Source organism: Ureibacillus massiliensis 4400831 = CIP 108448 = CCUG 49529 (genome assembly GCF_000772965.1).
Lineage (GTDB): Bacteria > Bacillota > Bacilli > Bacillales_A > Planococcaceae > Ureibacillus > Ureibacillus massiliensis.
In genome coordinates this window covers 1-57671 of record NZ_JPVQ01000024.1, presented here as the reverse complement: position 1 = coordinate 57671, position 57671 = coordinate 1, and the positions used below count along the sequence as shown (strand labels likewise).

General features: G+C 33.1%; 57 protein-coding genes, 1 tRNA gene and 1 pseudogene (1 of these 59 running past the window's edge). 4 read left to right on the top strand and 55 right to left on the bottom strand.

Features of this window, described 5'->3' with window-relative positions; translation table 11 throughout:
* On the top strand, nucleotides 1-1141 hold the 3' portion of the coding sequence (locus CD30_RS12745; RefSeq protein ID WP_036177592.1) for an MFS transporter. 80 nt of this gene lie to the left of the window's left edge; 1141 of the gene's 1221 nt are visible here — the last part of the coding sequence; its start codon lies beyond the left edge, outside the window; the stop codon is at nucleotides 1139-1141.
* A 107-nt stretch (nucleotides 1142-1248) separates the two neighbouring features.
* Here CD30_RS12745 and CD30_RS12740 read toward each other — a convergent pair whose 3' ends face one another.
* The 39 genes from CD30_RS12740 to rlmD all read right to left on the bottom strand — a co-directional run bounded on the left by CD30_RS12740 (nucleotide 1249) and on the right by rlmD (nucleotide 39211).
* A complete protein-coding gene (locus CD30_RS12740) occupies nucleotides 1249-1689 on the bottom strand; it encodes a CoxG family protein (protein WP_036177589.1) in 441 nt (146 codons plus the stop codon).
* Between the two features lie 272 nt (nucleotides 1690-1961).
* Nucleotides 1962-2654, bottom strand: coding sequence for a hypothetical protein (locus tag CD30_RS12735; protein ID WP_036177586.1), 693 nt, complete (start codon nucleotides 2652-2654; stop codon nucleotides 1962-1964).
* Complete coding sequence (locus tag CD30_RS12730; protein WP_036177582.1) at nucleotides 2651-3526, bottom strand: ATP-binding cassette domain-containing protein; 876 nt, start codon at nucleotides 3524-3526, stop codon at nucleotides 2651-2653. Before CD30_RS12730 ends, CD30_RS12735 begins: the two co-directional genes overlap by 4 nt.
* Nucleotides 3519-3890 carry a GntR family transcriptional regulator gene (locus CD30_RS12725; protein WP_036177580.1) on the bottom strand — a complete coding sequence of 124 codons (372 nt, stop codon included), beginning with the start codon at nucleotides 3888-3890 and terminating at the stop codon, nucleotides 3519-3521. Before CD30_RS12725 ends, CD30_RS12730 begins: the two co-directional genes overlap by 8 nt.
* A gap of 368 nt (nucleotides 3891-4258) precedes the next feature.
* On the bottom strand, nucleotides 4259-5101 hold the full coding sequence (locus CD30_RS12720) for a sialate O-acetylesterase (RefSeq protein ID WP_036177577.1): 843 nt from the start codon (nucleotides 5099-5101) through the stop codon (nucleotides 4259-4261).
* A gap of 872 nt (nucleotides 5102-5973) precedes the next feature.
* The gene (locus tag CD30_RS12715; protein WP_235802059.1) at nucleotides 5974-7194 is read right to left on the bottom strand and encodes a DUF6575 domain-containing protein; all 1221 of its coding nucleotides are present in this window, start codon (nucleotides 7192-7194) and stop codon (nucleotides 5974-5976) included.
* Nucleotides 7175-7564, bottom strand: a complete 390-nt coding sequence (locus CD30_RS12710; protein WP_036177573.1) for a hypothetical protein — start codon at nucleotides 7562-7564, stop codon at nucleotides 7175-7177. Before CD30_RS12710 ends, CD30_RS12715 begins: the two co-directional genes overlap by 20 nt.
* Before the next feature lie 245 nt (nucleotides 7565-7809).
* A complete protein-coding gene (locus tag CD30_RS19580) occupies nucleotides 7810-8709 on the bottom strand; it encodes a hypothetical protein (RefSeq protein ID WP_052126196.1) in 900 nt (299 codons plus the stop codon).
* 43 nt (nucleotides 8710-8752) lie between these two features.
* The gene (locus tag CD30_RS12700) at nucleotides 8753-10360 is read right to left on the bottom strand and encodes a recombinase family protein (RefSeq protein WP_036177570.1); all 1608 of its coding nucleotides are present in this window, start codon (nucleotides 10358-10360) and stop codon (nucleotides 8753-8755) included.
* Between the two features lie 83 nt (nucleotides 10361-10443).
* Entirely contained in the window at nucleotides 10444-10587 is a 144-nt protein-coding gene (locus tag CD30_RS20330; RefSeq protein WP_170215837.1) for an SHOCT domain-containing protein, read from the bottom strand.
* Nucleotides 10588-10656: 69 nt separating this feature from the next.
* Nucleotides 10657-11241 (bottom strand): hypothetical protein, encoded by a 585-nt coding sequence (locus tag CD30_RS12695; protein WP_036177567.1) that lies wholly within the window; start codon nucleotides 11239-11241, stop codon nucleotides 10657-10659.
* 13 nt (nucleotides 11242-11254) lie between these two features.
* The gene (locus tag CD30_RS12690) at nucleotides 11255-11524 is read right to left on the bottom strand and encodes a hypothetical protein (RefSeq protein ID WP_036177563.1); all 270 of its coding nucleotides are present in this window, start codon (nucleotides 11522-11524) and stop codon (nucleotides 11255-11257) included.
* Nucleotides 11514-11831 carry a phage head-tail connector protein gene (locus CD30_RS12685; protein WP_036177561.1) on the bottom strand — a complete coding sequence of 106 codons (318 nt, stop codon included), beginning with the start codon at nucleotides 11829-11831 and terminating at the stop codon, nucleotides 11514-11516. Before CD30_RS12685 ends, CD30_RS12690 begins: the two co-directional genes overlap by 11 nt.
* A 9-nt stretch (nucleotides 11832-11840) precedes the next feature.
* Nucleotides 11841-11981 carry a hypothetical protein gene (locus tag CD30_RS20150; protein ID WP_156962308.1) on the bottom strand — a complete coding sequence of 47 codons (141 nt, stop codon included), beginning with the start codon at nucleotides 11979-11981 and terminating at the stop codon, nucleotides 11841-11843.
* Nucleotides 11982-12052: 71 nt separating this feature from the next.
* On the bottom strand, nucleotides 12053-12883 hold the full coding sequence (locus tag CD30_RS12680; RefSeq protein ID WP_036177559.1) for a phage capsid protein: 831 nt from the start codon (nucleotides 12881-12883) through the stop codon (nucleotides 12053-12055).
* Nucleotides 12884-12910: 27 nt separating this feature from the next.
* The gene (locus CD30_RS12675) at nucleotides 12911-13516 is read right to left on the bottom strand and encodes a DUF4355 domain-containing protein (RefSeq protein ID WP_036177556.1); all 606 of its coding nucleotides are present in this window, start codon (nucleotides 13514-13516) and stop codon (nucleotides 12911-12913) included.
* A 93-nt stretch (nucleotides 13517-13609) separates the two neighbouring features.
* A complete protein-coding gene (locus tag CD30_RS12670) occupies nucleotides 13610-14902 on the bottom strand; it encodes a phage portal protein (protein WP_036177554.1) in 1293 nt (430 codons plus the stop codon).
* Between the two features lie 68 nt (nucleotides 14903-14970).
* On the bottom strand, nucleotides 14971-16161 hold the full coding sequence (locus CD30_RS12665) for a DUF5780 domain-containing protein (RefSeq protein WP_036177551.1): 1191 nt from the start codon (nucleotides 16159-16161) through the stop codon (nucleotides 14971-14973).
* 59 nt (nucleotides 16162-16220) lie between these two features.
* Nucleotides 16221-17852 (bottom strand): phage terminase large subunit, encoded by a 1632-nt coding sequence (terL, locus tag CD30_RS12660; protein ID WP_235802058.1) that lies wholly within the window; start codon nucleotides 17850-17852, stop codon nucleotides 16221-16223.
* Complete coding sequence (locus tag CD30_RS12655; protein ID WP_052126195.1) at nucleotides 17825-18286, bottom strand: hypothetical protein; 462 nt, start codon at nucleotides 18284-18286, stop codon at nucleotides 17825-17827. The genes terL and CD30_RS12655 overlap by 28 nt, the downstream gene beginning before the upstream one ends.
* The gene (locus CD30_RS12650; protein ID WP_036177549.1) at nucleotides 18261-18761 is read right to left on the bottom strand and encodes a Panacea domain-containing protein; all 501 of its coding nucleotides are present in this window, start codon (nucleotides 18759-18761) and stop codon (nucleotides 18261-18263) included. The genes CD30_RS12655 and CD30_RS12650 overlap by 26 nt, the downstream gene beginning before the upstream one ends.
* A gap of 166 nt (nucleotides 18762-18927) precedes the next feature.
* Entirely contained in the window at nucleotides 18928-19776 is an 849-nt protein-coding gene (locus tag CD30_RS12645; RefSeq protein WP_036177546.1) for a tyrosine-type recombinase/integrase, read from the bottom strand.
* A gap of 161 nt (nucleotides 19777-19937) precedes the next feature.
* Nucleotides 19938-20672 carry a helix-turn-helix domain-containing protein gene (locus CD30_RS12640; RefSeq protein ID WP_052126194.1) on the bottom strand — a complete coding sequence of 245 codons (735 nt, stop codon included), beginning with the start codon at nucleotides 20670-20672 and terminating at the stop codon, nucleotides 19938-19940.
* A 61-nt stretch (nucleotides 20673-20733) separates the two neighbouring features.
* Entirely contained in the window at nucleotides 20734-21240 is a 507-nt protein-coding gene (locus CD30_RS12635; RefSeq protein WP_036177543.1) for a hypothetical protein, read from the bottom strand.
* Nucleotides 21241-21259: 19 nt separating this feature from the next.
* The gene (locus CD30_RS12630) at nucleotides 21260-21685 is read right to left on the bottom strand and encodes a hypothetical protein (RefSeq protein WP_036177541.1); all 426 of its coding nucleotides are present in this window, start codon (nucleotides 21683-21685) and stop codon (nucleotides 21260-21262) included.
* Between the two features lie 106 nt (nucleotides 21686-21791).
* Nucleotides 21792-21953 carry a hypothetical protein gene (locus tag CD30_RS20325; RefSeq protein WP_170215835.1) on the bottom strand — a complete coding sequence of 54 codons (162 nt, stop codon included), beginning with the start codon at nucleotides 21951-21953 and terminating at the stop codon, nucleotides 21792-21794.
* Nucleotides 21954-22018: 65 nt separating this feature from the next.
* A complete protein-coding gene (locus tag CD30_RS12625; RefSeq protein WP_036177538.1) occupies nucleotides 22019-22288 on the bottom strand; it encodes a hypothetical protein in 270 nt (89 codons plus the stop codon).
* Nucleotides 22289-22465: 177 nt separating this feature from the next.
* Nucleotides 22466-23215, bottom strand: a complete 750-nt coding sequence (locus tag CD30_RS12620; RefSeq protein ID WP_036177536.1) for a hypothetical protein — start codon at nucleotides 23213-23215, stop codon at nucleotides 22466-22468.
* A gap of 68 nt (nucleotides 23216-23283) precedes the next feature.
* Nucleotides 23284-24540 carry a DNA modification methylase gene (locus CD30_RS12615; RefSeq protein WP_036177533.1) on the bottom strand — a complete coding sequence of 419 codons (1257 nt, stop codon included), beginning with the start codon at nucleotides 24538-24540 and terminating at the stop codon, nucleotides 23284-23286.
* Between the two features lie 37 nt (nucleotides 24541-24577).
* Nucleotides 24578-24772 (bottom strand): hypothetical protein, encoded by a 195-nt coding sequence (locus CD30_RS12610; protein WP_036177531.1) that lies wholly within the window; start codon nucleotides 24770-24772, stop codon nucleotides 24578-24580.
* A gap of 15 nt (nucleotides 24773-24787) precedes the next feature.
* Nucleotides 24788-25456 (bottom strand): hypothetical protein, encoded by a 669-nt coding sequence (locus CD30_RS12605; RefSeq protein WP_036177528.1) that lies wholly within the window; start codon nucleotides 25454-25456, stop codon nucleotides 24788-24790.
* 378 nt (nucleotides 25457-25834) lie between these two features.
* Nucleotides 25835-27703: a DNA primase family protein gene (locus tag CD30_RS12600; RefSeq protein ID WP_036177526.1), complete on the bottom strand. Its 1869-nt coding sequence runs from the start codon at nucleotides 27701-27703 to the stop codon at nucleotides 25835-25837.
* A 21-nt stretch (nucleotides 27704-27724) separates the two neighbouring features.
* Nucleotides 27725-27916 (bottom strand): DUF5659 domain-containing protein, encoded by a 192-nt coding sequence (locus CD30_RS12595; protein WP_036177523.1) that lies wholly within the window; start codon nucleotides 27914-27916, stop codon nucleotides 27725-27727.
* A gap of 87 nt (nucleotides 27917-28003) precedes the next feature.
* Nucleotides 28004-31312: an RNA dependent RNA polymerase gene (locus tag CD30_RS12590; protein ID WP_036177521.1), complete on the bottom strand. Its 3309-nt coding sequence runs from the start codon at nucleotides 31310-31312 to the stop codon at nucleotides 28004-28006.
* A gap of 109 nt (nucleotides 31313-31421) precedes the next feature.
* On the bottom strand, nucleotides 31422-31640 hold the full coding sequence (locus tag CD30_RS12585; protein WP_036177518.1) for a YdbC family protein: 219 nt from the start codon (nucleotides 31638-31640) through the stop codon (nucleotides 31422-31424).
* Nucleotides 31641-31672: 32 nt separating this feature from the next.
* Nucleotides 31673-34771, bottom strand: coding sequence for an HsdR family type I site-specific deoxyribonuclease (locus CD30_RS12580; protein ID WP_036177515.1), 3099 nt, complete (start codon nucleotides 34769-34771; stop codon nucleotides 31673-31675).
* A 2-nt stretch (nucleotides 34772-34773) separates the two neighbouring features.
* Nucleotides 34774-35979 (bottom strand): restriction endonuclease subunit S, encoded by a 1206-nt coding sequence (locus tag CD30_RS12575; protein ID WP_036177514.1) that lies wholly within the window; start codon nucleotides 35977-35979, stop codon nucleotides 34774-34776.
* A complete protein-coding gene (locus CD30_RS12570; RefSeq protein WP_036177510.1) occupies nucleotides 35976-37523 on the bottom strand; it encodes a type I restriction-modification system subunit M in 1548 nt (515 codons plus the stop codon). The genes CD30_RS12575 and CD30_RS12570 overlap by 4 nt, the downstream gene beginning before the upstream one ends.
* A 278-nt stretch (nucleotides 37524-37801) precedes the next feature.
* Nucleotides 37802-39211 carry a 23S rRNA (uracil(1939)-C(5))-methyltransferase RlmD gene (rlmD, locus tag CD30_RS12565; protein ID WP_036177507.1) on the bottom strand — a complete coding sequence of 470 codons (1410 nt, stop codon included), beginning with the start codon at nucleotides 39209-39211 and terminating at the stop codon, nucleotides 37802-37804.
* A 336-nt stretch (nucleotides 39212-39547) separates the two neighbouring features.
* Between rlmD and CD30_RS12560 the strand changes: the two genes are divergently transcribed.
* Nucleotides 39548-39620 (top strand) — tRNA-Val (locus CD30_RS12560).
* A 139-nt stretch (nucleotides 39621-39759) separates the two neighbouring features.
* Nucleotides 39760-39828, top strand: a pseudogene (locus tag CD30_RS20745) (IS3 family transposase); the annotation flags it as partial.
* A 70-nt stretch (nucleotides 39829-39898) separates the two neighbouring features.
* Here CD30_RS20745 and CD30_RS12555 read toward each other — a convergent pair.
* The 16 genes from CD30_RS12555 to CD30_RS12480 form a co-directional block, all read right to left on the bottom strand.
* Complete coding sequence (locus tag CD30_RS12555; protein ID WP_084077886.1) at nucleotides 39899-40597, bottom strand: EthD domain-containing protein; 699 nt, start codon at nucleotides 40595-40597, stop codon at nucleotides 39899-39901.
* Between the two features lie 15 nt (nucleotides 40598-40612).
* On the bottom strand, nucleotides 40613-41359 hold the full coding sequence (locus CD30_RS12550) for an SDR family NAD(P)-dependent oxidoreductase (protein ID WP_036177502.1): 747 nt from the start codon (nucleotides 41357-41359) through the stop codon (nucleotides 40613-40615).
* Between the two features lie 48 nt (nucleotides 41360-41407).
* Nucleotides 41408-42484 carry an NADPH dehydrogenase NamA gene (gene namA / locus CD30_RS12545; protein WP_088350779.1) on the bottom strand — a complete coding sequence of 359 codons (1077 nt, stop codon included), beginning with the start codon at nucleotides 42482-42484 and terminating at the stop codon, nucleotides 41408-41410.
* A 30-nt stretch (nucleotides 42485-42514) separates the two neighbouring features.
* Nucleotides 42515-43831, bottom strand: coding sequence for a TRAP transporter large permease (locus CD30_RS12540; protein ID WP_036177500.1), 1317 nt, complete (start codon nucleotides 43829-43831; stop codon nucleotides 42515-42517).
* Nucleotides 43831-44352, bottom strand: coding sequence for a TRAP transporter small permease subunit (locus CD30_RS12535; protein WP_036177497.1), 522 nt, complete (start codon nucleotides 44350-44352; stop codon nucleotides 43831-43833). The genes CD30_RS12540 and CD30_RS12535 overlap by 1 nt, the downstream gene beginning before the upstream one ends.
* An 85-nt stretch (nucleotides 44353-44437) precedes the next feature.
* Complete coding sequence (dctP, locus tag CD30_RS12530; protein WP_052126193.1) at nucleotides 44438-45559, bottom strand: TRAP transporter substrate-binding protein DctP; 1122 nt, start codon at nucleotides 45557-45559, stop codon at nucleotides 44438-44440.
* 27 nt (nucleotides 45560-45586) lie between these two features.
* Nucleotides 45587-46027 (bottom strand): MaoC/PaaZ C-terminal domain-containing protein, encoded by a 441-nt coding sequence (locus tag CD30_RS12525; protein ID WP_036177495.1) that lies wholly within the window; start codon nucleotides 46025-46027, stop codon nucleotides 45587-45589.
* A 109-nt stretch (nucleotides 46028-46136) separates the two neighbouring features.
* Nucleotides 46137-46919 carry an enoyl-CoA hydratase/isomerase family protein gene (locus CD30_RS12520; protein WP_036177493.1) on the bottom strand — a complete coding sequence of 261 codons (783 nt, stop codon included), beginning with the start codon at nucleotides 46917-46919 and terminating at the stop codon, nucleotides 46137-46139.
* 74 nt (nucleotides 46920-46993) lie between these two features.
* Nucleotides 46994-48343: an acetyl-CoA carboxylase biotin carboxylase subunit gene (locus CD30_RS12515; RefSeq protein WP_036177491.1), complete on the bottom strand. Its 1350-nt coding sequence runs from the start codon at nucleotides 48341-48343 to the stop codon at nucleotides 46994-46996.
* Nucleotides 48344-48369: 26 nt separating this feature from the next.
* Entirely contained in the window at nucleotides 48370-48579 is a 210-nt protein-coding gene (locus CD30_RS12510) for a biotin/lipoyl-binding carrier protein (RefSeq protein ID WP_036177489.1), read from the bottom strand.
* An 85-nt stretch (nucleotides 48580-48664) separates the two neighbouring features.
* Entirely contained in the window at nucleotides 48665-50389 is a 1725-nt protein-coding gene (locus CD30_RS12505; protein WP_036177487.1) for a class I adenylate-forming enzyme family protein, read from the bottom strand.
* A gap of 29 nt (nucleotides 50390-50418) precedes the next feature.
* Nucleotides 50419-51984, bottom strand: a complete 1566-nt coding sequence (locus CD30_RS12500; RefSeq protein WP_235802057.1) for an acyl-CoA carboxylase subunit beta — start codon at nucleotides 51982-51984, stop codon at nucleotides 50419-50421.
* Nucleotides 51985-52398: 414 nt separating this feature from the next.
* A complete protein-coding gene (locus CD30_RS12495) occupies nucleotides 52399-53355 on the bottom strand; it encodes a hydroxymethylglutaryl-CoA lyase (RefSeq protein WP_036177485.1) in 957 nt (318 codons plus the stop codon).
* A 51-nt stretch (nucleotides 53356-53406) separates the two neighbouring features.
* Nucleotides 53407-54186 carry a cupin domain-containing protein gene (locus tag CD30_RS19575; protein WP_052126191.1) on the bottom strand — a complete coding sequence of 260 codons (780 nt, stop codon included), beginning with the start codon at nucleotides 54184-54186 and terminating at the stop codon, nucleotides 53407-53409.
* Nucleotides 54187-54215: 29 nt separating this feature from the next.
* Nucleotides 54216-55082, bottom strand: coding sequence for a fumarylacetoacetate hydrolase family protein (locus CD30_RS12485; protein WP_036177483.1), 867 nt, complete (start codon nucleotides 55080-55082; stop codon nucleotides 54216-54218).
* A gap of 32 nt (nucleotides 55083-55114) precedes the next feature.
* Nucleotides 55115-55819: a GntR family transcriptional regulator gene (locus CD30_RS12480; protein ID WP_036177480.1), complete on the bottom strand. Its 705-nt coding sequence runs from the start codon at nucleotides 55817-55819 to the stop codon at nucleotides 55115-55117.
* Nucleotides 55820-56373: 554 nt separating this feature from the next.
* Between CD30_RS12480 and CD30_RS12475 the strand changes: the two genes are divergently transcribed.
* Nucleotides 56374-57267 (top strand): LysR family transcriptional regulator, encoded by an 894-nt coding sequence (locus CD30_RS12475; protein WP_036177477.1) that lies wholly within the window; start codon nucleotides 56374-56376, stop codon nucleotides 57265-57267.
* Nucleotides 57268-57671 lie beyond the last annotated feature (404 nt).

Below are 57671 nucleotides of genomic sequence, written 5' to 3'. Positions count from 1 at the left end.
TGCAACAGCATTCCCCTTATTTGTAAAAGATATTTTAAATGGAAATGAACAACAAATGGGCTTGGCTATTACTATTTATTCTTTAGGGATTGTTTTGATTAGACCTTTTTCTGGTCAATGGGTGGATCGTTTTGGTAGTAAGAAAATGGCTCTTGTTGGATTGGGCATTTTTCTAATCGCCTCCTTCAGTTATTTTGGTGCGATGGGAATTATAATTTTTTTAGTAATTCGTTTTCTTCATGGAATGGGCTATGCCCTCGCCTCAACAGCAACAAACACAATCGCAGCCTCACTTATTCCAGTTTCACGGCAAGGTGAAGGCGTTGGATATTTTAGTATGTTTATGAGTCTAGCGATGGTAATTGGACCAGCTTGTGGTTTATTTCTTTGGAAAGATAAAAACATTACAGTACTATTAGTCGCTGCATGTATTATATCAGCACTATCCCTCCTGTTTGCACTTGCACTACGAAAATCAATTCCGAAACAAAACAGTACTGCTTTAGTTCAAAACAATGAAACAACTAAGAAAAAGAAAATGCAATTCACTGATTTTATCGAGCTAAAAGCATTACCTATTGCATTACTTGCATTTTTGCTTGCCTTTTCTTATAGTTCGTTATCTGGGTTCTTAGCTTCTTTTGCTGCTGAAATCCATCAAACTCAAGTTGCAAGTTTGTTTTTTGTAGTGTTTGCCTTAATGATTGTTCTGTTTCGTCCACTTGTTGGGAAAGCGTTTGATAAATATAAAGAGCATTATTTATACTATCCATCTATTTTATTGTTTGGTGTTGGTTTGTTGCTATTAAGTCAATCTCATACTGGAAATATGGTATTGTTCTCGGCTTTACTAATGGGAATTGGTTACGGTGCACTATTTTCATGTTTTCAAACACTTACTGTTAAATATGCCCCTATCCATCGTAGAGGAATTGCAACAGCGACATTCTTATTATTTTTCGACTTAGGCTATGGCGTCGGATCCTATGTCATGGGACTAATCGCTTCCATCATTAATTACAGCATGATGTATATGATAGCAGGAATTATTACTTTGCTATCGGTTAGCTTATACTATCTATTCCATCATCGACCAATCGCTAAACAGTCTATTCCTAATAAAAAACAACACGCAATCTAATAAAATTGTTCACTATGTATTGATTAAGCATATACAAAAGCCTGTAACTTATCGTAAAGAGTAAGTTACAGGCTTTTACTTTTGCATTTATTATCTTTATTTTGAAACTATGAAAAGACTACTATTTTTCGTGCAATCGATTCAGTTAAACGGGATGTAACCTTTGGAACAGCCCATTTAATGATTGGTGTTAACATGGCACCAGATAATCCACCTGCATGAACTTCCACGGTACAACTCATTGTTGTTTTCCCGTTAACTTCTTCTGCAGTAAAATGTCCGCTTCCTGTAAAATTATCGGATAAACCTTTGAGCTCAAACTTAATATTCGATGGTTCATTATACTCAGTAATATCTACTTGTGCTTTTATTGTTTTTTTAATACCCTTTACGCTACCTTCAAAAGTCCAAATAGATTGTTTATCGCTTATGATTTCGTGTTCTTTATAGGCTGGTACTGCCGTTGCCCATTTTTCAAGATCACTGACATAATCCCAAACTGCTTGTACATCTACTGGTATTTCTACTGTATGTGTTCCCGTTGCCATTATGATTCCCACTTTCACTACGTTTGAATTTATATTGTATTTCTACAATTAACTATTATTACATAAAAACATACACTTACATACAAAATTATAACTCATTACAATTTAATCTAATAAATAAAAAGAGCGCAATTCAACTGAACTGCACCCAATTTTAAAATAACTAATTTACGAGTTAAGTTAACTTTTCTTCCTAATACTTTAATTTTTCAGTTTAATAATTGAAACAGTTTTCAAAAATACTTGTAAAGATGTTATTAGCTAACTAGCTGTTACCTGATATTTGATATTAATCGATTCCCTTTCTCTAAAGGTGCATTCAACATTAGTAAATAAGAAAAAATAAGTAAAACTAGAGATAATACAAACAGAACTGTAACAAACAGTAAATAATTCGTGAAAATAAATTCAAATAACCAGCTTATATCTCCAAAGACAACGATTACTATCGTGATCATTAAGAGTAATGTTGCGCCAGCAAGTGATATCACTGATCCGTAATTAAACCAAATCGTTTTAGCAATCATGCCTAAACTAAATAAAAAGATTATCCAAGAAAAATCTATCCATAGATAAAACAGTCCATTTGAGCTATTTACTAGCTCTGCTAAGTGGAAAAGATTACTAGTACTGTTTATTAAATTTGTTATTAGATAAAATGAATTTAGGAGTAGCACACTAATAACACTATATAGGAAAGCTGTTAAATACATGGCTAGAACGAACTGTTTTCTTGTTCCACCTAAAGAAAGAATGTATTTATAGCCACTAAAATTAATAAATGGATATAGTAGAAAAACAAAAAATATTGGACCAAATAAAATAAATCCTCCCGATTCTGTGGCTCCGATAAATCCTAAAAAGTTATAGAAAACAAAAAGGACAAATGTAATAGTAGCATTTATATAAAATGTTAGGCTCATTTCTTTCATCATTAGCCTGAAGGGGCCAGTAAAGGTATTCATACCTCATTCACCTCTTTTTTTGTAGTATAATTCACAAGATAATCCTGTAATGGTGCCTTTTCTATAGTGACACCAGCTTCTTTGGCTCTTATTTTCCACTCATCATTAAAATAATCGTCTATCATCACATTGATTTGTTTTCCAAGTTTTCTTTTCTCTAAAATCGTATTGTCTTTAATCAAAGCTTCTATTGATTGGGATGAGCCAGATAAAAGGATACCACGCATTTTTAATTCTTCCGTATTTTCATAACGAACAATTGTCTGGTGATTGATGATGGCAATCTTTTCACACAATGCTTCAATTTCATCTATATGATGTGTTGATAAAATAATTAAACGTGGATCTTCCTCATACGTAGTTAGGAGAACATCGTAAAATTGTTTTCTCATATAAGCATCAAGTCCATTGGTTGGTTCGTCCATTATGGTAACTGGTGATTTACTTGCAAGACCAACGACAATTTGCAACATCGTTTGCATCCCTTTAGAGAAATTTTTGATTTTCTTTTTTCTTGGTAATTCAAATAATGCGACAAGATGATTAGCCAGCTCCATATCCCAATTTTTATTAAATAAAGATCCAAAGTGTAGCGCGTCCTCTACATTCCATAGGATTGAGAATGGGTGATTTTCTTGTATATAAGTGATGGTGTTCATAGCTTCATTATTGTTATAAGGTGTAATACCGTTCACATTAATAGAACCATTATCAATATTTTCCATACCGGATAAAATCTTCATAAGTGTTGTCTTTCCAGATCCATTTCTACCCCAAAGCCCTATGATGATTGGCTCCGTTTCAGAAATACTTACATTCTGGAGAGCGGGGGTATTTCCATATGAAAACGAGACATTTTCCAGTTTAATCATCTTTAAAATCCTCCTTGATCATTTGAAGTAATTCTTCTTTTTTAATTTCAATCCGCTTTGCTTCTTCCATTAATGGCTTTAAATACTCGTTGTAAAAATCCTCTTTACGTTTTTCAAGAAGCTTTTGTTTTGCACCTTTTGCAACAAACATACCAACACCTCGTTGCTTATATACATAACCAGCTTCAACAAGTGCTGTAAGTCCTTTTTGTACTGTTGCTCTATTTACTTGATAAAATTTAGAGATTTCGGTGGTAGAAGGAATTTGATCACCTTCTAACAACTCACCTTCCACTATTTCATTAGCAATCATTTCTGAAATTTGTTGGAATATAGGTTTCGAGTCATCAAAAACAGTTTTCACAATTTTCTCCTTCCTAACAACCCTGATTGGTTGATTAGTCGTGTAATCAACTATACAATATTTTTTTCTTTTTGTAAATCAAATTCAAAATGCAATTTATTTAAATAAAAAGCAAAGAAAAGATAGGCCCTCTTTATATCGTATATTTTTATTATTAGTATCCTTTTTCTTTTTTGTAATTGCTTAAACATTACTCCGTTAATTTCGAATAAAAAACCTCGAATACAATATTCGTATCCGAGGTTGAGTTTATTATAATATCTTTTAACTTTAACTCTGCAACACATTCAAATATCGTAGAGTGTTTGTTGTAACACAATGTGTTGTATAAAGTCATGGTTTGTTTTTATTGGGATCTAGCCTATTTTTCATTGATTTGTCTTTAGTTGTGATTGGAATTCTTCAAATGATGTTTTCCCTTGTGACAGATCCATTATTTTCATATACATTATTTCTGATTTTGTATAAGTTCTATTATGAATTTGATCAATTAACTCGTTTTCATTTATTAACGGTTTCATTACATGCTCCTTCTTAGAAAAGGCTTCATAATAGCGTAATCCAAATTTTCTTTGAGAAATTGCATCAATATGAATACCATCAGGATTAGATGTTAACCCTTCTGCTGTGACAAAGTAACAATTATCTTGTTCAAGAGCAAATTTTTGCAATTCTTCGTTAAGATACTGATATTCTGTACAATTCTTTCCAAATCCTTCTTTACCTAAAAAACCCCCTAAACCTCCGATAATGAGAGGGATATTTGGAGCGTTCAATTCCTTTCTAAGTGCCTCAATTATTAAAAGGAATTTTTTATAATAGACTTTATAGTTCCCATTTACACTATCGCTTTCTCCCTGATGCCATAGAATTCCTGCTAATTCACTATTTTGCATAGCAAATTTCGCTTCGGTTATAGCGTGTTGGAAAAGCGTTTGATCTACAGCCCATTCGTCCAGTGTACTACCGCCTTCCGCACAAGGAATTAAGCCTATCGTATCTTCTAGATTTTGACGGCTCCATGCTTCTGCAAATGAACCAGCCAAACTTATTCCTGCTACTGGGCGATCATAGTTGATAGGTTCCGTCATCATCTGCCATCTTCCATTACGCAACATTTGAATTCTTTCATTATATATAGGAGGAACTTCATGGATAAACCCTCGTCCCGCCATATTAGACTGCCCTAACATTAAAAACGATTTAATCATTTATTTCATCCTTTGTTAGAAATTTTTAGTTCCTTTAATAAATGAAAATGATAACTTATATATTTATATCATAATACCATGGTTTTATTTTTTCCATTTACCCCAACAAATACTACAAAATATATAAATTTAAAAAGAAAAGACTGTAGACACGAAATTCAAATTGTCTACAGTCTGACACAAATACGTAAATTGTATTTGCGTTTATATTATTTACCTTCTTCTTGTATAACCCAAACGAACCCTTCCGAAATCCCCCACCTCAAACCCGCATTCTTCCGTTCGAGTTAAAATAAAGATTTCCGAAAGAACCCCAATTTTGAGCAATTTCCGATTCAAAAATGACCATTTTTTCGCCTGTTTTTCGGTATTTTTTCACGGTTTTTTGGGAGTTAAAATAGAAATCTCCGATTTTGGAAAGAAGAATAGGTGGATAAATGAAAAAGGGAAATAAGAAAAAAACAGTGAGAAAAGATTGAATGAGGCCTGCGGTCTCTTATTGAATAGCTGCCTGAATAAACTATTGAAAAAAGCCTGAATTGAAAAGGGATTGAGCAGGATTAAACATTGATAAAACTATTGAAAATATATTGATTTTCTATTGAATTATACCAGAAAAAAATCCCGGGTTCCTATTGAGGAAAAACCGGGATAATATTGAATCAGAATCGAAAATCGGAAATGTTTATTTTAGCGAAAATCGGTTCCGAATCGGAAATTTCTATTTTGGTTCGGAAGTGTTTATTATTGGGTTACACTTCTAAAGTTAACTCAGCAACACACTCAACATGCGTTGAGACGTTGAAAGGGATATATTTATCTGTTAAATCAATTTATAATTAGTTTAAAAATAACAAATACGTCTCTAAAAATTATTCAACAGGCTGTTCAAAATATATAAGGGTATATTTTACTGAATGTTCGTCTTCAACATAATCATTAATTACTTCCTTTTCAACAACTGCTTTGATTAAACTCGGTACTCGGAATTGAAGAGTTTTATCTTCCTTCAATCTTTTAAACATATCTGTGGACATCTTACCGCCTATTTCACCTATTGATTCAGTAGAAATTCTAAATCTGTTATTTGAAGTATTTATTGATGTTAAAAGTCCTTCAATATTTATTTGTTCAGTATATTTTTCACTTTTATCTTCGAGTATTTTCGTAAGTATATCTAATTTAGCAAAAGAATTCCTATCAAAACTAACTACTTTATTTAAACCTTCTGTTTTTGTAGTTGCTTCCAATTTTAAAGAAAACTCATTATCAGATATTTCCTTTAGCCATTTCTTTATACTCTTTACTGTATTTATTGAAAAAGATTCATCAATTTCTATTTGTTCTTCTATTTCTATTGGATTCTTGACTTGTATATCTTCAATTATTTCGAATAGGGCACTTAAAGATTTCTCTGGAACTTCAAACAAATCTGTATCCTTTGGTTCAGTTCTTATCCATACTCCAAATGATGAGGGTTGTAAAGAATCAATTCTAAGATTAACTTGATGTTCCGATTTATTCCCCATTATTTTATTTCCTATATCAGTTGCTACATCATTTAATGATTTCTTCAAATTACTTAATACATTTAAAAATAAATCTAAGTTAATATCGTGACTATTTTCATCATCCTTTAATACCATTTTGAATTTAGAACTATCAAGGATATCTTCTTCTACTTTAAAAAATTCTGTATCTGTGACATAATCATATTCCACATAAAAATCTTCTTCTGGAAAACTCTCGTGATCAAAGTTATTTGAATTAACCAGTTCAACATTTAACTCTATATCTTTATCATTTAAATTAGAATCTATAAAAAGGTAATAAAGTCGTTCTTTATTTTTTAATCTATTAAGTAGTTCTAACACCGAGATTTTTTGATGAATTAAATCAATACGTTCTTTATTTGAAATTCTGCAGAACAGCCATTTATCAACATTATCTTGAATTTCTTCAATATAATAGTTTAAGTAATACATACCGCAAGGAGATTTGGAAATAAAAAATAATGGGAAGTCAAAGTATTCGAAAATATGAATTATTTCTGATTGCTCTAAATCAGAATATTTATTTATTCCCAATTTCACTCACCTCTTCTAAAAATACCTTTAACATATCTATTTCTTTATATACCCATAGATTCAAATGATTGTTTTTTATATTATGTATTCCACATTCTGACGTGATTCTTCCAGCAACAAGTTTTTTATTTCTTAGATTTTTAAATCTTTTTGAAGCATTTTTGGCAGCATCAATGGTTGTATAAAATGATAATGCAAGTGCTTCACAAGTTTTGGCAGGTGGATAACTTTTTCCTCTTTCCACATGGTTAAGAAAATCTAAATCTTGAACAGAATCATCTTCAATAAATCTATAAACAGGTTCCACATCATTTGAGATTGCATTAGATGGGGGACATTGTGGTGGCATATATTCTTGACTTTTAAAGTACACCATGTTTCTCCTCCCTATTCGTATTATTCCATTTAATGAGTTTTTATTAATACATTGGAAAAAATTACTTAAATTATAGCAATCATAATCAAGTTTTTGGTGTTTTTCGACAAAAATAGACAAATTAAAAGTACATTGTATTAAAACCAATATTGCGTAACTTCTTGAATTTACATTTCTATCTTTCACTATAAAAACAAAATGCATTGGTAGAATATTTTCGTTCCTCTACCGATGCATTGTATAAATTAAATATAAATTTGATTACTTGTCATGATAATATTATTGCCTGAAAAAGTCGATTGAAAGCCCACTTTAGTAAATGCGGATTTTATTACTGTATCCTCCAATATTCTTTCATTAAGTAAATCTTCAATCTTTATAGTATTATTCAAAAGTCCAATTATTAATGGCTTATAACTCTTTAACTCTTCATAAGCATCTATGTCAAATGCTTTAACATTAATAAAGTCTTTTCCAATTTCTAGGTGTGTTTTGTGGTTATAAAGATGATATGCAACTTCGTCAAAGTCATCGTTTAAACCAAAATAAACCATAGGTACTTCATATCTACATTTCTTTAAGTCATCTAAAATGTAATTTATCCCACTAGTACTTACCTTAATTTGTAATCCAGCACTTATTCCGCTACCACTATTTTCGTTTATTTGGAGTAGTTCTTCCCTACCCTTTTCTGCATTAATCCATATTATATCCCTTTGAGGATTCGTTGTATCATATTTTGTTGGATATTTATCTTTCGTAGTTTTCAATCCTGTACCTATTGCAATATATTTATCTAATTTTTTTACCTTCTTCTTACCTTTTCTTGCAATAGTAGCCCATTTTCTATTTATTTCTTTACTATTGTTACATCTATTCACAATAATTGCTTCAGCAATATTCCCAAGCAATCTGATTGCAGTTTTGAAAGGATTTTGTTCTAAAATATACTTTAAATTTAGTATACCTTGTTCATTTAATTGAATATATCCTAAGTCATCCATTAAAATTTTCAAAAGATTTTCAGCATATAGGAATTTCACAATTTCCATCTTCCTATTACCTTTTATCCATTCCGAATAGGTTTGAGTATATTGAGGATTTATAGTTCCATCATTATTTTTTATGGCAACAACTAATTCCATTAAAATTCTCCCCCAAATTTCACTTTAGCTAATTATAGTTTTTTTATATTTTTTCCTCAACCCTCACCCCATTTTTCAATACAAATACAAAATGCGTTGGTGAGAGAATTTCTATCTTCTCTACCAACGCATTGAATATGCCATCATCAAATTGTTCGAGTAATCCTTCTTTTTGTTTGAATACATTCATGATTTCCTGTACTCGCTTTTTATACTGCTCCTTCGATTCCTTACTGACTTGGATTTCATGTTTTTGCTCACGAAGTTGTTCTAACTGGTCACCAATTCTTACTTGTTCCTCTTGGTATATTTCTGCATCCATTTCGCCTTTCAGATTTAGTTGGACAAGCCCTTTATACTCCTGCTTCAGCTCTTCAATTTTCTTATCAATCTTTTGAATTTTAGTTTTATCTGCATTTTTCATTAATACCTTCTCAATGTTTCGATTCATCGTTTGGACAAATTGATCCTTATCCTCTTTCATTCGATTAAATACTCGGACAAAGGCTTCCATCAAAACTGCTTCGTCCACTGCTTTGGCATCACATCCTTGTTTTCCAGCAGCTATATATGTTTTGCATTGCCATACAACTTTTCTAGAGATATTGTTACTGTTCCAAATTCTACGTTTCAAGGTATTTCCGCAACACATACAAACTAATTTTCCACTGAACGGATATTTACTTGAATAGCGATGTGCATTTTCTTCTTTATACCCTTTCAATTTGGCTCTCCGTTTCTTTTCTGATTGCACTTGTTCAAACACTTCTTTGGGGATAATCGGTTCATGATTTTCTTCTATAAAATATTGTGTAGCTTGTCCGTCATTTTTCACTCGTTTTTTCGTAAGGTAATCCACTGTGATTGTTTTTTGTTGTAACAATGCTCCGTAATACTTTTCGTTCGTTAAGATTCCTGTAACCGTAGAGTCCCACCATTTTTCATTACCTGCGACTGTTTTAATGCCATCTGCCATTAACCCTTTTGCGATTGCTTGAGTACTTTTTCCTTCTAAATATTCTCGATAGATTCGTTTTACAATTTCTGCTTCCTTTTCGTTTATCACGAGTTCTCCATTTTCATCTTTGTCGTAGCCTAAAAACCTTGTCGTATTGCAATAAACCTTTCCATCACGAAATCCTTTGACAATTCCCCAGCGTGAGTTTTCGGATATGTTACGACTTTCATCTTGTGCAATGGAACTAAGAATTGTCAGTAACACTTCCCCTGAAGCTTCCAGTGTATTGATATTTTCTTTTTCAAATACGATTGCAATCCCAAGGTTCTTCAGTTCCCTTGCATTTTCTAATAAGACAACCGTGTTTCGAGAGAATCGAGAAATGGATTTTGTTAGAATCATATCTATTTTTCCTGCTTTTGCATCTTCTATCATCTGTTTAAATTGTATTCTCTTTTTATCAGACGTTCCAGAGATCCCTTCATCTGCATAGATATCGACAAACTCCCAATTAGGATTATTTTGAATTAAATTTGTATAATGATCTAACTGATTGGCATAACTTTCTTTCTGTTCCTCTGAATCTGTGCTGACTCGGCAATAAGCACATACTCTTAACTTTTGCTTACTTTGTACTCCTTCCAATTCTTCTAATGGTTTTTTCTCTAAAATTTGAACAACTTTTTTCGCCATTTCCCTTCTCCTTTCGAACATATATTCTTTTCACACACACACATGATAGATTTGTTTTATGTATACATCAACTTATTTCTTCTTTAATTTGCCAACTCTTTTTTATTAAAGGACTGCTGATTTAATCGGTCTATTTCTCGATATTCTTCCTCTGTAATTAGATTCTCTTCAAGCATCTCTTTTAAAATATGTACACTCAATAAATAATCCGCTGTATGTAAATGCATTCCTTATGCTCCTCTCTCATAAATAAAAAATGGCTCACCCGAAGGCAAGCCTAAGTATATTTTTGATTATTAATTCAATCTACCTTTTATGTATAATAATCCTGGCTTAAATCGATCTACTCCAAAAACCTGATAGTTCTTATTAAGTACAGAAAAAATTTCTCCTATTTTAAATTCAAGTAACGTTTCTTCATTTTCTTGTAAGATAGCGATAATTTCATTTTCTGAAATCGTAATTGGATAATTTGTTTCAATATCTAGGACGGTATTTTCTACAATTGATAAATAACTTACATAGGTAGTTTCCCCCGGAGCGTATATTGGTTCACCGAAATCATTATATCCATAAAAGATATATTTTCCCGGTTTCTCTTTAATTAGTATCTGGTTACATTTTCTTAAACGAGCTTTATTATGATTCATTCGTTGGTCAATCTCACTAACAACTAAATATGTGTTATTCTGATCAACTATTTTCACGAAATCTCCTGTGTGGATTTCAAACTTTCCTATTAAATATTTATCATTATAATAACGGAGAGATTCATTTGAATTACTAATTAAACCCTTTTGAATATTCCCATTCACTTCAACAAACACTCCTTGTTCATACAGAAAAAAATCCAAGAATGGTTCGAGTTGCTGTTCGCTCATTGTCTACTTCCTTTCATTTTTTACACTGATACAGCCAAACTTCCATATAGTCTGACCAGTTTTCAATGAATAGTATCTTATATGCATAGTTATCTATCTGAACATATCGTGGTAACGTCATTTCCTTTTCATCATCACAAAATAGCCGTTTCGTCACATCTACATGAAAACCACCTTCAAAATTGATAGTTTGACGGAATGGTTGAATATCTCCTTTTATTTCTTTAATATGTGACGTGGAATTTGGAGTTTCTACTATTAAAATGGTCGAATCATAGAACACTATATCCCACCTTTATTTTTGGTAATGGCAATGCAGAACGAATTGAAAGGGGAATACCTAATTCATAGGACGTACTTCTTTCTCCTTGTTTGATTTGACTCAATCCTTCTGAGTTTCTATTTTTATAAAGGAATTTCGCATAATCTACAATCGTTTCTTCATATTGAATAGGCAGTTCATTTACATTGCAATAATGCAAGATAGCAATTTTCGCTCGCTGATAATAATGGAGCAACTGCTCATCTTTCGTTACATCCGTGTCATCTATTTCTAACAATCGTTTCATTTTTGCTAATGACTCACTCACATTCATCACCTAATCTTTCTTTTGAACTGTTGTTGACTTTTTAGTGTTCATTTTTACTTCTTCATAATTTTCTTGTGTTAACAACCGCTTTTGTAATGCTGGATCTATGATTTCCCAAATTAGCCCTGTTTCCTTGTTTAATATTTTCATCTCTTCTCCTCCAGTAAATAAAAAATAGGGCATCCAATAAATAGCTGGATACCCTTTCACTATGTATGTATTTATGAACGATTTGCGGTTAATACGGCAATTCCTTCTGGTTTAATGCATTTTGCACCATACACTTGAAGCCCTTTAATCGCATCAGAAAATTGCTTCTCAGGTCGATATGCTTCCACTGAATCCACCTGTCCAGCAAAAGAAATAGCTGATTTGTGACCTGCAATAATTTTGTATTTTGAACCTATATTATTTGGAACATTATTGGATTTATAGACATTCATGTTATCAATATTTCCCACATATCCAGTTAGAAGGACATTGCGATCAACTGTAAAGCGTGGGTCTTTCACCAGTAATCCATAGAACCATGCAGGAACAACGACGAATCGGTCACTTTCTGGCACATCATTTTCATCTAATACGACACCTAAATCAATAAGGTAATCATAAGCATTCTCCTTCGTTGGAACAATTGGAGTCGTATCATCACCAATCGTATTACCTGCTTTCACTTCAGTATAGAAACTTGCAATATATTGGTCAGCCACATTTGCTAAACCATAAGCTGCTTCAACAATTCCCTTTTCTAATAAATCCACGTTAGCTTGCGCTCGGTCGATATCATCTACTTGGAAGTTAAAATATTTCGCTTGGTCAATCACGAGTTGTTTTTGATCTGAATTTAGTTCCTCTGGATTCCCAATACCTGTCGACTTATTATAATCCCCAATCGTTACATCCCCAATGGAATTAATTTTAACAACAGAACCTTGCCCTTGAATTTCTCCTTCATAATCATGATTAACGATATTTCCATATACCAATGCTTTCTGGAATCTTTCATTTAATCGAGCACTCCAAATTGTAGGAATAAAATTATTAACTGTCATATATATCACCTAATCCTTTTCAAATTATTATTGTTTTAATAGTTGTTTTACACTGTCCCAATTTTGATTAATTTCGGCTTGGGACATACCTTTTAATGAATCTAATGTTAATGTTCCATTGTGGTTTTCTCTTGGAGGATTATAACCATCCCCTTTCAATCGTTGTTCAACAATGGATTGAACGGATGATTGAAATACAGATTCCAATACTTCTAAATTTGCATTCGTTGTTTCTTCATCTGCACCAATAAAAAAATCCACTAATGGTAGTGGAAGTTTCTTGTCACTCGCTATTTTGATGGCTTGATTCGTTAAGATTTCCCGTTGCTTCTCTCGTTGCATCTTATCCACTTCTGTTTTTAATTTCTCCAACTCAATATCTTTCGCATCTTTTTCAGGGAACCGCCTTTTCACTTCTTCATCAATTAATGCCTCAAGATGGTTGGCTTTCCATGTTTCAAGTGACTTGGAAGTGCGTTTATCTACTGTACTATCTAGCCAACTTTTCGCCTCCTTATTGTCTTGTAGGAATTGTTGTACTCCCTCAACGCTTAGTAAGCCCTGAAGATAGTTACTTACTTCCTCATTCCCTTTGTTTTCCTCAATAAATTGTTTGACTTCTTTCCATTCCATATTGCTTCCTCCTACTGCCCTTCTAACTCCAATTGGAACTAGAAACGCAAAATTTTTATTAGCCTTTTCATGTCATGCTTAGGACAAAATTAGTTATTCACCTTCAGCAAGCTCATCTGGTAAAATTCGATTTTGTTCGCTGATAAACTTTTGAATCTCCATCTTTGGATTTTCGATAAATGGCAATAGCGATAACAATGTTTCTTGTGAACAGATATCTTTTAACTTTACAATGACATCCGCTAATCCCACTAAATCGGTTGGAAGGTTACGAGTAAACTTTACGGAGACATCCCGATAGTCATATAATTTCCCTTCTTTCTTTTGCAGATAGGTAAAGAAATTTTTCAATCGCTGCTTGATGACTTTCTCCATTATGGCTTCTCGCATACTCACTCGATTTTCTAAGTTCAATAATTTATTACGTAATGCCAATGAAGAAGTATTTGAACTCCAATTTTCATTGAAGTTGACCTCATCCATTAAGTCATAGATTTTACGCTCCAAATTATCTAACTCATTTTTTACAAACGAATCATTGATCTCTTTCGTTAACCATGACACTTTACCTCCAGATGGAACTTGTATAATCCCCATCTTCTTCATATTTACTAAATCCTCTTCTTCAATTCTTGCATTCTCAATGACTAGATAAGCATTACGATGGTCTGCTATTTCATTCACCAAATCTGAGTTCAATGCATTATAGGCATCAAACAATGACATCACATCTTGAAATCCACTTTTTCGTTCTGTATTTGCTGGACACGTAATAATGGGGACTCGTTCAAAAATGTGATGATGGTTCCCAATGTAAAGTAACTTTTCTTGTTGCTTGCCTAATCCTTGTTGTTCTTGACTGATTTCATAATGAAGAATTTCTTGATCTGTATAGACATCTAAAAACTGTTTTTCTTCAAATGGTTTTGTAAAACGATGTAGCCCTAGCACCACATTTCTATCTGCAGTCCCATCCTCTAAGACAAAACAATGAAGAGGAGTCAGTATGGTTGCACTGAACTCCCCTTCTTGATTAACATAATTTAATTCGTAACTATCACCAAAAATTTCACTTTGTTTTCTCAACTGAATGTTATGTTCCTTATCCCAATGGCTCATTTCATGGTCAATTTTCTCAATGATTTCTGCATCATCTGTTTTGGATATATAGTTGACTGGCTTGCCGAGAAGATAACCTGTTTCATTGTCCACAAATTTACGAGGGTAATTGAAGATGAGTTTGCGATTACTTCGGCTGTCTTGAATGTCGTAATCTTTGAGAATTTTATGGTTGCCTTCGTAGTAATCTTTATATTGTTGCTTGGATAAGGATTGTTTGTTTAGTTCCTTCAAGCATTCTAATATTAATTGTTCTGTTACTTGCATGTGGTCACTTCCTTTCTAAAAATAAAAAAAGCCTGTACGATAAAGTACAGACTATAGCGAGTTTCATTTTATTTAATTGGATTCCCTAAATATTCCTCTTCCCAATAATCATAGTATTCATTTGTCCATGAACTTCCATCATAATATTCAACTTTTTTTACACAAGCAATTATTTCACTGACTGTTCCGTAATCTGTATATAAATTCCATGCACTATTATTACCAAACGTTTCACCTGGTTGTATATTGACTGATTCAGCTTTACCTTTAAAAAGTAAATCATCTCCTGCAAGTGTTCCTGATTTAAGAGGATATCCATTTGCGTCATACATTAAAATTCCTATTTCAAAATACTTAATGACTTTTTGTGTTTTGTTCGTTACGATGACTGAAGCTTGATCATTGATTTCAAAATAATCTGGAACAACTTTGGTACCAACTACTTCTAGTTCCTGTTTAGATTTGAGCTCATCCATCTTCTGTTTTCTTTCAGTAGCTAACTTTTTATCGTATGCTTCTTGATACACGGTATCTTTAGCGGTTAATTCTGCATCTTTAGGTATTATGATTAAAGCTTCTTTTATTATCTTCAAAGCACCTTCGTAATCCTGATTTTTAGCAAAGCTATCTGCATCTTTTAATACTTGCTCTTTGTATTTCTTCTCATTATTAGTTATCTGTTCTTGAGACTTGTTATAATTTGTATCTTCTTTTATGACTTTTTTATATTCCTTTAAAGCATTAACAAAATCATTATTCTTCAAAAACTCCTCCGCATTACTAAAAGCAATTCTTGAATCGTTCAGATTATTAATTTCTCTAATAGCGCTACTTATATCACTCGATACCAAGTTTGTTTTTTTAATAGTTTCAAGCCGAGTCGTTGCTACTTTATAATCAATTGCTCCTTCAATGAATGACTTTTGAATATTGGCAATTTCATCTTCCAGATAGGATAGAATACTATTTTCCTTTTCTGTGTCCCCCTTAATTTTTTCTGTATATATCTTATTTGCTTCTTCATAATCATTATTACTTATATTACTTTTAAATGCTGATACAGGATTATTAAAGGTAAAAACAACTGATAAAATAAGTATCGCTATTATGAGAATTGTAGCACTTAAAACAATATTCTTTTTCTTGTTATACCATTTAATTTCCTTTTCTTGAGCATGATCATCAGATAAGCTCGCACCACATTTGTTACAAAAAAGACTATCTTCTTGATTTTCTGTTTTACATTTTTTACATATCACTGGAATCCATCTCCTTTATTTGGACTCTACTAATATTTAAATTTAATTGATTAAAATTATTAGAATAGTAGAGTCCTATCATAAAACTTCAAACTTTTCACCGACTGCACCAACTGAACAGCTCCATATAAACTATCTGGAGCATCATCGTGTTTGCAATGTTTGTTATAATCCTTTATTTGGTTATTATACCTAATATTTAACTGATTGAATAGGATGTGTCCCTTCTTCACATCGGGCTCTAAACTTACAATTCGTTCATGTTTTTGCCCTTTCGTATGTATGCTTTCTATTGGTAAATAGATTTTTGCCTTCCAAAGAGCTTCCTCAAACTTCTGCTTCATGTAACTTTGTGCTTGGTTCGTTTCAAAGCCAATTTTCTCTACAGGAAATGTGGACAACTTGTTAATAACTTCTTGAAATAAATCATCAGGTAATAACTTATGTACAGTTCCATCTATCACATATCGTTGCTTTGTTTTCCGATGTTGACCTAATATAGTGATAGCGGAATAATCGTTTTTCTTTCCCGCTTTAATCGCAGGGTCAATATACATTACCACTTCCATTTCATCAAACTCAGGCAACACGCTCCAATACTCAATATTTTGGAAAATGTAATCATCCGTTGAACGTGGATCATTTTGCATTTCTTTATAAAATGATTTGTCGCCCATTGCTTGTTTCTTACACATCAGATAATAATAATCCAAATATTCATTCCATAAAATTTCTGTTCCCTCAAGCATTTCCTCTTTATGAGCATTAAAAAAAGACAGAGCTGTATTGATTCTGTCTTGGTCTAATAAATTATTATATTGTTTCTCCCACTCCGACCATAAATCATCTCGTTCTGACCATTGATTAATCGCTGCCTTCTTCATACTTCTAACTCCAGGTATTCGACCCTTTAATAAATCAGACATCAAATCTTCTTCATGTAGAATAGTACCGACTACTAAAATATTCGTATCCCTCGTACCAATCGGAATGACTACATCACGAAAAGTTGATTTCACTTGTTCACGTTTTGATTCTGATTTTGCAGTATCGTCTTTTAACAAGTCATCCAATAAAACTAAGGTTGGACGATGTTGTTTGTAATGGACACCACGTAATGAACCGTCAATTCCCCTAATCATAATACAGCTATCTATACCACTTCTCGATTTAATCCATATTTCATTATTGTTCCAGCGATTGCCTTTCTGAATGCCAAAATCCTCAATGAGCAATTGATTATTCTCAAGCTCATCCTTAATCATATCTAGGAATGGCAAAGCAATTTGTTCAGTTGCTGAAATGATTAATGTGAATTGTGACTTGTCATAAAGAGTGGCATACAGAGGAAATAAAAAAGAATTAATCGTTGACTTTCCGTGTTCCCGTGGAAGTCCGAAAGCGTTGATTAATCCTTGATTAGAAAGCATATATCGTAATTCTGTGAAAAGTTCCTGATGAAATTGACCAAACTTGCGGTCAAAGTATTTTGGAAAATAACATAATGCGAAAAATTCAATGTCTAATTCACCGAGTAACTTCCGAAGTTCTGAAAAGGAAAACTCTTCGATGAGTTGTTTGATTTTTTGGTTGGTGAAATGTTTTTGAAGGTATAGAAGTAAAAGATTATATTCTGTTTTAATATAATAACCCCCAATTAAAATTATGTGTGTTTCTTTTCGCTCTTCCAAAACTTATGTTCTTTATCTAGAAATACTACATTAAAAATATTTCTATTAACAAATCCAATAATACATTGTTTTCCCGTAACATGTATCCTCGCCCACTCTGCATCTTCAGGAACATGTTTTGGATGATTAAACTCTGTTTTTTTCTTTGGAGGAAATTCTCCATAAATATTAAACTTTTTTCCATCCACCTGTGAAACTAATGAATTATGAGAATAATTTCTTAAGGTTTCCATTGCTTTAGCTAACAGGTTTTCTTGTTCCCATTCTGAAAAATCCTGACCCTGTGTTCTATCTAAATACTTTAAACTAATTAAAAAATAATCGTTTATAGTTTGTTCATTTTGTTTAGCTGTTGGGCTATCTGAAACACCTTTTAATAAACTTTGATTTCGCTTTTGTGTAGGAATGTTAAATTTCTGTTTCGGTTTCCCCATAAAGTTTTTCCGTGTAATATTCCTTCATTATATTTTTTGATATTCTTTCTTCACATCTATCACTAGGTGCATATCCAATACGAGCCGTTAGCCATGGTTTTTCTTCATGTGTAAGGCATTCTAAATAATAAGGTGTTTTATTTCCATATTCATCAAGTACATCATTAATAACTTGTATTTGTTCTTCGCTTAAGTAATTTTCTAGACTTATTGTTTCTTCAGAACTAGGAATGACTGCGTTTAAGATCGATTTTTCTTTATAATAATTCCAAACATTTCTAACTACGGGACCGTGCATCCATGCCTCAAAGTCTTCATCTATTAGAGGTTCCTTTAGAAAAACCATATGCCATGCATCAACATAATATATTAATTTTTGTAATTTTAAATGATTGACTTCTAAACCCATTTCATTGATATATCCTAAAATATATTTTGATAAAATTATAGAATCCATTCTTTGAAGGTTTAACATTTCCTAGCCCCCTTTTTTATATTGGGAGTATCTTATCTTACAAAATACTATTTCTATAATATTACTTTATATGAAAAAATGTCAAAAAAATTTCTGCTCCTGTTGGTACCAGCCCCATTTTCCTAAATAGAAGTACCCCCTAGAACGACAAAAAGAGTGGCTAGTATCACCACTCAACACTCTCTAGAGCTTGTTCCATTTCTTTATCAGTTGTTACTGTATAGATATTGGTCGTCTGGATATTCGAATGTCCAAATATTTGTTGGATCGTTGTAATTTCTACCTGTTGCTTCACAAGTGTGTGACCTAGTGTATGGCGAATCATGTGCGGAGTTACCTTTATATTCAATCTATCACCGTAATGGCTAAGTATTAGGTTGATGGCGTTTCGTTGCAATGCTCCTCGTTGACCAATTAATAGGTGGTCTGTATCGGCTTCAGGTCGTTCTGGTAGATATCGTTCAATTGCTTTTCTGACATCCTTATTTAATGGCAGGGTACGTTTTACATTTCCTTTTCCTATTACAGCTAATGTACCTTTTCGCTCTGTTATTTCTATATCTGTGAGCCTGATATTGACCAGTTCGCTTACCCTTATACCTGTTTGCAGCAACAACTCTATTATGCAGATATGCATCAGATTCCCTTGTCGGTGGATTTCCTTCCGTAACTTCCATATATCTTGTTGTTCAAGTCCCTTATAAGTAATGACTTCTCTGTTTTTTATCGGTTTAACGCTGATTTCTTCCTTTATATGCCCTGCTTCCTTCATCCAGTGTAAGAATACATTCAAACTGGCGAGCTTTCGATTAATTGTTATGATTGCTTGTTGACCTTTTTGAAGGTGTTTCTTGTACTCAACCGCATCCAATTCTATGATTTTATTGATTCCATGCTCCGTTTTCGTACTATACCAACCAATGAATTGTTTCATGTCCCTCAAGTAGCAGGAAATTGTGTTATCACTTTTGTCCTTGCCCCGTAAATAATGCTCAAAACCGTTCAGATATTGCATATTCTGCACCATCCTTCCCTTTGTTGTTACACATCATATAATTCATTCAAAGGGAAAGCAACTCAATACATAACTATCATTATGTTGTGATTTTGGCGTTTATTTTGCAATATTCCGGTTCAATTTGGGCATTTATCTATCGAATAACTCACAACATAACATTATCGTTCCACACTATCATCGGTTGGTATCCTCACGCTTTCATCAGCTTGGCTATCAGCACTTTCTTCTATTAATACGTAATCTGCTTCAATCGTATCGTTATCTTCCTCAATCATCTCAAGGAACAAGCGTTTACGTTCCTCTTCACTTTGCTTCGTATCCAAGATGACTTCTCTGCGGTCGTTCCATTCATCCTTCTTACGATTCTTTAACCAAAAGATCATGGCTGTCGGATTTGGTGGTTGATACCTTTTTACTTTCTCCACCCTCGTTTTCTTCTTGCCATTTTTATCTTCCTCGATGATCGTTTTTACTTCTTCAAATTCATAACCGAGTGCTGCCCTTAATAATGAATTTTCCACGCGGGAATCCATAACAGACTTGCCCCAGTTTACAACCTCTTTAAGGGTTGGATGTTCATTCTGATACTTATACCAAGTTGAAGGTACAATGCCTAATTTCTCACAAATCACATCATCCGTAAGTCCTTCACAACACCACTGTTGAATCTCCTTTAACCTAGGTTGCACATGGGTTTCCCATTTGCTCAATCTATGCGTTGCTTTTGCAAAATCAGGATGTTTCTTTTGATAATCGTAAAAAGTTGATGGATTGATATCCAGTTCATTTGCAATTTGTTCATCAGTCCAGCCATCAGCAATCCATTGTCTTATTTCATCTAATCTATGTACTACATTTGTATCGTATTTAGTCGGCTTTACGTTCTTCTTCATTTTCACCTCACCTCCAAAAGAAAAAAGCCAATGTAATTGATACATGGCTTCCAATCTACTTTTATTTAATTAAATTTTTATTGTCATTTAATACTTGTAAACCCTTTTTTAGCACTTCTGTATTACGAGTAATAGTTACGATTCCAATCCCCCCTATTATTACAGCAGCACCAAGTCCATATTTACCTAATGTCTTTAACCATTCTCGTTGTTCATGTGTTTCTTCTTTAATTCTATCTAGTAATTTTTCAATTTTATCATATATTTTATTTTTTTCTTCTTCAGTTTTCGCTTTTTCATATTCCTTATTTAATTGGTCTATTACTTTGTTTATTGAATTTATATATTCTTTACTAACATGTTCTTTTGCAAAACTTTTCATACCATCAATTACTGATTGCACTGATGGATTAACCGTTTTAGAGTATTCTTTAAATATATCTTTATTAAATTCGTCTTTACCTTCAGATAAAATTTCAAAAATCTTTATCATATCATCTACCTTAGGATTTTCAGGATTTTTTACACCCTTATCTCTTAAAAAAGATATTATCTCATTATTCTCCATAATAGCAATCTCCTTTTGATTATTTACTCCATTCCAAAGTACTCTCCACTTTATTTGAATCTTTTACCCAAAATATGTAAATCCCTAATTTTTCAACTGCAAACCAAATTTCTGAAATAAGCTCTCTATGACCTTCATTATCAGGTAGTGCTATCCCAACATTAACTTTTTCCTTATCATTGTGTTCAGTCGCAATCTTCATTACTGCTAATAATGCTTGTCCTACATGGCTCTTAATTTGATTTTTATTAAATGGTTTGCCATATCTACTCGATGTTTTTAGAGCACTAGTTGCTCCTTTCGCTTCAATAAACAACGTAAAATTATTATTTTTTGCAATTATATCTATACCTTTTTCGGAAGTATGTAAAGCCTGTTTTATCTCAAATTGCTTATTCTGAAGATACCTACAAACTGCTGATATTACATCATTTTCTGTGAGCATAGTTACATAGACCCCCAATTTACTCCTTAAATAAATTTCTACATAATCATTCAATTTTCCTTGTATCTAAACAAAAAAGAAGCCGATTTCTCAGCCCCTTCCCTTGCTATTCTTCCAATTCAACTTCATAAAACATCTCAATATCGTCAATCACCTTCTGCAACAACTCAACATGATCCTTTGCATCTTCTTCTCCGAATACGCACACCTTTTCAATCTGCATATCCTTTAGGAAGCGAATAACCATATCAATCTTTGTTTTCCCCATGTGTACCAACTCCTTATTAAGTTTGTCACATGTTCGCTCTGAATGTGAATTAAGTCAATAGTTTATTAACGTGAAAGGTGATCGATATCTTTTTTTACCCATTCCAATAATTGATCTAGGTTTTGAATGCCAAGTTTATTTTTAGAGACCCATTTACCATTATTGTATAAGATGAAACTTCTTCCACCCGGATTTATATCACCAACAATATTTTTCCTTCTATGATGAGGGTTACGAGTTATACATTCAACATTATACAACTCATTTTTTTCGTGCCTATTAATTCTTAATTCAGGAATTTTTGATAAGGCACTTAACACAGTTTGATTATCCATTTATCTTCGCCTCGTTTTTAAGTATATATTACCAAATAGACAATCAACTAGTATTAATTATTTCTATTACTCTCACTTTTGCCACACGTTGCCATATATAGGGGTTATCTTTCTATTCTAAACTAATTCATCCATCTTTCCTAATCAAGCCCACACAGGCAAAGAAAAAAGGGGACGTTACTCCCAAATGTTCGTTTCCTTTTCAGGTTTGCCATATCGGAAGGCTGAGTTGCCTGTTAGGTTTTGCAAAAGAAGCTTTCTCGTTTCCTTATACTCATCCCCGATCATCCCTAATCGGTTAAGCCACACTCGGAAGGTAAATTTTTCGTTATCGGTTGCCTTCTCTTTAGCCGATGCATTTTTTAGCTTTTGTGCCTTTTCGCTCAATAGTTCTACAAGCTGGGTATAAGCCTTTATTTTCTCAGGCGAATCTCTTTCTCTAAAAAACTTGAATGTAATTTCGTTATAGTCAAAATTGAAATCTACACATGAACACTTCGTATCACAAATTGCCTTCTGAAACTCCTCTATCGTTCCAACTTTTGCTTCATTCAAAGTAGTTACCAATTTATCACTTACGATATCTTCTTCAATTTCCAATGCCTTCTTTATCAATGATTGTTTGCTATTTATCATATTTACTAAGTTTGTAAGACTAATTCCTGTATGACCATTCATTGTAACTGCTATTGATAATCCTTTAGATTCTTCTGCTTCAGGAGTAGCCACTTCCTCTTCAATCATTCCGTTTAACAATGCTTCAAATTCTACATTTCTACCTTCTGAAGTTGTAATCTGTCCTTCTCGATCTACAATGAATGTTTCATGTTCTGTTTCAATTTGATAGTTAAAATTTGGAGCACCTAAATATTTAGGCTTTACACCGAAATGCTCCCCTATCGCTTTTACTATTTCTTTTCTATCCATTAGACCTGCCTCCTGTGTTTGTTTTGTGTTAACATTAGTCACTTAAAACACAGATGAAAGCAAGTTAATTATTGCAGAGTAGTCAATTCCGAATATGCTATTTTTTTACCATCTCTAATTAAATAAACATCCCCGTTACCACCCACATAATCTATGTATCTATTCACAATCACATCCGCATATTTTTCGTCCAACTCCATCGTTCTGCAAACACGGTCGGTTTCTTGACAAGCTATAAGTGTGCTTCCACTACCTCCGAATAAATCAAGTACAATATCATTCATATTGCTGCTATTTTTAATGGCTTGTACGACAAGTTGAATTGGCTTCATTGTGGGATGGAGTTCAGATACTTTTGGTCTTGGAATATCCCATACATCCCCTTGCTTTCTATCTTTAAGTGGGTGTAATCGTGCTTGTCCCTCTTTCCATCCATACCAAATCGGCTCATACTTTGTGTGATAATCTTTTCTCGAAAGTACGATACTATCTTTATTCCAAATGATTGTTGATGACCAATGGTAGCCATTCTCTGTTAATGTAAGCATGAGATTACCCCATTCTTGAGCGGACATCACAACATAGGTCATACAACCTTCTTTTGAAAATTGATTCATAACTTGAAAAGCCTGATTCATAAACTCTTTAAAATCTTCTGTCGGCATAAAATCATTTTTTATTGTTCGTGGTTTATACCCTTGAGGATTCCCCTCTTTAATAGCACCGTAGTTAACATTCCACGGAGGATCGGTAAATACCATGCTTGCTTTTTCTCCATCCATTAATATTGTTACATCATCTACTTTCGTACTGTCACCGCATACTAATCGATGTTTACCAAGTAACCAGACATCACCTTTTTGAGATATCGGATTTTCTGGAAGTTCAATCTCAAAATCATCTGCTTCTGCATGATCATTTTCATCCTTCAAGCTATCCAACAATTCCTCTGCTTCAGAAAAATCAAAGCCAGTAAGTTCTAGATTATAATCAGCCAACTTCAATTCTTCTAATTCCTGTGCTAATAATTCATAGTCCCACTCAGCAATTTCAGCTGTCTTATTATCAGCGATTCGAAATGCTTTTATTTGTTCAGGTGTTAAATCATCTACTTTTATTGTAGGTACTTCCGTAATTCCTAGTTTCTTTGCCGCTAACAACCTTGTATGCCCAGCAATAATTTCATTGTGTTCGTCCACAATAATCGGATTCTTGAAGCCAAATTCTTGAATACTTGAAGCAACCTTATCCACTGCCTTCTCATTATGTCGAGCGTTTTTTGTATAAGGAATTAATACTTCAACATGTTGCATTTCTATTTGCATCATTCTACCTCCTCTATAAAACAAAAAGAGCCTCTCATTAAAGAGAAGCCCATTCCTCATTGGTCATATTTAATTGTTTTAGTTGGCTCTGAATAAGTGGTTCAGCCAATTTTATTACTGCATCTGTATCAACTTGTTCAATAAATGTGGCAATATCCACCTTACCACGTTGTTTATATCCTTCTGCCAATATTTCTTTTACTTCTTCCAACATTACTTTAAAATCTTCCATATTTCATATTCTCCTTTATAGTTCAATTAATATATCTTGATATTGTCGTTGCCAGTGATCAGTTTTTGTTAATTTCCACTCTTCAGAAACCTTTACAACCGTTTCAAACTTTGCTTCACCAACAGATTCTAATATCACTTCTTTATCCGTTACTTTTTTGATGATTCCTTCAAGCGTAGTATTATCTACAAAGTCATTATTTTCCTCCATCGTTAATTGAACAAACACATCATCACTAGTAAATTTTAATTCTTTCAATAATGATAAGATGTCCGTTAACTTGTTAGAGTCTATAAAAGGAAGTCGTTTCATCCAATGCTGAACAAAATTATCCTCGTCATATGCCATCAAACGGTACACTCGAATATGATTATTTAATGCTTTATTGAAAAAATAAATCATCCCCATTTCTTCATCTACGGTTACATACATGCCTAGTTTATGTTGGATGCTGATTTCTTCTAATTGGTCTTGTAATTGCTCAGGGTCAGATACTAATTTCTCATCATACAAAACCGATATTAATTGCATACCATCATTACTGTATGTGTAATTGTCCATATGCAAATTAATATTAGACCAATCAATCACATTATGGATTTCAGAAGGTATGAGCTGATGAAACTCCTTTACCTTTGATTTTGCAAATCGTTTCACTTGTGATAACTTTTGTCTACTGTTCATTTATAATCCTCCATTCTAATTTTGAGCATAAAAAAAGAACCACTATAGGAGTGGCTCTGTGCAATCTATTGTATATAAAAGTTTCCAAGATGAGTTTCATTTTATTTTTACTCCATGTAAAATACCAATGCATAAAACAGTTGATACATAAGGTTCTTATCGATGGGTTTCCACGTTTCCTATTTAAATAATTCCTTACACAGTATTGCAAAATATTATATAGTACATTTTATTATTAATTTCAAATTCCTTAAGAGTAAGAAAATTAGGAAACTAGGAAACCAATTCGTTAAAATACTGATATTAATAGCTTTACACGGTTTCCAATCTTGTTAGAGGATTTGGATAAATTGAAACTTAATAGGAAACAGGAAACTTTTATGCTTTAATTCCAAACCAAAAAGGTACTGAGTTCTCTCCCTTTTTCGCCTTCTTCCAATGGATTTTATCTTTAAATTTTGATTCAACCTGCTTATTAAATGCTATTGCCGATTCTGATTTATAACCATTTTCTTTACACCAATTGACATAAATATTGTGTAACTCTTTTCTTTCAATTTTATATGGCGTTTGGCTAATTGGATCATTTCCAATCACACACTCTTCTTCAATAAACAACATTATCACATCTGATTCCTTTTGATATGATTTTACTTGGTCAGTAATTGTCTCTGAAGCTGTGAATTGTCCTTGTTGATCGAGTCGTTGCAATCCTGCTAATGCATAATTAAATAAAGTTGATAATGCTTCAGGTGTCGTTAATTTTTGAATTAATTTTGTATCTCTTTCTTTTTCAGTAAATATTCTTGTAAATGGAAATACCATCATTCTTCTAAAAAAACCGTTTGAATTGTCATTAGTTTTAGGTAATTCATTGGCACTGAATAGTAATTTACAAAACGGTTCAAAATCAAATGGGTCTTTCCCCTTTTTTTCAGCATTTAATCCTTCTCCACTAGCAATAACCTTTAAGTTTCCTGTTGAAGTAAGCATATTATTAGGTATGTCAGTAAAACAATTTAATACTTTTCCATACAATTCTGCAATTTTAAATCTTGACCGATCTCCTTCTAAATCTTGTAATTTAACTTTGGAGATATTCGATTTACCTAACATTGCTTCAATTGTATTTATTAATACTGACTTCCCATTGCTCCCAGTTCCAGTAAATAGAAAGATTTTTTCATATTCTGTAGTTGGAGTTAAAAAATATCCTATCATTTCAAACAACGTCAGATGCGTGTCTTTTTCAAGGACAGAATTAATAAAATCCATAACAATAGGGTCATTTGCTTTCGGATCATATGTTATCGGGAATTGAATTGTACTTAGCCTATCTGGAGTATGTTCGACTAACTCTCCTGTCTTCCAATTTAATAATCCATTTTTAAGGTTTATATAATCATCAAAATTATTCACATCTGTTTTTTGAGTATATGTATAGGACTCTATATAATGCCTGACTTCATTTACTCGATTTTTTCTATATTCATCATCAAGTAATTTAGTGGATATTTGTCTTAAGTATGCTTCCCCGTCATTAACATAAACACCATTATCATACCTGTATAAATAAGTTCCATCATAAAAAGCCTGCATACGGTTTTCTAAAATATCCTTACCATACCAAATAGGCTGAAACTTTTTACTATTGCCCATTATTTCAAAATATTGTTCATAATTCGGAGCAGCTTGTTTTCTAACATTTTTACTATCAGGTAAATCCTCCCCTGACAATTCTCTCCATGATGGGGTATCATCATTTTTAAAAATATCTGAAATATCAATAACATTACTACTGTCGTTATCTTTATTTTTACTACGATAGTATTCTGCTTCTGTTTGCATGAACTGTTCATATTCCTCAGCCAATCTCTCCCAATATGCTGGATCATTAGCCCTTGCTTCCTCTAAAGCTATAGCATTTTTTAACTCCCATTCGGAAAATTCATCTACTTGTTTATTAAAGTATTCCCTTTCCCATTCCGACATATATTTTTCATCATTATATACCCACCACGTTTTTCCTCCATTATAGGAAAATTCAAGACGATACGGATAATTAAAGTCAACCCTATATTCCTTTTCCAAGTCTTCCTTATTAATTGCTATCCAATCGCCATTTAGAAAGGCTTCAATTACAGATGTTTTCATATTTTTTCTAATACCAACCATTTGTCCATCAACTTTAAACGAGTTATTAAAATATTTAAAGCTATCATCATTTTTTCTTAAAGCATTAGCCATCTTGTTTCGACCTCCCTTTAACTATTGTTCTATTAGATTTTTATATTCGTTATACTTACTCATTACTTCCCTAATTTCTGCAGAATCCTTAAAGATGTAAATTTTTCGATTACTATCCTTCAAGTCTACTTTTTCATCAACTTTATGAAAGCGATTAAACATTAACCATCCTGCCATTCTTGATTGAGTAATAACGATTGTTTGATTGTTCATTTTTACTGACCTCCTTAGTGAAATAATTTTCAGAATAATTAAAACCTCAACTATTCCACCGCAGGGGGCGGTTAGCCCCCGATACTTTTACAAGGAGTTCAAATAAACAGTTAAACTTTTAGTGTTTATCTTTTCTACTGACACTTTAAAAGACTGACCGATGTAATTTTCCAACATAATCTTCTTCTCTAAATTCGTATAGCTTTCCTGTGCAATGCCACAAATATACTCATTACCTAAATAAATACCAAGATAATTACCATTCATATTTAAAGAAATGATTTGATGGTTAATTCGCTCCGAAACTGAATATCCATCTGTAATATTTCCTAATAATCGACATTTATAATTTTTTAACGGCTCTATAGATGACTCCTCGTTCGTTTTCTTAATTACATCACTACTCAGTGTTTCTACATTTGTTTTTCTTTGATGATCGTAATCGATAAAATGATAACCTATTTGGTTAAACAAACGGTAATTACCATCTGCTAGTTTAGTTTCGAATTGAACATCATCAATGCTGGCAGAACAATTTACCACACTTACTATTCCTTCATATTCTTTTTCAAGTCCATTTAACTGTGGCACTTCTACAATATCTACTTTTATTTCATCTTCGTGCGTTTTTAAGTTCTCCATTATTCCTTCTGGAGCCATAATCCAAGGGAAAATATAGGACTTCGTTCGACTCACTAGCTTAGAATTTTCAGAGCTTTGTTTACTATAACGATACTCAATATACGTACAAATTGTTGCTAGAACACTTTCGTTATCACAAACAGCTACACATTTCTTTCTTGTTTTTTCATATAGATCCTTATACTGTTTATTGATGTGTTCCAATTGATCTCTTTCTTTATCTGACATTCGCAACTTATTTATTTGTTTCTCTTCTTTCCATAACTCCCCTTTTGCCTTGGCATAGTCATTATAAATAGGTGCAATTTTCTTTGTTAATTCAAAAAATGATTTTTGATCCACTTTGCTCATATCGGTAATCAATTCCATCGTATCTATATCGAGATATTCAGTAATAAACACTTTTTTCTCTTCTTGCTTTTTCAGCCATTTATCTAATGACATCGCTAATCGATTTAACGGACTTTTTATTTTTAAATACTTATATTCTTCTCCACCATAAATAAATTTTTGAAAGAAAGGCTTCTTATTGGCAACTTCTAATAAAATTGCTGGAATGGTTGGATTCGTTCCTTTTTTTACAGAATCGATGAACTCTGCTTGTAGTTGTTTACACGTTGCAATTTCTAATTCTCGATCTCTTAAGTTTCCTTCTTCTAAAGCAAGAGTTTGAAAATAAGTTCCAATATTCGTAACTAATGCAGTTTCATTCGATAAGTTTTTCAATTCAAATTCAATAATAGAATCCAGATTATATGGTTTAGCATTAGCAGTTGTCTTATCATCAATATTCACAATGACAAAATCTTCAATAACAGACTCATAAATCAATGGTTCATTCGTTAACAACACTTTATCTCCATCAAAATCACATCCACTTAATTGAGCCATTGTTAAATCCTTGCCAGCGTTAAACTGAATGACATTATTTAAATGTTCAACGTATCGATTATTTGATGAAACAAAATTCGCTTTCTTTACTTCATGCCAACTAGTGAGTGGATTCCTCATCATGACATATTGACCGCTTTTCCCATTGCAGTAAAATTCATCTGATTGAAGAAATCCTACTACTTTCTCTTTATCGTTATATGTAATCCATTCAGCTAAAGCAACACAGTCTCCCGTGACAAATTTATAATCTCCTTTTACAGGAACACGACCAATGGCTAACTCTTTAAATGACCGTAAAATTTGTCTTCTTAAAAATACTTGAACTCTCGGATCAAATATCATTCGTTCATTAATATCGATTGCTTTAGCTATGTCTGTATGGAATACGTCTTCTTCATTTCCTTCATGTTTAATCATATTCAGAAATGCTTTCACACTTGCAACATCACCGTGATGTAAAATATCAAGATACAGTTGGGCAATATCTGTATTTAAAGCTGTTAATTTCTCATAATCTATATCTAGTGAATTAATAAATTGATAAGTTAAAGGTGTATATAAATCAGTCAATTTAGCTGACTTTGCATAGTTTGCAATGCCAATATACCGATGCCCATAATTTTCAATCAGTTTCATGTATTCATCCATGTTAGAAAACAGCCATTTTTGTTTAACATCTTCACCTAACGCTTCTAATTTTGCTTTAAAGCAACTTTCTGTCATGATGATATCTAAGTTGGTAATATCGATGAGATTGTCCCATAAGTCGATAATATGAGTAACCTCTTTTTCTTTAAACCATGACTTCAAATCATAGGTAATCATAAGACCTTTAATATAGGGCATACGGATTTGAAAGGCGTTACTTGTGTATTTTAACTTCAATTTTTTTGATAATTTTCGAGCATACTCAAAACTAATGAATCCCTGTCCATCAAAAGGAGTAATTTCATTTTCATGATTTTCTAATAGCTTAACGTCATATCCAACATTAAACTTTGAAATAATATTAGGAATTTCCTCTGTTTGTTCTTCCTTATAAACAGGATAACGTTTGTTTTCCTTTTTAATCACTTTGTGACCCTCTGGCTTATCCAACTCTTCTACTTTCACTCTTCTGCCTTCACGTTCCCACGCAGATTTTGATTTCGCATTTTCACCAACATATAGAGGAGTGTTGCTTAGAAAATCACGGGATTCTTTGATTTCATCCCATTTTTCTACAAACGCCTCTTTTCGTGCCACCTCTTCTTGCTCAAGTTTAGCAAAAACCTGATATTCTTCTTGGTCTTCTTCACGTAACTCAAACTTTGAAACAACTTTAACATCAGCAACTAAAGACGTTTCAAAATCCTTTACAATGCAAATTCTTGGTAAGTCTTTTACTAAATTGATGCTGCTAAGTGTTAAACCTATGGCTGTTTCATATTTTGATATCACTGTCTCATTTGGCTGTTTCCCAAGAGTGATGGTTTCTTTTAATTTTGTATGAAGATCTGAGCACACAAATAAAGTACGCTGGTTCATTGCCATACTGCTCGATTTTCCAAAGCGAATATAGTGAATGTTATCAATATCAACACCGTCACTCATGATCTTTTTATATCTCAATACTTGGTCATCATCTTTTTCATCAATGGAATTAGCGTTTAAGATAAACAACTCCGGAAGCGTATTTTTAGCACCTTCACTTGTATCGTAGGTTTTATTTAACAATCGATAAAGTGTTTCATACAAAATATTTTCACTGTTTTGATGTTCTATTGCTGCATCAGACGGAAAAGTTAAGACACCATTGTCATCCTTAACATCAGTAAACTTATATTGTCTAATGTGAAATTGTCTTCGCTTTAATGCCACTTTATGAACCCCCTACCGCCAATATTAAGAATAAAAAAATAACTGAAAGGTAAAAACCCTCCAGTTTAATAGTAGCATATTATATTTGTATAATTGCAAATATTTGTATTTAGTCAAGAGATTGTAATGCTTCAATCAACTTGTCTACCTCTTCATTACTCAACGTAACACCCTTGCCCATCTTTTCATGATTTGGAGCCCAGTCACGGATGTCGTATTTCGGTTCACGACCGTTCCAACTAATAAGGTTAAGTTCTTTTGTCCATCCCTTTGGTGATTCTGATAGAACTGCGATTTGTTTTGTGATTTCGAATTTGATTTCTGCCATTTCTCCACATTGTCCTTTCCATTTTAGATTTATTAAATCTTACCCCCTACTCCCTTAAACTTATCTACAAATGCAGAGATTTTCTGAAAAACGCTCTGTTTTTTAGTTAAATATTGTGGATTAAGAGGACTCATTTTAGGAAGAATTTCATTAAGTTCCGTTCCATTTTCACTGGCATATTCTCTTTTTAATGAATTTAAAATATATCTTTTTGCAGCCTCTTCATTGAGTTTTTCAGTATTAATCAATTCTTCTGCTTCACGTTTTTGCTCAGTTTGGGCAAATGAGAAGAAGGCATCAATAATACTTGCTTTATCTTGAATACTATCTAAATCAGCTTGGTTGATAAAATCGACTACTAAGCTTTCTTTCGCACGGTTTCCTACGCTAGAACGAATGATGCGACGAACTTCTTCAACCAAGGATGCTTTATCTTTTACTTTTTTGTTATGGTCAAAAATAAGTTCAAGAATATAATCTAAATTAATCTCTTGGGATTTTAAAAGATCTACTTCAAATACAACATCATCCCAATCTATAGAGGAATTATCTTTTTCTTTTCCAGATTTTTCACGACGAAGCCAATCACGAATATCGTTATATGAAGATCGATAATCTTGAATAGCTCTTTCTTCTAACACTTGAATCTCTTGCATAACAGCTAAATCTTCATCTGTTACATAGTGAGTAGACTTAAATTCTTCTAAAGCTTTGGGGTCAGTCATATCTACTGTTTGTAAAGCTTTTAAACCTGAAAATTCATCATAGTTCTGTAGGATGTTTTCAATACGCAAATATTCACCAAATAGTTTAGCAAATTCTTTCTTATCCTTTTCAGTAACAATCTCATCAACATTAGGGAAACGTTCCTTTAATTCTTTTACTACGTCTACATAACCACGACGTTCTTCACCCGTTGCAACATCAGTGAATCCTTCCATATACTCTTTGTAACTTTTTTCCAAAACCACATTTTTAGTGTTTTTATCACCAAAAAGAGTAATGGCGTCTATGGTTGCTTGTTCTAGGTCTCTAAAAGTAACAATATTCCCAAAGGTTTTGGTGGAATCATAAATACGATTTGTTCTCGAAAAAGCTTGCATTAAACCATGATACCTAAGATTTTTATCAACAAATAAAGTATTTAATGTAGGTGCATCAAAACCAGTTAGAAACATTCCAACAACAATCAACAAATCAATCTCTCTGTCTTTTACTCGTTTAGCAAGGTCACGATAATAATTTTGAAATTCCTTACTATCTACGCCATAATTGGTTTTAAACATGGCATTATAGTCTTTAATGGCTAAACTTAAAAACTCTTTTGCACTACTATCCATTGCTGAAGGTTCAAAAGTTTCATCAAGAATTTCACCTATAGCATTTTGCTCTTCATTAGCAGCAAAGGAGAAAATTGTCGCAATCTTAAGGGGTCTATTACTTCCCTTTTGTAAGTTATTTAATGATTCATAGTAGAGTTTGGCTGCATCAACACTACTCACAGCAAACATGGCGTTAAATCCTTTTCCATTCGCATTTAAACGATGGGTTTTTACCTTAAAATTATTAAGAATATATTGAGAAATTTCTTTAATCCGTTCAGGATGCAGTAAAGCTTCTTTATTTTCTGCTGCAGATAGCTTTTTCTCGTCCTGTTCTTTTTCAATCGTTTTGAACTTGGGACGTACATCGTTATAATCTACTTTGAATTTTAAAACTTTTTCATCTCTAATGGCATCCGTAATGACATAAGAGTGTAACTCTCGACCAAAGACAGAAGCAGTCGTTTCAGAACCTAACGCATTTTGCGGGAAGATAGGCGTACCTGTAAATCCAAATTGATAGAACTTCTTAAACTTTTTATTGATATTTTTTTGAGCTTCACCAAATTGTGAACGGTGAGCTTCATCAAAAATAAATACCACTTGCTTATTATATATAGGTAACTCTGTTTCGCTTTTAATTAGGTTATTCAGTTTTTGAATGGTCGTCACAATAATTTTATTATCATCTTTTTCAATATTACGCTTTAATCCTGCGGTACTTTCTGAACCATTAACACTATCAGGAGAAAAACGCTGATACTCTTTCATCGTCTGAAAATCTAGGTCTTTCCGATCTACAACAAAAAATACTTTATCTATAAAATCCAGTTCAGTAGCCAAACGAGCTGCTTTAAAACTCGTAAGTGTTTTCCCTGAACCTGTTGTATGCCATATATATCCGCCACTTTCAGTGGTTCGCCATTTTTTGGCTAGATATGAACTTTCAATTTTCCATAAAATTCTTTCTGTAGCGGCAATTTGATAAGGACGCATGATCAGCAGGTTATCGCTGACATCAAAAACGGAATATTTCAGTAGAACATTCAATAAAGTATTTTTCTGAAAAAATGTAGCGGTAAAATCTTTTAAATCTTTAATCAGGGTATTATCCGATTTTGCCCAATTCATAGTGAAATCAAAACTATTTTTATCACGTTTAGTCGTATTAGCAAAATAACGGCTATCAGTCCCATTAGAAATCACAAAAATCTGTAAATATTTAAACAGAGAGTTTTCGGAATTAAAGCTTTCTTTGCTGTATCGGTGAACCTGGTTAAATGCTTCACGAATGGCAATCCCACGCTTTTTAAGCTCTACTTGTACTAAAGGTAAGCCATTGACTAAAATGGTAACATCATATCTATTGGCTTGCGTTCCTTTTTGTTCAAATTGCGAAATTACCTGCACTTTATTGTTGGCAATATTCTTTTTGTCTACTAGGTAAATGTTTTGAATATGCCCATCATCAAAAACAAAGTCATAAATATAATCGTTATGAATTTTACGGGTTTTATCAATGTGGTTATCACTCGGTTTATCTAAAAACTGCCCACAAAATCTAATCCATTCTGCTTCTGAAAATTGTACATTATTAAGGTTCTGCAGTTGCACTCGGACATTAGCAAGCATTTTTTCAGGAGTAGTTAAACTTGGTAGATACTCATAACCTTGATTTACTAAATCTTGAATCAGTTCTCGTTCTAAATCAGCTTCTGTTTGATAGCCAACTCCTTGTTGGTCTATTTTCGTATATTTATCCAAAACTATAAAGTTATTTGATTCTGCGATGGGTTTGAAATCTGCCATTTTTACACCTCCTCTTTTGGAAAGCTAAGAAGCATATTACGGTAATATTCGTATTGTTTTTGACGCAACTCTATTTCACGAGGCAAACCCTCAGTGATTGAGTTAGTTAAAGCCTCAAATTTGTCTAAAATAGATACTATCCGCCTTTTTTGTAAAGGTAAAGGATTAGGAACCATGATGCCATTCAAATTCTTCTTATTTAATTTAGGTTGAGCCGCCCCCGATATATAGGGAGTTAAATCAATATGATTTAAATAAAATTCAACAAATCTACGGTCTTCATAAGTCTTAAATTTAAGCACATGAGCATGATTATTTACCCATATTTTCCCACTTGCACTAAATGCAATTGGTGTATTTCTGGCAACCAAGTTTGCCCCATCTTCCGAAACAAGCAAAAAATCCCCTTCAAAAATATAATCTTTTACATAATCAACAATACCAGATGCTCCATAATATGGAATATCACCAAACGTTCTTAAACCACTAGTAATCGGTTTACGCATTGAGTCAAGATTTTCGGCAAGTTCCCCCAACGTCTTCCATTCAACTTCTCCCTCTTCAAAGGTCAACAACTTATCACGATAATACTCATATTGCTTTTTACGTGCTGTAAGCTCTGCTGTAAGCTCTGCTGTAAGCTCTGCTGTAAGCTCTGTGAAGGCGTCCAAAATACGGACGATTTCTACTTGTACTTTTAGAGGAGGGATGGGGATTTGGATTTTTTTAAATCTTGCTTTAGATATGTTAAAACGCGTAACACCACTAGCTGTCTTCGCAATTTCAGTACGCATAAAACGACTGCGAAATAAATGTTTTGAAAATTGTGGTATTATCTGAATATCATCGTTAAACCTTACCCCAAATGAAAAACTATTTAAATAGACTTTATATTCAAACTTTGTTGTAACAGAGGAAGACATCCCTGCTTCTTCTGCCGTCTCTGATGAGCCTGTAAACAAAATATCACCATATTTTACTTCATGTTGGTTTTCTGAATCGGACACTTTTACAGATTCCAGCTTATCAAAATTTATTTCTATATTATCAAATACGTTTTTATACGAAATGTATAAGGCGTTTCCATTATCAAAGTCTTCCTTCTTTTTGCCTGAAAGACCTCCATAGAGTTCAGCCACCTCCCCTAACTGCTTCCACTCAACTTCAATCCCATCAAGCAACTTCTCCAAAAAATTCGGCTTAATCATGATTCAATCACCTCAATAATGTCATCAATTTCAGCACGAAGTTGGTCTATCTTTGCTACAGTCGTTTTTATTTCTGCATTCAACTCATTGATATCTATTACTTCCCTTGTGTCTTTTGCTTCCACATAGGAGCTCACAGATAGGTTGTAATCATTTTGAACGATTGCATCATAATCAACAGATTTTGCAACATGTTCAACATCTTCTTTGTTGTCAAATATTTCCATAATTTTCTCAATGTGTTCATCTGTAAGTATGTTATTATTCGTTGCTTTTTTATAGAAATCTACTCCACTTGCATCAATAAATTGAGTTTTATTATCGGTTTTATGTTTAGAAAGAACCAAGATATTAACCGCTATTGGAGTCCCATAAAAAAGGTTAGGTGCTAATGAAATAACCGTTTCAACAAAGTTATTATCAATCAGATACTTTCTAATTTTTTGTTCTGCACCACCACGGTAAAAAATACCTGGGAAACAAACGATAGCAGCACGACCTTTGCTTGAAAGGTAACTAAGGGCATGAAGTACAAAAGCAAAATCAGCTTTGGACTTTGGAGCTAAAACCCCTGCAGGGGCAAATCTTTCATCATTAATAAGGGTTGGGTCATCACTTCCAATCCACTTTACTGAATAGGGTGGATTAGATACTATAGCATCAAAAGGTTTTTCATCACCAAAGTGAGGGTCTAATAGCGTATTTCCTAATGCAATATTAAACTTATCATAGTTTATATTGTGTAAAAACATATTCATACGAGCAAGGTTATATGTTGTATGGTTAATCTCCTGCCCATAAAAACCATCTTCAATAATATGAGCATCAAACTGTTTTTTTGCTTGTAATAAAAGTGAACCAGAACCAGATGCTGGGTCATAAATTTTATTAATAGTTGTTTGCTTGTGTATTGCTAATTGAGCAATAAGCTTAGACACGCTCTGCGGTGTAAAAAATTCTCCTCCAGATTTACCAGCATTGGCAGCATAATTAGAGATTAAAAACTCATAGGCATCACCAAAAATGTCAATTTCACTATCTTCAAAATCACCAAAATTAAGCCCTTCAACTCCTTTAATGACTGCAGCTAAACGACTGTTTTTATCTTTCACTGTATTTCCCAATCTATTGCTTGTCGTGTCAAAATCGGCAAATAATCCTTTAATATCTAGTTCAGATGGATAACCATTTGCTGAACTTTCAATTGCTGAAAATATGGCAGCTAAATCTGTATTCAAGCTTTCATTTGTGTTGGCAGTTTTCGCAATATTAGCAAACAGCTGACTCGGATATATGAAATACCCTTTTGTTTTAATGGCATCCTCTTTGATTTCTTCCGTTATAATATCATCAGGAAGTTCTGCATACTTGACACTTTCGTCTCCAGCTTCAATATAACTAGAAAAGTTCTCGCTTATAAATCGATAAAAAAGCGTTCCTAAAACATATTGTTTAAAATCCCATCCATCTACTGAGCCACGGACATCATTGGCTATTTTCCAGATTTGAGATTGTAATTCGGCACGTTGTGCTGTACTTGACATTTGTATACCTCCAATTTTTCTTCTTATTCATTGATTATAGAAGCACTTCTAAATAGGTTTGAAGTTTCCTTCCACCTATAAAACTTCATGCAAGATCACTCCGTAATACCAGCCTAATAGTTCTTTGGACTTATTCCACAATTTAACTGGAAATTCCTTTATTCGACAAATCGTTTACACTATTATACACCATCTTGAAGACATATTGATGTCAGAGAGTATATGTTCTGGCATAAAAAAAACTGGAGGACATCACATCCAACCAGCGCTTATTATTGTTATCTCTTATTGAATTCCGCTTCGTAATCTTCTTTCAAATATAGCTTTACCACGCACTCCACATGCACCGTATGAGGGAATAAATCCACTGGTTGAACGTCTTTTAATACATAACCAAATTGCTCAAGTTCTTTTATATCAGTCGCGAATGTATCTGGATTACATGATACATAGACAATACGTTGTGGTTTGGAACGGCCAATTCTTCTCATTACTTTTCCGCCTGCACCTGAACGTGGTGGGTCAAGTAAAAGTAATTCAGGACTGCCAAATGTTTCTAACACTTCGTCGATTCCTTTTCTTGCATCTTTCGCTAAGAAGTATGTGTTGTCTATTCCATTATCTGCCGCATTTCGTTTTGCTGATTCTATCGAAGTTTCAACGATTTCAATTCCGGCTAATTCCCCTACTCTTGCTGCAAATGGAAGTGAGAATGTACCAACACCACAGAATAGATCAATCATCTTTTCCGATTTCTTCGGTTGACCAATTTCAATCGCTAAATCTACTAATTTTTGAGCTTGAGTAGGATTTGTTTGGAAGAATGTATCAAACCAAAGACGGAAACGATAGCCACTCATTTCATCATATATAAAGTCACGTCCATCTAAGACATGAGTTTTTTCTGATTGAGTACGATCAGCCCAAGCTGTATTTTCAAGCCATAATAAGCTCTTTACTTGCGGGAATTTCTCTTGAATACGTTTAACTAGATCATTAGCAGCATTTTCAACAGGTGGTTCTGTTGCAAATAATGCAAGCATGATTTCACCCGTAGCAAAGGATTGTCTTACCATTAAATGACGTAGTAAACCTTCGTGAGCGTCTTTATCATAACCTGACAATTCGTGAGCTTTTGCCCAATCTGCTACTTCCATTGCTGCTTCAACCATTTCTTTACCCGCGATTAAACAAGTTTCAAGGGAAATAACTTTTCGGAAGTTTCCTTGTTCATGTAAACCTAATGAACCATCTTTAGAGAAAGTGAACTCCATTTTATTTCGATAATGCCATGGATTATCCATTCCAATCGTATCGCGTACTAAATTCGGATCAAATCCTTGTGATTCTATAGCATGCTTCACATGATTTGTTTTTTGTTTCAATTGACCTTGATAGTCCCAATGCTGCCATACACATCCACCACATTTCTCAAAATGAGGACATGGTGCTGCAATTCTTTCCGGATTCGATTCTAAAACTTCCTCTAGGATAGCTTTTCTTCTTCTACGTTCAGGATTATCCACCGTAACTTGTACAGTTTCACCAGGAAGTGTTTGTGGAATAGTGAGACGTAATTTTTTTGAAACGCCTTTTTCATTCTCACGCCATATTACCGCGCGTCCAGAACCCTTTTCATCTAATCGATTTATATCAACAACTAATGTTTCACCTTTAGTAATCGTCAATTCTGTTTCCTCCTACATACTTATCTATAATTAAACTCTCACATAAGTAAGATCATAAGCGTTATCCATTAATTTCACACATTTTACTATTATAACTTAGAAGTACTATGAATAGAAAGTATAGATTCTTAGTAGTTTACAGAACTTTTAAAGCTTATTTTGAGGCAGCCAAATATTCCAATAGGAGAAAAAGCAAATTAATATGTATAAAAATGAGAATTATAAATAATAAATGAACCCCATTAGATAGTTCATCCACTACTCTAACGGGATTCATAATTTGTATTATAAAACTTCACAAAATTTCCTCTTTATGCTAATATTTTCTTAAATAACGGTCTTGTAGCTCAGCTGGGAGAGCATCACGTCGACAACGTGGGGGTCGCAGGTTCGAGCCCTGTCGAGACCATAAAATACTTAAAACGTTGGTATATCAATAATACTAACGTTTTTATTTTCTTCAAAATAATGGAACATGCCTATATATTGTCATACTATGTTTTTAACGAATTGAATAGAGAAGTCGAAGGGTATAGAACCAATAATATAACCAATATAGATACCAGTGGGACTTAAAAAAGATGACCCCTGTTCAATACAGAAATCATCTTGCATAAACCTCTCTTCCTTTTCCAGTAATCATTGAGCAAGTCTTAAACTAAGAGATTCACAGTATATAAATGATATTTAATCAATTATTTCGTGTGTTTCGACCAAAAAAGTACTGATTTCTTCAATAAAAGTACTAGCATGCGCCATAGTTTTTTGACCATTTTCCGAACCAAAAGCTTCTTCTAAACTTTTAACATCTTCAAACCACAGTTCTACTATCCCATCAATCTTTGAATCTATAAGCAAGTTTGATGTTTTTCGCATATCATCATTTGAGATTATATGATTTTGGATATACCCTTTAACATTAGGCATTGCTTTCAAGTATTCAGAATGAACTTCTGCCCATTCATATTGAAAGGTTTTTTTATCTACATCTGGTCTTCGTTTCAGTAGAGACATTCTTTTAATAAGCGGTTTGTCATTAATAACCGGAATAACAATATTTTGTTTTACTGTCACTAAACTTAACTGCCCGATAAACTTCTTTTCATCTTTATCGATTAATTCTACTATTTCTGAAGAGAAACCTTCTTGCATATCCTCTAAATTAGAGAACCAAAGTTGTGAAAAACCATCAACTATATGGCTACTTCTCCGATACTCAATTCCAAGTTGTGCAGAGTTAACTACATGATTTTGGTGGTATTTTAGAAGATTAGGAATTTTAGCTGCAATGGGAGCATGTACCTCTAGCCAATATTTTTTAAATTGTTCAATAGAAATGTTATCTAGTTTTTTTAATATCCCCATTCTAGTAATCACTAAGTTCATCACCCCCTATAATTTTTATTGTGCAGAATAACCACCGTCTATCACTAATTCACTTCCGGTTACATATTTTGATTCATCAGAAGCTAGATAAAGTGCTCCATTTGCAATATCCTCAGGTTGACCAAGTTCAGGCCAAGGGACATATACTTTCAGTGGGTGTACACCATTTTTTACAATCTCATTAGACATTGCAGTTTCAATTACACCTGGATGAATCGAGTTAACTCTAATATAATTTTTACTTAAATCAATAGCCGCTGCTTTAGTCATAAGTCTTATAGCACCTTTAGAAGAGTGATATGCTATTGATCCTTTGCTGCCTACCAACCCATAGATCGATGAAATATTAATTATTGAACCACCTCCACTTTCTTTCATCAGTGCTGCTGCGTGTTTCATTCCTAGAAATGTACCTCGAGTATTAACAGCTTGAATTTTTTCAAATTCATCAAGAGTTGTATCCTCAAGACTATTTCTTAAAAGAATACCTGCATTATTAATTAATATATCTAATTTTCCAAATTCTTTTATCGTAAGCTCTATTACATTTTTCCAATCCTCTTCAGTAGAAACATTATGTTTTATAGCAAGCACGGTTCCTCCGAGATCCGAAATTTCCTTCGCTGTCTTAGTTAAGCTCTCTTCGTCAATATCCGTGATAACTACATTTGCCCCATGTTGAGTAAACAGAATAGCTTCTGCTTTTCCTTGTCCATTTGCAGCTCCAGTAATAATGGCAACTTTATTCTCTAACCGTTTCATCAAAATACCTCCCTTTAAGTTATTTACACACACCGTTTTATATGGACATTAACTTTCTTTCCCTGGATACCATCTTTGATATATTGCATTGTTATTAATTGGTAATATTTCAGTCCAAGCCTTTTCATAAGAGTTGGGGAAATCTATATTTTCCTTTAATTGAACAGCTGCTCTTAACGGCCAGTAAGGATCTCTTAAAAGTTCTCTAGCAATAAAAATTAAATCTCCTCTTTTATTATTTAATATTTCTTCTGCTAAGAGGGCATTTGTAATCAAGCCGACAGCTCCCGTATCAATATTTACTTCTCGTTTAATTTTCTCGGCAAATTTTACTTGATAACCTGGAAAGACATCAATTTTTGCTGGAACAACTGCACCTGAACTACAATCTATTAAATCTACACCCAGCTCCTTCATCATTTGTGCATAGTAGATGAAATCTTCAATTTTATTACCTTCAGGATGATATTCTGAAGCTGATATTCTAACAAATAATGGTCCATTCCATATGCTATTAATTTCTTCTATAATTTCTTTTAGAAAACGAAAGCGATTTTCTCTACTTCCACCATATTCATCAGTTCTTTTGTTCGATAAAGGAGATAAAAATTGATTTATTAAATATCCATGGGCTGCGTGAATCTCAATTACATCAAAACCTGCTTCCTGAGACCTTATTGCACCATTTTTAAAGTCATTTATTGTTCTTTTTATATCTTCATATGACATTTCTATTGGTAATTTCATACCCTCTTTATAACGAATTGAGGATGGTGCATAAACTGAACCTTCAACAATAGCCTTTCGACCAGCGTGTGAAAGCTGAATACCTATTTTGGAGCCACCATTATGTACAGCGTCTACAATAGATTTTAAACCCTGTACATGTAAATTATCCCAAATCCCTAGGTCAAATACTGATATTCTCCCTTGTGGATCGACCGAAGTTGACTCTAAAAAGATTAAACCTACTTGTCCAAATGCTCTCGATGCATAATGAATTTTATGAAACTCTGTGACTCTACCATCTTTTTCTGAAGAAGCGTACATACACATTGGAGACATAACAATTCTATTTTTAAGAATAATATTTTTAACTTGATAATTAGAAAAAAGCATTCCCATATCTATTCACCTCTCTCAGTTATAAAACTATTAACTAAAGACACTTGGTAACCATAATGCAATACCTGGGAAAATCATTGTTAAAACAAGAACAATTATTATTATAATGATGAAAGGTACAACCCCTTTATATATATCCGACATAGGGATTGAATCTTTTACAACTCCCTTTGTATAGAATAATGAGTGACCAAAAGGTGGTGTAAGGAATGATGTTTGTAATAATAAGGCAATAATTGTAACCAACCACACCATGTCAAAACTATATGTCTTCAATATAGGCATGAAAACTGGGAAAATAATCATAACGATACCAACCCAATCTATAAACATCCCTAAAATAAATACAATGATTAACATGAAAATTAATGTTTCCCACTGTCCGAATCCCATAGACTCAACGAAACTTTCAATGACCTTGGCTCCATTTAATCCAAGGAACATTGAAGAAAATGCAGTAGCACCGACCATTATTATTAAAACCATTGCAGTAGTTTTAGCAGTGTCATAAACTGCTTCACTAAGCATTTTGAAAGAGAATTTTCTGTAACAGATTGTCATAATTAAAGCGACAAATGCCCCTACACCTGCAGCTTCAGTTGGTGTTGCAATACCTGTATAAATCGTTCCAAGTACAGCCATTATTAAAATTAATGGCGGAACTAAGTTTTTCAATATTCCAAATACACGATCTTTAAACGGTACAGCCTTAATTTCTTCCTTAGTTAAAGCTGGTCCATATTCAGGATTTTTCCAACAAATATATAACACATATAAACCATAAAAAAACGCTAAAATTAAACCTGGGATAATAGTTGATTTAAATAAAGATCCCACAGATACTTGTGCCTGTGCTCCCATAACAATTAACATGATACTTGGCGGAATTAGTATACCTAATGTACCCCCAGCTGCGATTACACCTGTTGATAATCGTTTATCGTATCCATACTTCATTAAAACAGGGATTCCTAAAACGCCCATCGTCAGAACTGAAGCACCTACTACACCCGTTGTTGCAGCAAAAACGGTTGATACAACTACTATTGCTAGGGCAATTCCCCCACGAAGTCCACCTAAAACATAACGCAATGATTCAAAAAGTCCTTCTGCAATTTTAGAACTTCCTAATAAGTTTGCCATGAATGTAAACAAGGGAATTGCAACTAATGTATAATTGTTCATAGTTGCATATATTCCATTTACGAAAATATTTACTGTCTGTGGACCCCAACCTATTAATCCAAAAATTAAAGCAACTCCACCAAGAACAAATGCTATTGCATGACCAGTCATAAGTCCTATTATTAATCCGACAAAAAGTAAAAGAGCCATTATTTCTGCCATTACGCTTTTGCCTCCTCAACTAAGATTTGAACTTTTTTCAAAAGCTCGGATATCCCTTGAAGCAACAATAATCCAAATGCCAGTGGTACAACAGTTTTTGTTATATATACTGGTGCTCCAAATAAGGAAGAGGAAGTTTCTAAAATACTCCAAGAATCTAGAGCATTTCCAAAACCGACAGAAAAGACAAAAATGACAAATGGGAAAAAGAATATAGTATAAGTGAATATATCCATAATTGCCTGTGTTTTTCGCGATAGTCTACTATATAATAAATCTACAGATACCAAACTTTTATGAAGAAGGGCATAAGCAGCAACAAGCATAAAATGAAAACCAAATACTATCGTGATTACTTCATATGTCCAAATTGTCGGAGAGTTAAAAACTCTCCGGCTTATTACTTCAAATACTATAAGAAAAGTTAATAGTATTATTGACCAAGAACAAATTTTCCCAACCCAATCGCTAATTTTATCTATAACAATTATGAAATTATTAATAATTTGCAAACCAAACATTCCCCCCCTCTACCATAATCTTTATCCACCTCTTTTACTTAACAGGTGGAACAGAATTATAGTTTTAAAATATAATTTTAGTTAATCAATCAACTAAAGTTTCAACATTTGAACCGAATCCCCACGGTCCTAAAACGTCTCTGTAATCTGCGTATTCATTCATGAATTGTTTTTGACTATTTAATACCATTTCAAAATCTGGATTTTCATTAGCTAACTCTTCTTGAATTTCTTTAACTTTTTCAATAACTAACTGAACCTCACTATCTGACAATTTAGTAGTTTGAATAGTTCCAGAGTCTTTCATTTCAGCTGCTGCCTGCGCATCAAGGTATAATTCATTAAATGTTGTTTCAAGCATTGTCGTTTTTGCCGCTACCTCAACAACAGTTTTCAAATCATCAGGAAGTTCATCCCATGCTTTTTTGTTTATCATTACGCCAGTTACTGAAGATGTCTGATGCCAGGATGGTGTAGAAACATACTTAGTAACCTCGTCAAAATTCATAGCTTTATCCCCTGCTGGCCCACTAAATTCAAGTGCATCGATTACTCCTCTTTGAATTGATTCATATAATTCGCTTGCTGGAATATTAACTGGATTTGCTCCAAATTCTTTTATCAAACGTTCTTGAACAGTTCCTACGAACCGAATATTTAATCCTTTTAAATCCTCTAAAGATTCAATTGGTTTATTTGAGCGAATCCCTGATTCTGTAGCAATCAAATTGTAAGGGATATAAACAAGCCCATGTTGACCATAAATTTCGTTATACATTTGTCTACCTTCCCCTGCTTGAATCCACATACCATAGTCAAATACACTCATTCCAGCCGCACTCGTACCCAATAAACTAAATGCTGGATTTAATCCAGACCATGTTCCTGGCCAGTCTCCCCCTGCTTGGATAGTTCCGCTACTAACCGTTTCTAACAATTGCGGACTTTGTACTAGTTCTCCTGCTTGGTGCAATGTAATATTTAGCCTTCCGTTACTTAACTGGTTTACTAATTCTACAAATCTCTCATCTCGGAGAAACTGGATAGATCCGTTTGTATAGGTACTTGACATTCTCCACGATATTGGATCTGTTGAATCCGAGGATTCGTTATTTTCTGAAAGTGGCTCTTGACTATTCAAGCATCCGGATAATAGTAAAAGTAAACTTAAAAATCCTACAAACAATAAAAATTGTTTCTTTTTCACTAACTTTTCCTCCCCTTTGTAACTACCTTAATTAGATTTTTTCATTAATAAAACAATTTCTCCCTCTGATACTAGTTCATCCCTTTGATTTATCACATAGACATTTCTTGTTAAAACACCTCTATCTGGTTTTGAAGTTTCCTTTTTGTCTCTTACAACAAATTTTGCATAAATTGTATCACCGGGAATTACTCCCTTTTTAAATTTCCAATTAATCTCTAACAAACCAAGCGTTGATCCATTAACATTTCCCATTTGGGATTGAAGTCCAGTTATAACTGCAACAGAAAGAAGTCCATGAGCGACTCTTGTTTTATATGGTGTTTGTTGTGCATACACCTCATCTACATGCAAAGGGTTGTAGTCACCTGATAATCCAGCAAATTGAACCATATCTGTTTCAGTAACTGTCCTACGTGGACTAATCATTTCATCTCCAATTGAAAAGTCATCAAAATACATTTCCATATACAATACACTCCAATACAGTTCTCTAAATACTGAGTATTCGATAAATAAATCGGAAACTATGTTAAGGTATTTAATACATAAATTAACAAATATAGTTAAAAACTACTTATTTACCCGTCCAAATAGGTTGGCGCTTGTCTTTAAACGCTTTTAATCCTTCATTGTAATCATTCGTTCTACTCAAAATAACAACTTGATCCCTTAAGTAATTTAAAGCTTTCTCATATTCCATATCTTGAATCATATTTAACGCTTCTCTTCCTTGAATTAGAGCAACAGGATTCTTTCCTGCTAACTTTTCTGCAATTTTATATACATTTTCTGTAAATATATCATCAGAATAAACATCATTAACTAATCCTAACTCTACTGCCTTTTGTGCATTAATGCGGTCACCTGAATACATTAATTCAAAAGTTTTCTTACTACCAATTGTTCTAACTAGTGGCGCGCTTATCATCATTCCCCACAATCCAACATTAATTTCTGGTGCTCCAAATTGTGCAGATTCTTTTGCATATACAAGATCACAAGCAACTGCCAGACCAAGACCACCAGCCAATGCGTAACCATTAATTGCTCCGATTACTGGTTTTTTGATGTTATATAAAGCCTTCAAACAATTCTGATATTTAGTGACATGTTCCTTAAAACTCATCACACTATCATTGCTGTCCATTCCACCTAAATCTGCTCCTGAGCAAAAGGATTTATCACCAGCACCTGTTAAAACAACAACTTTCACATCACTTGCAGCTGATAATTTTTCGCAAGCGTTTACAAAACCAAGCATCATGTCACTAGAAAGTGCATTATGGACTTCAGGTCTATTTAAAATTAAGGTTGCAACTCCATTTTTTATTTCTACAATAATGTGGTTATTTTCCACTCTACAAACCTCCAATTATTGTTATACTATTCCACCTTAATACTAAGAAAATATCAAGTTGGAATATTTAAAGACTATTTATGAGATAATGATAAGTAATTATTGATAAAGCTAGTTGTCGTATTACCCTTATTAAATTCTGGATGTCTAATAATCTCTTTTAAAATCGGGATATTAGATTTAATACCTTCTATTTCATATTCATCTAATGCTCGAGCTAGTTTCTCAATTGATTCTTCTCTAAGATTGGAGGTAACAATTAATTTTCCAATCATCGGATCATAAAACGGAGATACATCCAGTCCTTCTTCAATAGCTAGTTCATGTCGAATATTTTCACCAGTTGGTAGCTGTAATTTTGTAACCTTTCCTGGGGATGGGTAAAACGTAACAGGATCTTCTGCATAAATACGTACCTCTATTGAATGTCCCTTTAACTCAACTTCAGATTGTTGTATATTAAGTAGCTCCCCAAAAGCGATTCTAATTTGTTGTTCAACTAGATCTAATCCTGTAATTTCTTCAGTAATCGGGTGTTCTACTTGTAATCTTGTATTCATTTCTAAGAAATAGTAGTTCTTTTCATCATCTACTATAAATTCTACTGTTCCAGCATTGCTGTACCCTATTGATTTAGCAGCTTTTACTGCTGTTTCACCCATATTCTTTCTCGTTTGGTTATCAACAAATTTTGAAGGTGCTTCTTCTACTACCTTTTGATGACGCCTCTGAATAGAACATTCTCGTTCACCAAGAAAAACCGTATTTCCTTTGTGATCTGCAAGTATTTGAATTTCGATATGGCGCGGATTTTCAATAAGTTTTTCAAGAAACATTGCGCCATTTCCAAAAAAACTTTCTGCGCGTTTTCGATTACCATCAAATAACTTTTCTAAATCATTCATATTTTGAATTACTTGCATTCCGATTCCACCGCCGCCAGCAGATGCTTTTAGCATTAAAGGAAATCCAATTGTTTCTGCAACTTCTTTAGCTTTTTCAAGCTCAAAAAGCGGAGTGCTATTACCAGGCACAATTGGTACTCCTGCCGCTTCCATAGCTAATCTAGCTTGAAGTTTATCACCCATTTTTTCAATGACTTCTGGAGTCGGACCTATAAAAACAAAGCCATTTTCTTCGCAAACTTTTGCAAATAAGCTGTTTTCTGATAGGAAACCATATCCAGGATGAATAGCATCAACCTTCGCTCTTTTTGCTACTTCTATTATTTTCTCCACATTTAGATAACTTTCATTTACTCGCGGTTTACCAATCAAATAAGCTTCACATGCTAACTTTACATGAGGTGCATTTGCATCTGCTTCTGAGTATACGGCGACTGTCTCTATACCCATTGAATGACAAGTTCTGATAATTCGAGATGCAATTTCCCCTCGATTTGCAATCAAAATTTTTTTAAACATTTAATCACCTTTCTATCTGAGTGACATTATTTTAATTTTATTATGACGTCATCCTCATTTACGAAGTCACCTTCATTTACTAAAATTGCTTCTACTTCACCTTCAAATGAGGATTCGACTGGTATTTCCATTTTCATTGACTCTAAAATCACAACTGTATCATTTTTATTTACTTGATCACCTATATTGACATTAATTTTCCATACACTGCCTGACATATTTGATAAAATTTCCATTGATAATCATTCCTTTTAACGTTTTTATAAAATCTAATAATTCATTAAATATAGAATATTCAGAATAAGATAGCTGTAATTAACATTAAAATAATGTTTGAAGTTTTTCTTTTTCTTCGAAATAGATTTCTTTAAGTTTATATTTTTGAATTTTTCCATTTGCTGTCATTGGAAGATCGGAGTGTTCGACTAATTTGATATATTTCGGGACTTTATATCTTGCTAGATTTTTCATGGCATGGTCAAATACTTCTTTATCCGTCAATGTTTCATTAACTTCTGGTACAATCCAAGCCATACCAACTTCGCCCATAATCTCATCTGGTACACCAATTACATAGGCTTGACTAATTTTTTCGTGCATTGTTAGGATATCTTCAATTTCTTTCGGGGCTACATTTTCAGCACCTATTCGATAAATTTCTTTAATTCGACCGGCTAAAGAAATATAACTATTATCGTCAATAACAGCTATATCTCCAGTTTTCAACCATCCATCTTCGTCAAATGCTTTTGCGGTATCTTCAGGCTTTTTATAATATCCATTTGTAACTAATGGACCTCTGCAAACAAGTTCTCCTGCTTTTCCAATAGGACAATCTTCACCAGTCTCTAGATCTTTTACTTTAAATTGGATATTATTACCACACAATTCTTTAATTCCTAAATGTCCCCCAGGAATAACATGACCTACATATTTACTAAGAAATGAGATATCATCTTCTGGAGACGTCTGTAATACTCCTGCTGCACACTCTGTCATTCCGTATCCCGTTATTAGTTCGTTGATATTAAATACAGCTTTAAGATCTTTCCATAATGCGATTGATACTTCCGCACCAGCACAATACATTGCTGAAAATTTCAAATTTCTACGTGGTTTTGCACGTTGCTCATGAAGAATTTTAATTGCGATTGTAGGTACACAGAGGATATCATCAGCTTCTTTAGCCTCCATAAGGTCTAATGCTTCCGATTCATTGAAGTTAATTTGTGTTATTAATGTTCCACCTACCATTGATACAGCAATAATACCCTCGATATATCCAAAACAATGATAAAACGGAATCGGAACAAAAATTCTTCTACTCTCTTGATATCCACGGTTAATACAACTACCAAATGCACTACGCCAAATCATATTGTGTGTTATAAGCGCACCTTTAGGAAAAGATGTTGTACCAGAAGTGTACATTATGTCAGTGATATCGTTTACATTTTGTTCTGGTAAATCTTTAAGCATATTTCCAGCCTGTTCACTTTCTATTGAAGATATCAAATCATTGAAATCAATAGTTCCAGGGTATTTTTTTCCTTGAGGTGAAAATACAATGATTTTCTTAAGTTTAGGAAATTCTATAGAGCTTTCACCCTGAAACACTTCTGGGCAAAGTTCCTTTAACATCGAAATAAAATCCGTAGAGTTCCATACATCAAGTGTAATTACATAAGAAGAATCTGATTGATTAATCAAATAACTAAATTCTTCTTTCTTTAATCTGTAATTTAATGGAACTAATACTCCGCCAGCTACTGCAACACCAAGCTTAGAAACTATAAATTCGCCATAATTTGGTGAAATTAATGCAACATGTTCTCCTTTTTGTAAACCAATGCTAAATAATGCTGCACCAAGTTGTTTACTTTGAACCATGACATCCTTGTATGTCAAAGTTTTATTCTCATCTATAATAAAATCGTTATCTTTGTATTGATCAGCCATTTTAAAGAAAAATTTGTGAATAGGTTCAGGAAGCCAATTTTTGCTTTTACTTAAAAACGACTTTCTTCTATCATTTAGAGAAATCATAGTTCATCCAACCTTATTAAGTATTTTATCTATCCTCTTCTAATTACGGTTTTCTTTGTAGAAATATTTTCTAAAATATCTCTATTCGCGCAATAAAGTTCAAATCGACTTATTAGGTCTTTCCTTAATCTATCACCAGGTACAACATCATCAATATATAATTGTGATGCTGCACTCCAGACGTTTATGTCATCGTTATATTTTTCCCTTTGCTCATTGATATATTGTTGTCTTTCTTCAGGATCTTCAATTGCTTGTATTTTATTGAAATACATAGCATTTACCGCAGCTTCAGGACCCATGACCGCCGGTTGTGCTTGTGGTAGTGCAATACAAGCATCTGGTTGCATAGAAGCTCCAGACATTACCACGTAACCTGCACCATATGCTTTTCTAACAATTACGCTAATTCGTGGTACTGTAGCATTTGCTACCGTTGATAACATACGAGCTCCACGACGAATAATAGCTTTCTTTTCAACGGTGCTACCTACCATAAATCCTGGTAAATCGACTAAGAACAATAGAGGAATATTGTACGCATCACATAATGAAATAAAATGTGCTGCCTTTTCAGCAGATTCAGGGAATAATACCCCCCCTTTTATTTTTGCTTGGTTTGCAACAATCCCAATTGCTCTTCCACCAATACGAGAAAAACCAGTGATAATTTCTTTTGCATATTCTTTTTTAAATTCAAAGAAAGAATCTTTATCCACTAATTGCTCAATTACGGGGTACATATCCATTGGTACACGTTGATTACTCGGTACTAAATCTTCAATCTTTTTACCTACTACCGGTTCAATAGGTTCAATTAATGGTACTTTTTCTTCCCAATTTTGAGGCATATAGTTTAAATATTTTTTCGCAGCATCCAATGCCTCTTTCTCTGTTTCGACTAACTTATCGCCTAAGCCACTTACGGTATTGTGCATACGGGCTCCCCCCATATCTTCCATGGATACCTTTTCCCCTGTCGCCATTTCGGCCATACGAGGTGATCCTAAATAAACACTCGCATTTTTATCAACCATGACAACAAAATCACATAAGGCTGGTAAATATGCACTTCCGGCAGGCGATGGTCCAAATACTAACGCAATTTGTGGAATTTTCCCAGAAAGTCTAGCGGTATTGTAAAAAATATTCCCTGCATGGCGACGATCGATAAAAGTATCAAATTGTTCATTTAATCGTGCACCAGCCGAATCAATCATGTAGATTAACGGAATTTTACGTCTGCTAGCTAATTCTTGCATACGCATAATCTTTTCAATCGTTTTAATTCCCCATGTTCCTGCTTTTACTGTCATATCGTTAGCAATAATGGCAACAGGTTTACCATTAATCTTAGCAACTAATGTGACCACCGCATCTGACGGTAAAAAGTCCTCTTCTTTTACCCGTGCAAACAATCCATCTTCTATTTCAAAGCTGTCCTCATCGATTAAATACTTGATTCGGTCACGGACGAACATCTTTCCTGCTTCTTTTAGTTTTTTGTAGTACGAACGGTTGTCAGACGTTTTGAGTTCTGCTATTTTTTCATACACTTCTGCATCTATACCCATTGCCTGGTTGACAGCTGTCATAATAAATCCCCCTTCTTAATTAGTAATTGATTGTTTAAAACGTTCCGCTTGTAACATATATTTAGAGATAATTTCTTTCGTCATAGAAATTAATACATTCCCCTCATTGTAGCTAAACGCTGTTTGATTTAATAATGCTCTAGCAGCTTCTACTCTCTGCTAAAATATCGGGTAACTTGCTGATTGAGATACGTTTATCGAATTTCTCATGCTCTGTTAAATAAGTAATGGTAAATCTACACAACGTGGTGCACCGTCTACACAGGCATTAACTTGAATAATTCTTTCACTATTTAATTGTCACATTAGTTGTTAAAACCATTTCCATCTATTCCTAGTAAGGCATCATCCGGAAGGAAGATATCTTTAAATAAGCATTCAGTTAAAGAAATAAGATTAAGTTTATATTTATTGTTAACTAGTGGCACGTTGACGATAGGAATCGAGAGTCCCACCTTTCGCTACTTTACTTGAGAGATCACGCCCTAAAATATGTTCTATTTCTCGAGTTACATCAATTAATTTATCTAAATCTATGCCAGTTGAGATTCCTAACTCATGACACATATGCACTAAATCTTCTGTGGCTATATTTCCAGCTGCTCCTTTTGCACCACTAAATGGACAACCACCTAATCCTCCTACAGACGAATCAAATTGTGTAATTCCCATTTTTAATGCCACATAAGCATTGGCTATTCCCATACCTCGTGTATCGTGTAAGTGCATTACAATATTTTTATCTGGCCATTTATCTTGTAGCAGGGCTACTAATTTTTCAGTTGTAACTGGGTTTGCCCAACCTACTGTATCGCCTAAAAGAATGTTACTTGGTTGAATCCCAAACTCATTCGTTTTTTCAAATGAACGACTAATTAAGTTCACTACCTGTTTAGGATTTTTGTCCCCTTCATATGTGCAACCAAACGCTGTCATGACAGCCAGGGTAGTTATAGGGACATTATAGTCATTTAACGTTTGAATACGTTTTTCCATTTCATTAAATGTTTCTTCAATAGATAGATTTGTATTTTTTTTAGAGAATGTTTCACTTGCTGTAATACTTAAAACGCCATCTAAGTCAAACTTACCTGTTGCTTGAGCACGTTCAATTCCTTTTGCATTTAAATATAAACATTCATATTTAATATTAGGGAATTTCTTAAAGCCCGCTGCTACTTGTTCCGCATCTGCCATTTTAGGTACCCATTTAGGGCTAACAAACGAAGTAACTTCAATGATAGGAATATTGCATTCAGACAATAAATCAATAATGCGGATTTTATTCTCGGTTGCAACATGGGTTTCTTCGATTTGCATCCCTTCTCGTGGCCCTACTTCTCGGATTTTTACATACTTTGGAAAACTCAAGTGTATACCCACCTTTACAATTTTCGTAATTTTCTGATATTAAATTTGCTATTAATCTAAGTTCACGACAATATTTTTAGGATTTCGCGCAGTTAAAAACTCAACTGACTCTGTTTCACTTAAATTTCTTTCAATATGCGGAAGATATGGAGGAACCCTTAAAAAATCTCCTGGTGTTATATCGGAATATTTCTCATAATTATCCCCGTGTAATATACGTGTATTGCCACTTACAATAAATCCCGCTGTTTCCGCTTCACCATGATGGTGTGCACCTGAATCTTTTGCTGGCGCACCTGAAACACGACCAATCCATAAATTAGGTGCTTGAACTGCTGTTTTTCTAGGCAAATTATCTGTTTGATTTGTTGAGTCATTTAATTCTGTTTCTCTCACAATTAATACTTCTAAATCTTCATTTATACCTGAAGGATTAACTACAGAATCACTTTCCGTAATTTTTACTAGTTTATAATAAGGAGCCATCGTTGTAACAATTGTTACTTTACTAGTACTCTCATTTTCAAGTTTATAAGGCTCATATGGTGGGAAATATATGAAATCACCTTTACCTAGCTCCACAAATTTTTGATAACCTTCACCATAATAAAACTTCACTACTCCTTCTAACACATAGTGTACTGTATCTGAATTTTCATGATGTTGAGGAGTAGAAGCTGCTTTTGACTCAACAATTAAATAACCCATCCAAATTTTTTCGCCTTCTGAACCTGTTTTCCATACAATCCCATTAACACTGTTTACTTCATCTACTTTTATCGAATTTTTTGGATATAACATAAATTTACTGTAATCTACTTTAAAAGACATATTTTCACCTCATTTATAATTTTAGGAAATTAAACTTTTTGTTCCACTATTAGATTTTTAATACTACCAATTTTTGAAATTGATACTTCTACTACATCGCCCTGTTTTAACAAAAGTGGAGGGTTTCGTTTTGCACCTATTCCAGAAGGTGTCCCAGTCAAAATAATATCACCAGGCATAAGTGTCATACCTTTGGAAATCTCCGAAACTATTTGTCTTATTGGAAAAATCATAAGACTTGTATTGCTAGACTGAACAACATCACCATTGACCTTGCAACTAATATCCAAATTTTGAATATCTTCAATCTCATCCTTTGTGACAATCCAAGGACCTAAAGGACAAGACTTATCCATACTTTTCCCTAAAAACCATTGACCGCCATGTGCATTTTGTACATCTCTTGCACTTAAATCATTAGCACATGCATAACCAAAAATATAATCCATAGCTTTTTCTTCGGAAACTTGCTTACCTTTTTTTCCTATAACAATCGCAAGTTCTGCTTCATAATCGAACTGACTTGTAAATTTAGTAGAGTACGGTATTTCTTCATATGGTCCTGCAATTGACTCTGTAGCTTTTGTAAAAACAGTTGGCTTATCAGGTAAGTTAATATCTTGTCTGGTACGTTCTTCAAAATGTTTTAAGTAATTCCAACCCACACAGATAATATTCCGCCTCAATTTCGGAATTGGTGATAACAAATTCTTTTTCTCAAATGATCTAAAATGTGTCTTCGATGCTAACTTACTACGAATACGTTGAATCGCTTCATCACCCTGATCAATGATTGTTAATACATTTGGAAATTCATCTGAAATATCTATAATTTTGTCTTCTTGCACTACTCCAACACAAATTTTATTTTCTTCTAGATAGGTAATAATTTTCATTTAATCCTAATTCACTCTCCTTATATTCAAAATCACAATCTTTGTATATTTTGTATTTCCTTCATCTTTGACTCATCTATTTTTTCATAAAATTCTTTTTGAGCAATTCGTAAAATTTCTCTTCCAGCTCTTGCCTTATGTTTCAGCATTTTTTCTTCAGCAATCACACTATTTTTTTGCACAAGTGCATGATAAATATCTTCATGCTCTTGTAATGATATCTTTACATGTTCCATATTACTTTTAAAAACAGATGGATAGCGATTTGTATTATTCCATAAATCTTTAATCGTCTTTACTAGAAGCGGATTTTTACATTTATTATATATTTTCATATGAAATTCAATATTTTTCTGTTCATACAAAGAATAATTATCTTGTTCAATTGCATTATTAGATTCACCTATTATTTCATGAAGCTCTTCTAGATCTGATTCATTTAAATGATCAACAGCCAATCTAGTTGCAAGGCCTTCCAACTCAATCCGTAATTCAAAGATATTTTTTATATCTTCTTTTGATAAACTACTCACTACTGCACCGATATGTGGCTTGAATTCAATCAGACCATCGGATTTTAATTGGTTGTAAGCTTCACGAACAGGGATTTCACTACTACTAAATCTTTTCGCTATATGAGTAATTACTAATTTTTCATTAAATTCATAAAAACCTTCATAAATTTCTTTTTTCAAAGTTTCATAAATAATATCTTTTTTTGTTCTATAACCTTTCAAAATAATCACCACCAATCTATATCTTTTTGGAATTTTTTAAAATTTATGGAATGTATATCATATATGATATATGATATATAAAAAAGAAATTTAAGGTTTAAACAAAATGTAATCGCTTTCTCAATATTTATCAGTGAACTTTTGGGATATAAACGATTACGATTTTGTATATTCACCTACCAAGATTTCTGAATATAAAAAATAATCAAATACTTGAGTTTCTGATTTGATTATAAATCCTAATAAACATTTCTGGAATTACCAATAATTCATATAGATATAACCTAATGGAATATAAGGTGAGTATAAGTAGCAATTTTAGTTTACTTTAAATATCTCTTGTATCTTAATTTACGTTTAAATAAACATTTTTGTTTTCTCTTAAATATTCATAAATAACACTTTAAATTAACGTTTAATAATGTAAAGAAACAGTAAAAAGTTTAAAAAATTGATGATTATAAACAGTTACGATTTAATAATTCACTGGAATTTCAATTAAATTTAAAATAATCTCAACAAATAAATATTGATAATAATAAGGGGGACATAAAATGGATTTATTAAAACTGAAATACTTTTACACTGTAGCAAAGTATGAAAACGTCTCATCTGCTTCTAAAGAATTATTAATTTCCCAATCTGCTTTAAGTAAGGCGATTCGAACTTTAGAAGATGAATTACGAATGGATTTGTTTTATAGAAGTGGTAAACGCATTTCATTGAATAAAAACGGAGAGTTTTTGTTTACAAGGGTAAAACAAATTTTTAAAGAATTACAATACTTAGAAAAGGCATTAATAGAGCATCGAGAAGAGGACAACGGAAGCTTGTCTATAATTACAACCCTACCATATATATTTACAAATTTAGTAGATTCCTTTATGGAAAAATATCCGAATATCCATTACCAACAAGTCTCACTTTCAAAGGAGAATCTCTACAACTTTATCGAAAATGGACGATACGATATTTGTATTTCGGCAAGTGAATTTACACATCCAAATATTAAATGGATACCTTTGTTTGAAGAGGAAATATTCCTCACAGTACCTTCGACTTTCCCAATTTCAAATTTTAATGAAATTGATTTGCAACATTTTAAAGATACGCCATTTATTGGTTTGTCAACCAATTATTCCTATCGTCAGTTTACCGATAGTCTGTGTTTAAGATATAATTTCGTTCCAAAATATCGTGTTGAGGTTGAGGAAGCTACAACTATTTTACAACTAATAAAAAATGGAAAAGGGGTTTCGTTTACTCCACATACAGCAATCGATTTATCAGAAGAAAAGTTAAAACATTTACGTATTAAAAACGGACCTTTTACACGTAAAATTGGTCTACTACAACATAACAACACATATCAAGCAAAAATTATTAATAAATTTATTGAACATTGCCATGCATATTTTAAAGACATTATAAAAGTACAGAGTAAGTGATTTTTCATTAAGTATATTTTTCATTTTTTCTTGAATATATATATATCTAAATTTGATCGTGCTAAATGTTTATATTTTTACTTTAATTTATTTTACTGAAATTCTAAATTTTTGGTTTAGAGGAAATTATCGCAATTCGAATGCGAATAATATAGATCAGTTGTTTACTCTTTTGTCCGCAATTTTCCACAGATTTATTTTTTGTTTTGAACTTACTTAACTGTGAAGATTTTTAACGTTATAAAAAAACCTATTAAAACAGATTTATTTAAATTCTTCTTTACTCTATTTATTTATATCGATAGATTCGACAACATTAGGCTCGGGAGACCATATAGCCGAAAGCCTTTGTTAGTGTGTTTTGCAACAGAAAAGTGCAGAGAATTGCAACGAAAAATACAGAG

Excerpts from the sequence above, each read along its gene's own strand:
- CD30_RS12610 (WP_036177531.1), bottom strand. The coding sequence starts at position 24,772 with ATGGAAGATTTTAAAGTAATGTTGGAAGAAGTAAAAGAAATATTGGCA.
- CD30_RS12535 (WP_036177497.1), bottom strand. The coding sequence starts at position 44,352 with ATGTTTGGTTTGCAAATTATTAATAATTTCATAATTGTTATAGATAAA.
- CD30_RS12605 (WP_036177528.1), bottom strand. The coding sequence starts at position 25,456 with ATGAACAGTAGACAAAAGTTATCACAAGTGAAACGATTTGCAAAATCA.
- CD30_RS12540 (WP_036177500.1), bottom strand. The coding sequence starts at position 43,831 with ATGGCAGAAATAATGGCTCTTTTACTTTTTGTCGGATTAATAATAGGA.
- CD30_RS12625 (WP_036177538.1), bottom strand. The coding sequence starts at position 22,288 with ATGGATAATCAAACTGTGTTAAGTGCCTTATCAAAAATTCCTGAATTA.
- CD30_RS12645 (WP_036177546.1), bottom strand. The coding sequence starts at position 19,776 with ATGCAATATCTGAACGGTTTTGAGCATTATTTACGGGGCAAGGACAAA.
- CD30_RS12740 (WP_036177589.1), bottom strand. The coding sequence starts at position 1,689 with ATGGCAACGGGAACACATACAGTAGAAATACCAGTAGATGTACAAGCA.
- CD30_RS12635 (WP_036177543.1), bottom strand. The coding sequence starts at position 21,240 with ATGGAGAATAATGAGATAATATCTTTTTTAAGAGATAAGGGTGTAAAA.
- CD30_RS12500 (WP_235802057.1), bottom strand. The coding sequence starts at position 51,984 with ATGACAGCTGTCAACCAGGCAATGGGTATAGATGCAGAAGTGTATGAA.
- CD30_RS12595 (WP_036177523.1), bottom strand. The coding sequence starts at position 27,916 with ATGAACAATCAAACAATCGTTATTACTCAATCAAGAATGGCAGGATGG.
- CD30_RS12600 (WP_036177526.1), bottom strand. The coding sequence starts at position 27,703 with ATGGCTAATGCTTTAAGAAAAAATGATGATAGCTTTAAATATTTTAAT.
- CD30_RS12695 (WP_036177567.1), bottom strand. The coding sequence starts at position 11,241 with ATGAGCGAACAGCAACTCGAACCATTCTTGGATTTTTTTCTGTATGAA.
- CD30_RS20325 (WP_170215835.1), bottom strand. The coding sequence starts at position 21,953 with ATGGGGAAAACAAAGATTGATATGGTTATTCGCTTCCTAAAGGATATG.
- CD30_RS12675 (WP_036177556.1), bottom strand. The coding sequence starts at position 13,516 with ATGGAATGGAAAGAAGTCAAACAATTTATTGAGGAAAACAAAGGGAAT.
- CD30_RS12525 (WP_036177495.1), bottom strand. The coding sequence starts at position 46,027 with ATGGAAATGTATTTTGATGACTTTTCAATTGGAGATGAAATGATTAGT.
- CD30_RS12580 (WP_036177515.1), bottom strand. The coding sequence starts at position 34,771 with ATGGCAGATTTCAAACCCATCGCAGAATCAAATAACTTTATAGTTTTG.
- CD30_RS12620 (WP_036177536.1), bottom strand. The coding sequence starts at position 23,215 with ATGGATAGAAAAGAAATAGTAAAAGCGATAGGGGAGCATTTCGGTGTA.
- CD30_RS12630 (WP_036177541.1), bottom strand. The coding sequence starts at position 21,685 with ATGCTCACAGAAAATGATGTAATATCAGCAGTTTGTAGGTATCTTCAG.
- CD30_RS12510 (WP_036177489.1), bottom strand. The coding sequence starts at position 48,579 with ATGGAAATTTTATCAAATATGTCAGGCAGTGTATGGAAAATTAATGTC.
- CD30_RS12615 (WP_036177533.1), bottom strand. The coding sequence starts at position 24,540 with ATGCAAATAGAAATGCAACATGTTGAAGTATTAATTCCTTATACAAAA.
- CD30_RS12680 (WP_036177559.1), bottom strand. The coding sequence starts at position 12,883 with ATGACAGTTAATAATTTTATTCCTACAATTTGGAGTGCTCGATTAAAT.
- CD30_RS12485 (WP_036177483.1), bottom strand. The coding sequence starts at position 55,082 with ATGAAAATTATTACCTATCTAGAAGAAAATAAAATTTGTGTTGGAGTA.
- CD30_RS12720 (WP_036177577.1), bottom strand. The coding sequence starts at position 5,101 with ATGATTAAATCGTTTTTAATGTTAGGGCAGTCTAATATGGCGGGACGA.
- namA (WP_088350779.1), bottom strand. The coding sequence starts at position 42,484 with ATGGGAATGCTTTTTTCTAATTATCAAGTTAAAAATATTATTCTTAAA.
- CD30_RS19575 (WP_052126191.1), bottom strand. The coding sequence starts at position 54,186 with ATGTCTTTTAAAGTAGATTACAGTAAATTTATGTTATATCCAAAAAAT.
- CD30_RS12475 (WP_036177477.1), top strand. The coding sequence starts at position 56,374 with ATGGATTTATTAAAACTGAAATACTTTTACACTGTAGCAAAGTATGAA.
- CD30_RS12640 (WP_052126194.1), bottom strand. The coding sequence starts at position 20,672 with ATGAAGAAGAACGTAAAGCCGACTAAATACGATACAAATGTAGTACAT.
- CD30_RS12710 (WP_036177573.1), bottom strand. The coding sequence starts at position 7,564 with ATGGTGTACTTTAAAAGTCAAGAATATATGCCACCACAATGTCCCCCA.
- CD30_RS12585 (WP_036177518.1), bottom strand. The coding sequence starts at position 31,640 with ATGGCAGAAATCAAATTCGAAATCACAAAACAAATCGCAGTTCTATCA.
- CD30_RS19580 (WP_052126196.1), bottom strand. The coding sequence starts at position 8,709 with ATGGAATTAGTTGTTGCCATAAAAAATAATGATGGAACTATAAATCCT.
- CD30_RS12550 (WP_036177502.1), bottom strand. The coding sequence starts at position 41,359 with ATGAAACGGTTAGAGAATAAAGTTGCCATTATTACTGGAGCTGCAAAT.
- CD30_RS12670 (WP_036177554.1), bottom strand. The coding sequence starts at position 14,902 with ATGCAAGTAACAGAACAATTAATATTAGAATGCTTGAAGGAACTAAAC.
- CD30_RS12655 (WP_052126195.1), bottom strand. The coding sequence starts at position 18,286 with ATGGGGAAACCGAAACAGAAATTTAACATTCCTACACAAAAGCGAAAT.
- CD30_RS12730 (WP_036177582.1), bottom strand. The coding sequence starts at position 3,526 with ATGATTAAACTGGAAAATGTCTCGTTTTCATATGGAAATACCCCCGCT.
- CD30_RS12735 (WP_036177586.1), bottom strand. The coding sequence starts at position 2,654 with ATGAATACCTTTACTGGCCCCTTCAGGCTAATGATGAAAGAAATGAGC.
- CD30_RS12700 (WP_036177570.1), bottom strand. The coding sequence starts at position 10,360 with ATGGCGAAAAAAGTTGTTCAAATTTTAGAGAAAAAACCATTAGAAGAA.
- CD30_RS12505 (WP_036177487.1), bottom strand. The coding sequence starts at position 50,389 with ATGATTTCTCTAAATGATAGAAGAAAGTCGTTTTTAAGTAAAAGCAAA.
- CD30_RS20330 (WP_170215837.1), bottom strand. The coding sequence starts at position 10,587 with ATGCATTTACATACAGCGGATTATTTATTGAGTGTACATATTTTAAAA.
- CD30_RS12575 (WP_036177514.1), bottom strand. The coding sequence starts at position 35,979 with ATGATTAAGCCGAATTTTTTGGAGAAGTTGCTTGATGGGATTGAAGTT.
- CD30_RS20150 (WP_156962308.1), bottom strand. The coding sequence starts at position 11,981 with ATGAAAATATTAAACAAGGAAACAGGGCTAATTTGGGAAATCATAGAT.
- CD30_RS12555 (WP_084077886.1), bottom strand. The coding sequence starts at position 40,597 with ATGAACTTAGTGATTACTAGAATGGGGATATTAAAAAAACTAGATAAC.
- CD30_RS12650 (WP_036177549.1), bottom strand. The coding sequence starts at position 18,761 with ATGTTAAACCTTCAAAGAATGGATTCTATAATTTTATCAAAATATATT.
- CD30_RS12515 (WP_036177491.1), bottom strand. The coding sequence starts at position 48,343 with ATGTTTAAAAAAATTTTGATTGCAAATCGAGGGGAAATTGCATCTCGA.
- CD30_RS12570 (WP_036177510.1), bottom strand. The coding sequence starts at position 37,523 with ATGTCAAGTACAGCACAACGTGCCGAATTACAATCTCAAATCTGGAAA.